Source organism: Bradyrhizobium sp. GW821-FHT13H05 (genome assembly GCF_058804065.1).
Genome location: NZ_JBXAPO010000022.1, coordinates 1 through 56,499, shown reverse-complemented (window position 1 = coordinate 56,499; position 56,499 = coordinate 1). Strand labels below are relative to the sequence as shown.

General features: G+C 64.3%; 54 protein-coding genes (1 of these 54 only partly in view). 12 read left to right on the top strand and 42 right to left on the bottom strand.

What is annotated here, in order from left to right; all coding sequences use genetic code 11:
* From AC1RR3_RS36770 to motA, 28 genes are all read right to left on the bottom strand, one after another.
* Positions 1-885, bottom strand: the 5' portion of a protein-coding gene (locus AC1RR3_RS36770; RefSeq protein ID WP_492829917.1) for a flagellar hook-associated family protein. The gene continues 162 nt to the left of window position 1, outside the view; the window shows 885 of its 1,047 coding nt (coding positions 1-885); its start codon is at positions 883-885; its stop codon lies beyond the left edge, outside the window.
* 3 nt (positions 886-888) lie between these two features.
* Positions 889-2,364 (bottom strand): flagellar hook-associated protein FlgK, encoded by a 1,476-nt coding sequence (gene flgK, locus AC1RR3_RS36765; protein WP_492829915.1) that lies wholly within the window; start codon positions 2,362-2,364, stop codon positions 889-891.
* A 34-nt stretch (positions 2,365-2,398) separates the two neighbouring features.
* Positions 2,399-3,640, bottom strand: a complete 1,242-nt coding sequence (locus AC1RR3_RS36760) for a flagellar hook protein FlgE (RefSeq protein WP_492829913.1) — start codon at positions 3,638-3,640, stop codon at positions 2,399-2,401.
* A gap of 97 nt (positions 3,641-3,737) precedes the next feature.
* The gene (locus AC1RR3_RS36755; RefSeq protein WP_492829911.1) at positions 3,738-4,319 is read right to left on the bottom strand and encodes a transglycosylase SLT domain-containing protein; all 582 of its coding nucleotides are present in this window, start codon (positions 4,317-4,319) and stop codon (positions 3,738-3,740) included.
* A complete protein-coding gene (gene fliK / locus AC1RR3_RS36750; protein ID WP_492829909.1) occupies positions 4,270-5,640 on the bottom strand; it encodes a flagellar hook-length control protein FliK in 1,371 nt (456 codons plus the stop codon). The genes AC1RR3_RS36755 and fliK overlap by 50 nt, the downstream gene beginning before the upstream one ends.
* A complete protein-coding gene (locus tag AC1RR3_RS36745) occupies positions 5,637-6,854 on the bottom strand; it encodes a chemotaxis protein (RefSeq protein WP_492829907.1) in 1,218 nt (405 codons plus the stop codon). Before AC1RR3_RS36745 ends, fliK begins: the two co-directional genes overlap by 4 nt.
* Complete coding sequence (locus AC1RR3_RS36740) at positions 6,851-8,140, bottom strand: MotB family protein (protein WP_492829905.1); 1,290 nt, start codon at positions 8,138-8,140, stop codon at positions 6,851-6,853. Before AC1RR3_RS36740 ends, AC1RR3_RS36745 begins: the two co-directional genes overlap by 4 nt.
* Positions 8,141-8,146: 6 nt before the next feature.
* A complete protein-coding gene (locus AC1RR3_RS36735; protein WP_492829903.1) occupies positions 8,147-8,848 on the bottom strand; it encodes a hypothetical protein in 702 nt (233 codons plus the stop codon).
* Positions 8,845-10,473, bottom strand: coding sequence for a flagellar basal-body MS-ring/collar protein FliF (fliF, locus tag AC1RR3_RS36730; RefSeq protein WP_492829901.1), 1,629 nt, complete (start codon positions 10,471-10,473; stop codon positions 8,845-8,847). The genes AC1RR3_RS36735 and fliF overlap by 4 nt, the downstream gene beginning before the upstream one ends.
* Before the next feature lie 282 nt (positions 10,474-10,755).
* Positions 10,756-11,664, bottom strand: coding sequence for a flagellin N-terminal helical domain-containing protein (locus AC1RR3_RS36725; RefSeq protein WP_492829899.1), 909 nt, complete (start codon positions 11,662-11,664; stop codon positions 10,756-10,758).
* A 270-nt stretch (positions 11,665-11,934) separates the two neighbouring features.
* Positions 11,935-12,843 (bottom strand): flagellin N-terminal helical domain-containing protein, encoded by a 909-nt coding sequence (locus AC1RR3_RS36720; protein WP_492829898.1) that lies wholly within the window; start codon positions 12,841-12,843, stop codon positions 11,935-11,937.
* A 285-nt stretch (positions 12,844-13,128) separates the two neighbouring features.
* Entirely contained in the window at positions 13,129-14,034 is a 906-nt protein-coding gene (locus AC1RR3_RS36715) for a flagellin N-terminal helical domain-containing protein (protein WP_492829896.1), read from the bottom strand.
* A 263-nt stretch (positions 14,035-14,297) separates the two neighbouring features.
* On the bottom strand, positions 14,298-15,038 hold the full coding sequence (gene fliP / locus AC1RR3_RS36710) for a flagellar type III secretion system pore protein FliP (protein WP_492829894.1): 741 nt from the start codon (positions 15,036-15,038) through the stop codon (positions 14,298-14,300).
* Positions 15,035-15,478 carry a flagellar basal body-associated FliL family protein gene (locus AC1RR3_RS36705; RefSeq protein ID WP_492830013.1) on the bottom strand — a complete coding sequence of 148 codons (444 nt, stop codon included), beginning with the start codon at positions 15,476-15,478 and terminating at the stop codon, positions 15,035-15,037. Before AC1RR3_RS36705 ends, fliP begins: the two co-directional genes overlap by 4 nt.
* Before the next feature lie 42 nt (positions 15,479-15,520).
* Complete coding sequence (gene flgH / locus AC1RR3_RS36700) at positions 15,521-16,216, bottom strand: flagellar basal body L-ring protein FlgH (protein WP_492829892.1); 696 nt, start codon at positions 16,214-16,216, stop codon at positions 15,521-15,523.
* Positions 16,217-17,011 (bottom strand): MotE family protein, encoded by a 795-nt coding sequence (locus AC1RR3_RS36695; RefSeq protein ID WP_492829891.1) that lies wholly within the window; start codon positions 17,009-17,011, stop codon positions 16,217-16,219.
* Positions 17,012-17,078: 67 nt separating this feature from the next.
* The gene (flgI, locus tag AC1RR3_RS36690) at positions 17,079-18,209 is read right to left on the bottom strand and encodes a flagellar basal body P-ring protein FlgI (protein ID WP_492829889.1); all 1,131 of its coding nucleotides are present in this window, start codon (positions 18,207-18,209) and stop codon (positions 17,079-17,081) included.
* Complete coding sequence (gene flgA / locus AC1RR3_RS36685; RefSeq protein WP_492829887.1) at positions 18,206-18,682, bottom strand: flagellar basal body P-ring formation chaperone FlgA; 477 nt, start codon at positions 18,680-18,682, stop codon at positions 18,206-18,208. Before flgA ends, flgI begins: the two co-directional genes overlap by 4 nt.
* 13 nt (positions 18,683-18,695) lie before the next feature.
* Positions 18,696-19,484: a flagellar basal-body rod protein FlgG gene (gene flgG / locus AC1RR3_RS36680; RefSeq protein ID WP_492829885.1), complete on the bottom strand. Its 789-nt coding sequence runs from the start codon at positions 19,482-19,484 to the stop codon at positions 18,696-18,698.
* A gap of 17 nt (positions 19,485-19,501) precedes the next feature.
* Positions 19,502-19,831 carry a flagellar hook-basal body complex protein FliE gene (gene fliE / locus AC1RR3_RS36675; protein ID WP_492829883.1) on the bottom strand — a complete coding sequence of 110 codons (330 nt, stop codon included), beginning with the start codon at positions 19,829-19,831 and terminating at the stop codon, positions 19,502-19,504.
* 2 nt (positions 19,832-19,833) lie between these two features.
* A complete protein-coding gene (gene flgC / locus AC1RR3_RS36670) occupies positions 19,834-20,250 on the bottom strand; it encodes a flagellar basal body rod protein FlgC (protein ID WP_492829881.1) in 417 nt (138 codons plus the stop codon).
* Between the two features lie 11 nt (positions 20,251-20,261).
* The gene (gene flgB, locus AC1RR3_RS36665; protein ID WP_492829879.1) at positions 20,262-20,642 is read right to left on the bottom strand and encodes a flagellar basal body rod protein FlgB; all 381 of its coding nucleotides are present in this window, start codon (positions 20,640-20,642) and stop codon (positions 20,262-20,264) included.
* 86 nt (positions 20,643-20,728) lie between these two features.
* Positions 20,729-21,814 (bottom strand): flagellar biosynthesis protein FlhB, encoded by a 1,086-nt coding sequence (flhB, locus tag AC1RR3_RS36660; protein WP_492829877.1) that lies wholly within the window; start codon positions 21,812-21,814, stop codon positions 20,729-20,731.
* Positions 21,815-21,827: 13 nt separating this feature from the next.
* Positions 21,828-22,868 carry a flagellar motor switch protein FliG gene (locus tag AC1RR3_RS36655; protein ID WP_492829875.1) on the bottom strand — a complete coding sequence of 347 codons (1,041 nt, stop codon included), beginning with the start codon at positions 22,866-22,868 and terminating at the stop codon, positions 21,828-21,830.
* A gap of 2 nt (positions 22,869-22,870) precedes the next feature.
* Positions 22,871-23,245 carry a flagellar motor switch protein FliN gene (gene fliN / locus AC1RR3_RS36650; protein WP_008141776.1) on the bottom strand — a complete coding sequence of 125 codons (375 nt, stop codon included), beginning with the start codon at positions 23,243-23,245 and terminating at the stop codon, positions 22,871-22,873.
* A gap of 76 nt (positions 23,246-23,321) precedes the next feature.
* Positions 23,322-23,636, bottom strand: a complete 315-nt coding sequence (locus AC1RR3_RS36645) for a hypothetical protein (protein WP_247330531.1) — start codon at positions 23,634-23,636, stop codon at positions 23,322-23,324.
* Positions 23,617-24,555 carry a FliM/FliN family flagellar motor switch protein gene (locus AC1RR3_RS36640; RefSeq protein ID WP_035967086.1) on the bottom strand — a complete coding sequence of 313 codons (939 nt, stop codon included), beginning with the start codon at positions 24,553-24,555 and terminating at the stop codon, positions 23,617-23,619. The genes AC1RR3_RS36645 and AC1RR3_RS36640 overlap by 20 nt, the downstream gene beginning before the upstream one ends.
* Before the next feature lie 2 nt (positions 24,556-24,557).
* On the bottom strand, positions 24,558-25,454 hold the full coding sequence (gene motA / locus AC1RR3_RS36635; RefSeq protein WP_492829872.1) for a flagellar motor stator protein MotA: 897 nt from the start codon (positions 25,452-25,454) through the stop codon (positions 24,558-24,560).
* A 142-nt stretch (positions 25,455-25,596) separates the two neighbouring features.
* Between motA and AC1RR3_RS36630 the strand changes: the two genes are divergently transcribed.
* From AC1RR3_RS36630 to AC1RR3_RS36615, 4 genes are all read left to right on the top strand, one after another.
* On the top strand, positions 25,597-26,379 hold the full coding sequence (locus tag AC1RR3_RS36630; RefSeq protein ID WP_492829870.1) for a DUF1217 domain-containing protein: 783 nt from the start codon (positions 25,597-25,599) through the stop codon (positions 26,377-26,379).
* A gap of 3 nt (positions 26,380-26,382) precedes the next feature.
* Complete coding sequence (flgF, locus tag AC1RR3_RS36625; RefSeq protein ID WP_492829868.1) at positions 26,383-27,111, top strand: flagellar basal-body rod protein FlgF; 729 nt, start codon at positions 26,383-26,385, stop codon at positions 27,109-27,111.
* A 48-nt stretch (positions 27,112-27,159) separates the two neighbouring features.
* Positions 27,160-28,485, top strand: coding sequence for a flagellar protein export ATPase FliI (fliI, locus tag AC1RR3_RS36620; protein WP_492829866.1), 1,326 nt, complete (start codon positions 27,160-27,162; stop codon positions 28,483-28,485).
* Between the two features lie 843 nt (positions 28,486-29,328).
* Complete coding sequence (locus AC1RR3_RS36615) at positions 29,329-29,976, top strand: MarR family winged helix-turn-helix transcriptional regulator (RefSeq protein ID WP_492829865.1); 648 nt, start codon at positions 29,329-29,331, stop codon at positions 29,974-29,976.
* Positions 29,977-31,138: 1,162 nt separating this feature from the next.
* On the opposite strand, the gene AC1RR3_RS36610 is transcribed toward AC1RR3_RS36615, so the two are convergent.
* Entirely contained in the window at positions 31,139-32,722 is a 1,584-nt protein-coding gene (locus AC1RR3_RS36610; protein ID WP_492829863.1) for a porin, read from the bottom strand.
* Between the two features lie 515 nt (positions 32,723-33,237).
* On the opposite strand from AC1RR3_RS36610, the gene AC1RR3_RS36605 reads away from it, so the two are divergent.
* Complete coding sequence (locus AC1RR3_RS36605; RefSeq protein ID WP_492829860.1) at positions 33,238-33,717, top strand: MarR family winged helix-turn-helix transcriptional regulator; 480 nt, start codon at positions 33,238-33,240, stop codon at positions 33,715-33,717.
* Positions 33,718-33,738: 21 nt separating this feature from the next.
* Here the strand turns inward: AC1RR3_RS36605 and AC1RR3_RS36600 are convergent, their stop codons facing one another.
* Together AC1RR3_RS36600 and AC1RR3_RS36595 are read right to left on the bottom strand one after the other, a co-directional pair.
* Positions 33,739-34,818, bottom strand: a complete 1,080-nt coding sequence (locus AC1RR3_RS36600; RefSeq protein WP_492829858.1) for an alpha/beta hydrolase family protein — start codon at positions 34,816-34,818, stop codon at positions 33,739-33,741.
* Between the two features lie 21 nt (positions 34,819-34,839).
* Positions 34,840-35,190, bottom strand: coding sequence for a hypothetical protein (locus AC1RR3_RS36595; RefSeq protein WP_492829856.1), 351 nt, complete (start codon positions 35,188-35,190; stop codon positions 34,840-34,842).
* A 564-nt stretch (positions 35,191-35,754) separates the two neighbouring features.
* On the opposite strand from AC1RR3_RS36595, the gene AC1RR3_RS36590 reads away from it, so the two are divergent.
* From AC1RR3_RS36590 to AC1RR3_RS36580, 3 genes are all read left to right on the top strand, one after another.
* The gene (locus tag AC1RR3_RS36590; protein WP_492829854.1) at positions 35,755-36,819 is read left to right on the top strand and encodes a ketopantoate reductase family protein; all 1,065 of its coding nucleotides are present in this window, start codon (positions 35,755-35,757) and stop codon (positions 36,817-36,819) included.
* Positions 36,820-37,313: 494 nt separating this feature from the next.
* Positions 37,314-38,132: a YkgJ family cysteine cluster protein gene (locus tag AC1RR3_RS36585; RefSeq protein WP_492830011.1), complete on the top strand. Its 819-nt coding sequence runs from the start codon at positions 37,314-37,316 to the stop codon at positions 38,130-38,132.
* Between the two features lie 104 nt (positions 38,133-38,236).
* Positions 38,237-39,748 (top strand): helicase HerA domain-containing protein, encoded by a 1,512-nt coding sequence (locus AC1RR3_RS36580; RefSeq protein WP_492829852.1) that lies wholly within the window; start codon positions 38,237-38,239, stop codon positions 39,746-39,748.
* A gap of 2 nt (positions 39,749-39,750) precedes the next feature.
* Here AC1RR3_RS36580 and AC1RR3_RS36575 read toward each other — a convergent pair whose 3' ends face one another.
* The 8 genes from AC1RR3_RS36575 to AC1RR3_RS36540 form a co-directional block, all read right to left on the bottom strand.
* Positions 39,751-40,485 (bottom strand): ABC transporter ATP-binding protein, encoded by a 735-nt coding sequence (locus AC1RR3_RS36575; RefSeq protein ID WP_492829850.1) that lies wholly within the window; start codon positions 40,483-40,485, stop codon positions 39,751-39,753.
* Positions 40,482-41,327, bottom strand: coding sequence for an ABC transporter ATP-binding protein (locus tag AC1RR3_RS36570; RefSeq protein WP_492829848.1), 846 nt, complete (start codon positions 41,325-41,327; stop codon positions 40,482-40,484). Before AC1RR3_RS36570 ends, AC1RR3_RS36575 begins: the two co-directional genes overlap by 4 nt.
* Entirely contained in the window at positions 41,327-43,150 is a 1,824-nt protein-coding gene (locus tag AC1RR3_RS36565) for an ABC transporter permease (protein ID WP_492829846.1), read from the bottom strand. Before AC1RR3_RS36565 ends, AC1RR3_RS36570 begins: the two co-directional genes overlap by 1 nt.
* A 61-nt stretch (positions 43,151-43,211) precedes the next feature.
* On the bottom strand, positions 43,212-44,366 hold the full coding sequence (locus tag AC1RR3_RS36560) for an ABC transporter substrate-binding protein (protein ID WP_492829844.1): 1,155 nt from the start codon (positions 44,364-44,366) through the stop codon (positions 43,212-43,214).
* 56 nt (positions 44,367-44,422) lie between these two features.
* Positions 44,423-45,007 (bottom strand): alkylhydroperoxidase domain protein, encoded by a 585-nt coding sequence (locus AC1RR3_RS36555; RefSeq protein WP_492829842.1) that lies wholly within the window; start codon positions 45,005-45,007, stop codon positions 44,423-44,425.
* Between the two features lie 13 nt (positions 45,008-45,020).
* Positions 45,021-45,647, bottom strand: a complete 627-nt coding sequence (locus tag AC1RR3_RS36550) for a CMD domain protein (RefSeq protein ID WP_492830009.1) — start codon at positions 45,645-45,647, stop codon at positions 45,021-45,023.
* A 33-nt stretch (positions 45,648-45,680) separates the two neighbouring features.
* Positions 45,681-46,718 carry a putative FMN-dependent luciferase-like monooxygenase gene (locus AC1RR3_RS36545; protein ID WP_492829840.1) on the bottom strand — a complete coding sequence of 346 codons (1,038 nt, stop codon included), beginning with the start codon at positions 46,716-46,718 and terminating at the stop codon, positions 45,681-45,683.
* A 137-nt stretch (positions 46,719-46,855) separates the two neighbouring features.
* Positions 46,856-47,638 carry a MetQ/NlpA family ABC transporter substrate-binding protein gene (locus tag AC1RR3_RS36540; RefSeq protein WP_492829838.1) on the bottom strand — a complete coding sequence of 261 codons (783 nt, stop codon included), beginning with the start codon at positions 47,636-47,638 and terminating at the stop codon, positions 46,856-46,858.
* Between the two features lie 249 nt (positions 47,639-47,887).
* Between AC1RR3_RS36540 and AC1RR3_RS36535 the strand changes: the two genes are divergently transcribed.
* Positions 47,888-48,274, top strand: coding sequence for a hypothetical protein (locus AC1RR3_RS36535; protein WP_492829836.1), 387 nt, complete (start codon positions 47,888-47,890; stop codon positions 48,272-48,274).
* Between the two features lie 6 nt (positions 48,275-48,280).
* On the opposite strand, the gene AC1RR3_RS36530 is transcribed toward AC1RR3_RS36535, so the two are convergent.
* A complete protein-coding gene (locus AC1RR3_RS36530) occupies positions 48,281-49,738 on the bottom strand; it encodes an MATE family efflux transporter (protein WP_492829834.1) in 1,458 nt (485 codons plus the stop codon).
* Positions 49,739-49,883: 145 nt separating this feature from the next.
* On the opposite strand from AC1RR3_RS36530, the gene AC1RR3_RS36525 reads away from it, so the two are divergent.
* The gene (locus AC1RR3_RS36525) at positions 49,884-50,462 is read left to right on the top strand and encodes a TetR/AcrR family transcriptional regulator (protein WP_492829832.1); all 579 of its coding nucleotides are present in this window, start codon (positions 49,884-49,886) and stop codon (positions 50,460-50,462) included.
* A gap of 182 nt (positions 50,463-50,644) precedes the next feature.
* Here the strand turns inward: AC1RR3_RS36525 and AC1RR3_RS36520 are convergent, their stop codons facing one another.
* Positions 50,645-51,832 (bottom strand): CaiB/BaiF CoA transferase family protein, encoded by a 1,188-nt coding sequence (locus AC1RR3_RS36520; RefSeq protein WP_492829830.1) that lies wholly within the window; start codon positions 51,830-51,832, stop codon positions 50,645-50,647.
* Between the two features lie 167 nt (positions 51,833-51,999).
* On the opposite strand from AC1RR3_RS36520, the gene AC1RR3_RS36515 reads away from it, so the two are divergent.
* Positions 52,000-52,887 carry a hypothetical protein gene (locus AC1RR3_RS36515; protein WP_492829828.1) on the top strand — a complete coding sequence of 296 codons (888 nt, stop codon included), beginning with the start codon at positions 52,000-52,002 and terminating at the stop codon, positions 52,885-52,887.
* Positions 52,888-52,922: 35 nt separating this feature from the next.
* On the opposite strand, the gene AC1RR3_RS36510 is transcribed toward AC1RR3_RS36515, so the two are convergent.
* Positions 52,923-53,993 carry a HoxN/HupN/NixA family nickel/cobalt transporter gene (locus AC1RR3_RS36510; RefSeq protein WP_492829826.1) on the bottom strand — a complete coding sequence of 357 codons (1,071 nt, stop codon included), beginning with the start codon at positions 53,991-53,993 and terminating at the stop codon, positions 52,923-52,925.
* A 262-nt stretch (positions 53,994-54,255) separates the two neighbouring features.
* Here AC1RR3_RS36510 and AC1RR3_RS36505 point away from each other — a divergent pair, with 262 nt between their 5' ends.
* On the top strand, positions 54,256-56,046 hold the full coding sequence (locus tag AC1RR3_RS36505) for a peptide ABC transporter substrate-binding protein (RefSeq protein ID WP_492829824.1): 1,791 nt from the start codon (positions 54,256-54,258) through the stop codon (positions 56,044-56,046).
* Positions 56,047-56,499: the final 453 nt, after the last annotated feature.

Below are 56,499 nucleotides of genomic sequence, written 5' to 3'. Positions count from 1 at the left end.
CTTGTCGGTTGCGGAGGTGATCCGCTGCTGGACCGTGCCGACGTTGCCGCCGAGCGTAGCAAGGTCAGTGATGGCGTTGCCGACGAGGCCGATGGCCTTGTCCACGACGACCTGGAACGTCGACTGGTCCAGGTTCGCGTTCCCGAGATCGGCCATCATGGTGTAGGCCTCGGCGAGCTTGCGGAAGGCGGGGTTGTTGGCGCTGACGGACGTATCGGCGACCTCGGTCGTGGAGATACGGCTTTGCATGACCTGGTCGGTGGCCGACGACCAATTGGTGTTCCAGGCCGGGCTCGCGAACTCGGCATCGAAGGTGGTGTCGAGGAAGGTCTTCATCTGGGCCGGGGTAATGGTGCTCACGCTGGCCGAGGATTGCGAGAAGCCGAAGGTCGCAAGGAAATCGGAGTCGACCTGGTTCTTGCTGGCCGAGCCGGCGGTGTAAGCCGTGACCGGCGTGTTCTGGGTGTTGACGCCCGAGAAAAGATACGAGCCGTTATAGGAGACGTTCAGCGCGCCGATCAGATCCTGCAGGTTGGAGGACGCAGGCGGCAGGATGATCCGCCCGCCGCCGTCGGTGCTACGTGCGGCGATCAGGTCCTTGAGGAAGTCCGTTGCGGTCGTGCCGAGCTGGGTGATCCGGCTCTGCGTTATGTCCAGGCGTCCCGAGACCAGCCCGTTGGTATCGACGAGCTGATCGGCGAAGCTCAGGTCCGCCCGCAGGGTGAGGTCGCTTCCCGTCGTGGCACCAAGCTCGAGGCCGACGTCGTAGAAGCGACCGGTGGTGGCCTCCGTCGATGCCTTGCTCAGCGCAGCCTGGTTGTTCGTGATCGAAGACCTCAACGACGAAGACAGCATCAAGGTCGAGATGTAGTTCGCGCTCATCATGGCTTAGTTCCCCACGGCAGCCAGCAGGCTCTGCAACATTTCGTCGACGGTCGAAATGATCTTCGACGAGGCCGAATAGGTGCGCTCGACCTGAAGCATCAAGGACATCTCGTCGTCCATGTTGACGCCGCTGACGTTCGACAGCGCCGCGGTGCTGCGGTCGAGCAGCGTTTTCTGATAGGTGACGTTGGCGTCCGCGGTCTTGCGCTGGTTTTCGATCCAGCTCGTCGACGACGAAGCGAAGTCGATCAAGCTGCCGCTCGGCTTGCCTTGCGTGGTCGCGTCGAACGGCTGCGAAGCATCCATGCCGCCGATGAGCTGTTGCAGCCGGGCCGAGTAGCCGCCATTGCCGGCGGTGTTGTATTGGTATGCGACGTTGCCGCTGATCGCGCCGTCGCGCAGCAGATTTGGGTCGCCGCCCTGGGCCGGATCGACCGACGCAGCGACGCTGATCAGGCCGGCAAGACCGACCGAGACGGTGGCGCTCGCCGGCATCGCCGGCGCGCCAGGATAGGTGAAGAGGCCGGGAACGTCGGGCAGCGCCGCGGCCGTCTGATCGCTTTCCTTGAAGGTGTTGATCAGGCCGCGCGCGATTTCGTCGAGCTGGCTCTGATAGGTGACGGTGTCCTGGTCACGCAGCTGAGCGAGGCCCGCGAGCTTGCCCGACTTCAGCGGCATCACTGAATTGGCGCCTGTCACCGGCACGCCGTCGACATAGACCGCATTGCCCGTGGTGCCGGCCGTATAAGAGTTGGTGGGCACGAAGCTCACCGTACGCGCCGTCTTGTCGAACAGGACGGCGCCGCTGTCGGTGTAGAGCGCAGCGTCGCCGTTGGGGCGGAGCGACATCGTGACGCCGAGTTCCTGCGACAGCTGCGAGACGATGCTGTCGCGCTGGTCGAGATAGTCGGTGATGTCGTCACCGGAGATCGTGCCCTTCACGATCGCCGTATTCACGGTCTGGAACTGGGAGAGCAACTGATTAATGTTCTGAACCGACGTTTTCATGTCGGCATCCGCGCCCTCACGGACCGATTGCACGGTCTGGGTCGCCTGGTTGAGCGCGGTCGCCATGTCCTTGGCGGACGTGACCGCCGCCTGCGCCAGCGTGGTGTTATCAGGAGCGTTGGCGTATTGCTGGAGCGCCTGCTTCAGCGCATTGAGCTGCGCCGTCGGCGACTGGTCGAGCTCCGGATCGTCCACCGTGGCAGACGCGATCTTCTGGAGACCGTCATAAATCGCGCCCTGCTTGGCCGATGACGAGGTCGCGATCAGGACATTGTCGTAGAGACCCGAGCTGGCGGCGCGCTGGATCGCCGCCACATAGACGCCGGTCCCGGGGAGGTTGTCCAGCACGGCGATCTTGCGCGAATAGCCGGTGGCGCTGGCACCGGCGATGTTGCGCGAGATCACCGACGACTGGATGCCCGACGCCATCAGCGAGGAGCGGGCGGATTCGAGAGCGGCGGTAAGGTTCATGATCTGCTCTTGCCGGGGACGAGCGCTGTGGGACTCAGCGCTTCAGGTTGACGACCACGTCCAGCAGATCGGCGCCGGTCTGGAACGATTTCGAGTTCGCGGTGAAGCCGCGCTGTGCCTCGATCATCGAGGTCAGCTCGTCGGCGAGATCGACGTTGGAGTCCTCCAGCGCACCCGACTGGATCGTGCCGAGACCGCCCTGGCCGGCGAGGCCGACCTGCACGTTGCCGGAATCCAGGTTCGGCGAATAGACGTTGCCGACTTCGGGCGTCAGGTGGTCCGGGCTCGGCACAGTCGCGAGCGCGATCTGGAAGCTCGGAAGCTCGGTACCGTTCTTGAGCACGGCGGTGACCACGCCCTTGTCGTCGATGTTGATCTTCTCGACCGCGGACGGGGCGTTACCGTCGACCGTCGCCTTGAAGTCAAAGGCGGAGGCGACCTGCGTCATCGCTGACATGTCGATGTTGAACGTGCCCGAACCGCCGGGAATTGCGACCGTGAGCGACTTGGGGCTGGCTGCAGCCAGCGCGCCCTTGCCGGCCGCAGTCACATCGAAGGTGAACGTGGTGGCCGGGCCTGGTGTCGTGAGCTGGTTGCCAGCGGGATCGTAGACTTCGATGTCCCAGGTGTTCGCACCGTTCTTCGCCGCATAGACGTCCAGCGTCACGGCATTGCCGATGTTGTCGTAGGTCACCATTGACGTCTTCGACGTGTAGTTGGACGGCGGACCGGCCACAACGGGCGCAGCAAACGCCGTTGCGCTGGGATCCAGGTTCGCGGCCACGGTCGCCTTGGTCGACGGCGCAGCCTGGAGCGCCATTGTGTTGACGTTGACGACCTGGAGGCCGCCGAAGCCGTTGGCGGCGACGGTCGGCGTAGCACCGTTGGCGATGTTGTAGCCCATCAGCTGGAAGCCGGCGGCGTTGACGAGGTTGCCCGTGCTGTCGGGCACGAAGGCACCGGCGCGCGTCAGGAAATTGTTGCCGTTCGCGTCCTGCACGACGAAGAAGCCGTTACCCTGGACCGCGAGATCCGTCGTCGAGGTCGTGAACTGGTAGTTGCCGGCATCGGAGATGGCGTAGCGCACCGTGGTCTCGACGGCGCCAGAGTCGTAATTGCCGGAGCCGCTCTTCAGGATCAGCGACGAGAATTCGGTCGAAGCCCGCTTGTAGCCGGTCGTGTTGACGTTCGCGATGTTGTCCGAAACCGTCGACAGCTTGTTGGACTGCGCGTTCATTCCGGAAACGCCGGTGCGCATAACACCATACAGGCTCATGAATTAGGCTCCTTTGGTAGGTTGCAGTTACAATGCGGGTTCTTGCTTGCGCGGGGCTGATGATTGGGACCCGTGCACAACTTTCAGTTTGTCCTGATCATGTCGTCTTGGGTTGACAGAGGGAACGCGCCTTGTCGGTCCACGCGCCGAAGCCGCTCGAGACGAGATGAGCGACGATGTGGCAGACGTAGCGTTTCTGCGCCGGCTGGTTGTTGGGGCCGGCATTGTAGCGGGCGACCGCCATGGTCCAGCTGCCCTCGCGCTGCTTCAGCTCCTTCAGGAAGCGCGCGGCATATTCCACGTTCTTGGCGGGATCGAACATCGCGCGCACCGAGGCGAACTTGTCGCCGTGATAATAGTGGTTGATCTGCATGCAGCCGAGATCGATCAGCTTGATGCCCTTGGCTCGCATCGCTTCGAAATTCGCGACCGCATCATTCATGTCCTTGGCGAATACGGTCTGCCCGTCCGCGCCAAGCGCGTAAGGGTAGAGCGCGCCGCGGCGGCCGGTCTCGGTCAGGCCGACCGCATAGAGAATGCCGAGCGGAATCCCGTGCTGCTGGGACGCACGCGCCATCTCGCGCTCGCAGGGGCGCGCGTTGTCGGTCGCTGCTGCCGCGGCGCCCGCGTTACAGATAAACAGGGCCGCGACGAATCTGCGGCGCCACGTCTTGATCATGACGGGTCTCCTGGTTGGATTGGCGCTCCTCGCGAGCCTGCCGCGCGCCGCCGTCCGATTGTCCCGACGAGTTACCGGCACCGTTGAACGTGCCTTGCGACTGGGAGGGCGGCTGTTGCTGGCCCGAGAGCTGTGGCTGCGATTGGCCAGAGCCGCTCTGGAATCCATCCAGCGAGCCGTGCTGGACCGGCGCGACATCAGCGACGTAACCGGCCGACTGCATCAGATCGCGGATCGAGTCGCGCTGCTGGTCCAGCATCTGGCTGGTGTCCTTGCGTTCGGCCGCAAGCTGGACGGAGACTTCGGCGCCAACGAGACGCAGGCGAACGGTGACGTTGCCCAGCTGCGGCGGCTCGAGATTGATGGTCAGGATCTTGAGCGGCTGATCCGGCCCGCTGCCTTGCGACGTCGCAAGGTCCGGGACGGCGGACGCCGTCGGTGCGGACTCCTTCAACTCGGTGACAACCGCATTGGCGACCTGTTGCGGGGCGTTGAACTGCGCCGGTGGCAGATGGGTCTCCTGCTGGACCACGGTCACCCTGGTCGCTTCGGGCAATGCGTCCCGCGACGAGGCTTTGACGGCGCGTTCCACGTTGGCGGTGACAGCCTCGAAACCCGATGACGCGGGCATCGCGTTCGGCGCGGCCTCGCCGCCCTGCAGCGGCGTTGCCTGTGGGCTTGCCCCCGCTTGCGAAGCCGGACCCTGGGCGCGTGGACTGACTGGAGCAGCAGCCGATGGTGCAGAATCCGCCGTGACCGCCTTCGCCGTGCTGACGCCCTGAACGTCGCGCTTCGCTGCGGACGATCGCTCGTCACGCAGGGCATCCTTCTTGTCGCCCGCAGTCGGCTGCGTCTGCGGCTGCACCTGCGGCGTCATGGCCGGCACCGCCGCAAGTTCCTGCCCGACGATCGCAGGAATGCTCGACCGGCTCTGGACGTCCGCCTTCACGACCTGGTCGATCGGACCCTGCTTCTCCGACGGCTTGTCAGCCGATGTGTCGGAGGCCTTGTCAGACTTGTCGGCCGATTTGGGCTTATCGGTCGCGTCGGTACGATCGCGCACCGTCTCGTCCGTCTTGTCTTTCTCGGCCGGGTGTACCAGGCGTGCATGCAGCGTTCCCGCCTTCACGGCCGTATCGCTGCCCTCATCGTTCAACGCCCGCTTTGCCATGTTCGAGACGGTGTGGAGCAGATCGTTGAACGACGAATCCGCCTGCGATTTCGCACCGGTGCCCTTCGCCGACCGCGATGTCCCACGTATATTGAGACTCTCGGCGAGACCGGAGAAGAGCTGTCCGGAGGTTCCGCTGAGCTTGGTCATGGACGGCGATCCCTGGTGAGAAGTTCGAGTTCGCCGAGCTGCTTCTGCGCGCGCGCGAGGGTTGCGGTCGATGATGCAAGATCGACACGTGCTGGCGTGATCGGAGGTTTTTCGGCGGCAGCGGCGAGGCCGCCCGCGAACGGCTTGCGGACATCGAGCGCAAGCTGAACCGTGGCGTTCAGGAGCGGCACGTCGCGCTCAGGCAGCTTCGACCGGTCGATCGCCTTGAGCTCGGCGAGACCGCCGTCATATTCGTCGGTGAGCGCCCGCGAGGCCCCCCGGAAGAAATGCGCCCGCTCGCGCTCCGCCGAGGCATCTGCGCTGAGCGTCAGCGCACGCTCGCCGGCGAGCCGGGTCACTTCCATCCGTCCGCGCACCATCGCACTGCGCGCGATCATGAGATAGAGCTTGAGGCGGCTGGCGCGATCGATCTGCTCCAGCATGGCAACGATCCGCGCAAAGCGACGCTCGTCGAGCGCAAGGCTCGATTGCGTCAGGCCCGTGGAGAAACGCTGCCAGAAATCGCCGGCGTAGATCGAGTTGCGGTAGTGGCGGATATAGGCCAGCGTCAAAAATTCGAACTTGTCGAAATCCTCCGCCTGCCCGACCAGCAGGATCTCGCGCCGCAGAGCGGCCTCCTCCACGAGCGTGCCCGGCAGGAGCAGGCGCGCGTCGTCCAGGCGCTCGATCGCGAGCGAGGCCTCGCTGCGTGCGAACAGCGCGCCCTGGACCAGCGCGACCTGTCCGCCCAGGCCCGACGGAATCGTCCGTGGCTTGACATCCTTGAGCAGCTCACGCGCTTCGTCCTGGCGGCCCTCGACATAGGCGAGCGCGCCGTCGAACAGCCGTCCGTCAACGTTGATCTTGTCGCGCGGCAGCTTGCGGACCACTTGCGGCGCGCCGCCGCTGAGCAGGTAGATGACGAGCGCCTGGCCGTTCTGAGGGTTGCTCCACACGCCCGCATCAGCGGCAAGAAACTTCTCGCCGATCTGACGGATCAGTGCGATGTGGCTGCCATGCGCCGCGGTGTCACCATTGGCGATGCCGTCCTGCACCGCCTGCAATGCGCGCACGAGCTCATAGGGTTCGCCCGATGTCGATGCCGGAGCCGATACCGGTGCTGGTGCTGGTGCTGGCGCCGGATCGGCCAATACGCGTGCGGCCGTCAGCGGCAACGCCATCAGCAACACAGCGCAGAGGAGCGGCCTGATCAAGGGCGCTTCTCCCGGATCAAGATCTCGATCCGGCGGTTCTGCGCGGCCGCCGGGTCGCCTGGAAGCTTCGGCCGCCGATCGGCATAGCCCTCAACGTGCTCGATCCGCTGCGCGTCGACGCCGGAGCGAACCAGCATGTAATAGGCCATCTGCGCCCGCGCCGTCGACAGCCGCCAATTGTCGTAGGTCTCCGACTTGTACGGCCGATTGTCGGTATGGCCGCGCACGATGATCACACCCTGGCGTTTCGTCAGCAGCGGCCCGATCTTGTCGATCACGCGGATCAGCTCGGGCCGCGGCTCGGCCGAGCCGACCGCGAACATGCCGAAGCTGGCATCGTCGGTCAGGCTGATCAGAAGACCTTCCTCGACCTGACGCACCTCCGCCACCGGTCCCGCGCCGGCCTTGATGTCCGACAGCGCCTCCGCAATCGCGGACTGAAGCTGCTTGACGGTCGGCTGCTGTGCTTGAGCGGCATCGCGCGGCTCGGGCTCCTTCGTCGTGTCAGCGGGCCGCGCAGCGGCATTGGCCTGGGCGCCCTCACGGGAAGACGGCGCAGGCCCTGGCGGCAGCAGGGGCGACAGGCTCGCGGACGACGCATCCGCGTTCGACGCCACGCTTCCGCCAGCATCATCCGTCTTGGCCCGGCGCGGCTGCGGCTCGGTCGGCCCCGCGGCCGATGCACCGTCGCGCGCCGACGCGTTCGGCTTGGGCTCGCTCTCGATGATGCGATCCGCATCCTTCGACGCCTGCGGCGCCAGCTTCCAGTAGCCGGGATCGAATGGATCGCGGTAGGCATCGCCTCCCTTGAGGCCATCCTCTTCGGCAGAGGTCAGCGCGCCGGCGCGGCGCTGGCCCGTGGCCTGATTCGCGCTGTTCGCGATCTCAGCAAGCGTCGCGAAGGGGTCGCGAAACAGGACTTTCTCTTCGAAGGAGGCCGGCTTCTCGGCCGTCGGGGAGTCGCCGCGACGTTCTTCGTTCGGCCCCGCTGGCTGACGGCGACCGTCCTGGCCTTCGAGCGCGGTCGGCTCCTTCTTGGAGAGATCCTTGAGACCTTTCGGGGCAGGCGCGTTCTCGGCAAGCTTGATCGGGTTGAAATAGCTCGCGACAACCTGCTTCTGGTCCTGGTTGAGCGCGTTGAGCAGCCACATCACCAGGAAGAACGCCATCATTGCGGTCATGAAGTCCGCATAGGCGATCTTCCAGACGCCGCCGTGATGCGCCTCCTCGGCGAAAGCGCTGCGCCTGCGGATGATGACCAGTTCGTTTTTGACTTCTTCGACCATGGCGGACTACCGGCGCGCGTCCTTCAGCCGTTCGCTCCAGGCCGTGATCTGCGTCTCGATCACGGTCTGGTCGGCGACGACGCGAACCTCAGGGGTTTCGGCGGTCTCGTACTCGATGCCGGTTCGCCTGGACGCCTCGAGTTGCGTCCTGACGAGATCAAGCAATTCGCTCGGGCCGGTGACCTTGAACACCGGCACCGGCGAATTGCCGGTCAGTGCCGCAATCTGCTCGACCAGCGACTCGATCGCCTTGTCGCGAACCGCATCGGCCAGGAACGGCAGCAATATGCGCGCAACGGAGCTCGCGATGTTGGTCTCGATCTCGCGGCACGCCGCCTCGAAGCCGCTCACGATCGCGCCCGCCTGCTGGTCGGACCATTTGCCTCGCTCCTCGCCGAGCCGGATCGCGCTGCGGACGCGTTCCTCGGCTACCCTGGCATCGCCATCGGCAACGCCGGCGGCATGGCCGCGACGATAGGCGTCGTCGAGAAGATTGACCGGCGGAGCTTCCGGCTCGGGTGCGGGCGACTGGAGCTGCGGCTGCGATTGGGGCTGACGCTGCGGCTGGGCCGGCGCCTGCGGCTCGCGCCGGGCCTCCTTCGGCCTCGTCAGCACGTCCTGGATCTTGGGCGGCGGAGGCAGCGGCGGGGACTTGGCCCGGCCGTTCGCGTCGAACTGCGTCAGGAGTTTTCCGATTGCCGCGTTCATGCCGCCTCCTCGCGTCTCATCCAGTCTTTAAGGATCGCTGCTGCCTGCATCTGATCGAGCCGGACAATTTGCTCCAGCCGCTTCTGCGGCGTCCGCTGCATCTTGCCTTCGAGGTCCTCGACGAGGTTGAGCTCGGGATCCTGACTCTCAGCCAATGCAAGGGCTGCGGCAGTTTCGAGCTCAGCGGCCTCGGCCGCCTCGGTCTGCTCCTGCGCCGCGCGGTGGGTCAGGATGCCGTTGACCGCCGGCCGAAGTCCGAACCAGACCAGCATGGAAGCGACGGCCAGGATCGTCACCGCGTTGATGACGCTGCCGAGCTGCTTGTTGATCATCTCGACGAAGCTGATCGGCGGCACCGGCGCGAGTTCGCGCGAGCCTTCGATGAAGTCGACGGCCGTCACCTGGATCTGGTCGCCGCGCGTCTTGTCCAGCCCGCCAGCCGTCGCCGCGAGCTGGCTGATCTCGGCGAGCTTGCTGTCGACGATGGCCTGATTGCTCTTGTCGCCGAGATCGGCGACGAGCCGGGCGCGATTGACCAGCACAGCGATGAAGAGCTTCTTGACCAGATAGCCGTCGCTCACCGTGGTCGTGGTCTTCGACGACACCTCGAAATTGGTGACGTCCTCACGGCGGTTCTTGTCTTCGCTTGAATTCTTGGTGCCGCCGGCGTTGACCTGCTGATCGGGGAGATTCTGCTGCACCGTTGTCGGCGTCGACCGGTCCGCGTTCTGCGACTTCTCGTTTTCGCGCACGTTCCGGACCGAACGTTCCGCACGGGCCTCCGGATCGTAGACGGTCTCGTTGGTCTGCCGCTTGTCGGTCGAGAGCTGCGGGGCGACGCTCACCTCGAAATTGTCCAGGCCCAGATACGGCGTCAGCGCCTTGCGGATGTTCTCCTGCACCATGCCGCCGACCGTCTTCTGAAGGCTTGCCATCTTGGTCGGAGCGGCAGTCGCCTCGTCCTCTTCGGCAAGCAGCATCGAACCGTCGGCATCCAGCACCGTCACCTTGTCTTTGCTCATACCCGGGATAGCTGCAGCGACGAGATGGCGGATCGATTGCGCGGTACGGGCCTCGATCGCGCCGTCGGTGCGCAGCACGACGGACGCCGAAGGTGGCTGCTGCGTCGCGCGGAACGAGCCGCGCACCGGCAGCACGATATGCACCCGCGCCGCCTTGACGCCCTTCATGAGCTGAACGGTCCGCGCGATCTCGCCCTCGAGCGCCCGGAGCTTGGTGACTTCCTGCATGAACGAGGTCAGGCCGAGCGAGCCGATCTTGTCGAATAGCTCGTAGCCGGAATTGGCGCTGGTCGGCAGCCCCTTCTCGGCGAGCAGCATCCGTGCCTGCATGGTCTGGCTCGGGCGCACCGAGACGGCATCACCGGCGGTATTGACGTCGAAGGCGATGTTCTGCTCGCGCAGCGCCGCGCCCATGCGCGTCACGTCCTCGCGGGTCAGGCCGGTATAGAGCGTCTCGAATTCAGGCCGACTCAGATAGTAGGCGCCGCCGACAACGGTGACGAGGACCGCAAAGCCGATCAGCCCCAACGCCATCAGGCGTCGCGGCCCAAGCTCCAGCAGATTGTTGAGCAGTTGCTGTATTTGCGCACGACTGAACAGCATATGACCTCGTACCAATGCGAACGTAGAGGACACTCCGCTGCCAACCTTGTCTGAAGGTTGCGCAAGGACACGAATGTGTCAGTTCACTGGCGAGGCGTTGTAATTTTACAAGAATCTCCTCCGGCGCGGGCATGCGGCCGCATGGCAGCGCGATCGGCTGCGGCGTTTTGCATGGAATCTGGCGTCAGGAGGTCATTGCGGGCACGTCATGTGCCGCCAAATCCGCCATTCATGGCGGGGACCGTGCTCCCTTGGGAGCACGGTCGTGTCCAAAGCCGAAGCTTACTTGAACAGCGACAGGATGCTCTGGCTGTTCTGGTTGGCGATCGAGAGCGCCTGAACGCCGAGCTGCTGCTGGGTCTGGAGCGCCTGCAGGCGGGTCGATTCCGCGTTCATGTCGGCGTCGACGAGCTGACCGACACCGCGATCCACCGAGTCCATCAGGGTCTTGACGAATTCCGTGTTGGTCGAGATGCGGTTCTTGACGGCACCGAGGTCTGCAGCAGCCGAAGCCACCGAGTTGATCGCAGCGGTGACCTGCGCGATGTAGGTATCGAGCACGGCCTGGTCGGTCGGCGCATCGTTCAGCGTGCCGATCTTCATGTTGTCGATCGACACGCCGCTGGTCTGGGTGTCCAGAATGCCGGTGGAGGTCGAGCTGTAGAGCGAGTAGCTGGAGATCGTCAGAGTGATCGAGCCGATGGTCGGCGTGCTCTGGACGCGAGAGAACGACGACACCAGGTCGAAGGTCGCCGGCGTCGAGGCGGTCGCGCTCAGCCAGTTCACGCCGTTGAAGGTTGCCGCATCGGCGGTATTCTTCATCTGCTGCTGAATCTGGGTGATGTCGGCCTGGATCTTGGCCCGGTCGATACCGGCGGTCTTGGCTTCGACCAGCAGCGACTGGAGCTTGGTCAGGCCGCCGGTCTTGTCGCCGACGACGGCGGTCAGAGCGGTATATTCGGTATCGACGGTCGCAGCCGACAGACCGAGCGAGTCGGAGACGGCGGAGAGCGCGGCGTTGTCGGCGCGCATCGAGGTTGCGATCGACCAGTAGGCGGCGTTGTCCGAAGCGGTCGAGACGCGCTGGCCGGTCGAGATCCGGTTCTGCGTGGTCGCGAGCTGCGAGCTGACATTGCGGAGGGTCTGCAGCGCGGTCATTGCAGACGAGTTGGTGAGCAGACTAGAACTCATTTTTAACGTCCCCTGGAAATGGAATGAATTTTTTGGGACATACCGGGCTTGCACCGGTACGACAGGGCGGCATCATGCCTTTGAGCCGCAAAAAAGCGCGCTCAACCTGTCGTAACGGCGGCGATAGCACGCCAAGTTTGCGCGAGGCTTGTGGCTCTGTGACCGGACCCGAACGGGGGAGCCGAAATTACGGCCTGCGCGGGAGCTCACGCCAAAATGAAAAGGGCCGCGCTTCGTGAGAAGCGCGGCCCCCTCAGATGGTTCTCAGGCTTAGCGGAACAGCGACAGGATGCTCTGGCTGTTCTGGTTGGCGATCGAGAGCGCCTGAACGCCGAGCTGTTGCTGGGTCTGGAGCGCCTGGAGGCGGGTCGATTCCGCGTTCATGTCGGCGTCGACGAGCTGGCCGATACCGCGATCAACGGAGTCCATCAGGGTCTTGACGAATTCCGTGTTGGTCGAGATGCGGTTCTTGACGGCACCGAGGTCTGCAGCAGCCGAGGCCACCGAGTTGATCGCAGCGGTGACCTGCGCGATATAGGTATCGAGCACGGCCTGGTCGGTCGGCGCATCGTTCAGCGTGCCGATCTTCATGTTGTCGATCGACACGCCGCTGGTCTGGGTGTCCAGAATGCCGGTGGAGGTCGAGCTGTAGAGCGAGTAACTGGAGATCGTCAGAGTGATCGAGCCGATGGTCGGCGTGCTCTGGACGCGAGAGAACGACGACACCAGGTCGAAGGTCGCCGGCGTCGAGGCGGTCGCGCTCAGCCAGTTCACGCCGTTGAAGGTTGCCGCATCGGCGGTATTCTTCATCTGCTGCTGAATCTGGGTGATGTCGGCCTGGATCTTGGCCCGGTCGATACCGGCGGTCTTGGCTTCGACCAGCAGCGACTGGAGCTTGGTCAGGCCGCCGGTCTTGTCGCCGACGACGGCGGTCAGAGCGGTATATTCGGTATCGACGGTCGCAGCCGACAGACCGAGCGAGTCGGAGACGGCGGAGAGCGCGGCGTTGTCGGCGCGCATCGAGGTTGCGATCGACCAGTAGGCGGCGTTGTCCGAAGCGGTCGAGACGCGCTGGCCGGTCGAGATACGGTTCTGCGTGGTCGCGAGCTGCGAGCTGACATTGCGGAGGGTCTGCAGCGCGGTCATTGCAGACGAGTTGGTGAGAAGGCTAGAACCCATTTTGATGTCCCTTTGAGATTGATTGAGTGGGGACATACCGGACTTGCACCGGTACGACAGGGCGGCGTCATGCCTTTGGGCTGCGGAAAACCGGTTAGGGCCCAACCTGTCGTAGCGACGACCCTAACCCGCGAAGCTTGTGTGGGGCTTGTGGCCCTGTGTCCTGACTGCAACAGGACGGCCGAAATGACGGCGTGCGCGTGGCGTCATGCCAAACGAACGTCGCGCCAAACGAAAGGGCCGCGCTTCACTAGAAGCGCGGCCCTCCCCGGATTGTCTTTGGGCTTAGCGGAACAGCGACAGGATGCTCTGGCTGCTGTTGTTCGCGATGGAGAGCGCCTGCACGCCGAGCTGCTGCTGGACCTGGAGGGCCGCCAGACGGGTGGACTCCTGGTTCATGTCGGCGTCGACGAGCTGGCCGATACCACGATCAACCGAGTCCATCAGGGTCTTGACGAATTCGGTGTTGGTCGAGATGCGGTTCTTGACGGCGCCGAGATCGGCGGCCGCCGAAGCTGCCGAGTTGATCGCAGCGGTGACCTGCGCGATGTAGGTATCGAGCACGGCCTGGTCGGTTGGCGAATCGTTCAGCGTGCCGATCTTCATGTTGTCGATCGACACGCCGCTGGCCTGGGTGTCCAGAATGCCGGTGGAGGTCGCGGTGTAGAGCGAGTAGCTGGAGATCGTCAGGGTGATCGAGCCGGTGGTCGGCGTGCTCTGGACGCGGGAGTATGACGACACGAGGTCGAAGGTCGCCGGCGTCGAGGCGGTCGTGCTCAGCCAGTTCACGCCGTTGAAGGTCGCCGCATCGGCGGTGCTCTTCATCTGCTGCTGGATCTGGGTGACGTCCGCCTGGATCTTGGTGCGGTCGATACCAGCCGTCTTGGCTTCGACCAGCAGCGCCTGGAGCTTGGTCAGGCCAGAGTCCTTGTCGCCGATAACCGTGTTCAGAGCGGTGTATTCGGTGTCGACGGTCGCGGCCGACAGACCGAGCGAGTCGGAGACGGCGGAGAGCGCGGCGTTGTCGGCGCGCATCGAGGTTGCGATCGACCAGTAGGCGGCGTTGTCCGAAGCGGTCGAGACGCGCTGGCCGGTGGAGATCCGGGTCTGCGTGGTGGAGAGCTGCGAGCTCACAGACCGCAAGGTCTGGAGTGCGGTCATGGCGGTCGAGTTCGTAAGCAGGCTTGACATTGCGAATGTCCCTTTATGTACGCGTTACATTTCACGAGGGGACATACCGGGTTTTCACCGGTACGGAGGGGCGGCATCATGCCTTTGGACTGATGTGGGTGGGGTCCAACCCGCCGTGACGCATTGCTAGCACGCCGAATCTTGCGCCCAGATTAAGATCGGCTTGAATTTCGCTGTAATATCAGATGGTTAATATTACCCTCTGCTAACCTTAGACCGTTACTTCCCGCTAACCATAACCAGCCGGCCGGCGATCGTGGCCGTTACGAGAACGACCTCACCAAGCCTGAGGCCAGCAGGTTCCAGCCGTCGATCAGCACGAAGAACAGCATCTTGAACGGCAGCGCGAGGATCGTCGGAGGCATCATCATCATGCCCATCGACATGGTCAGCGTCGCCACGATCATGTCGATGACGAGGAACGGCAGCATGATGAGGAATCCGATCTCGAACGAACGCCTCAGCTCGGAAATCATGAAGGCCGGAATGATGACGCGCAGGTCGACCCGCTTGTCGTCGAACTTCTTGCGAAAGCTCTCCGCGGCGAGCGATTCGAAGGTCTGGAGATCCTTGTCGCGGACATGCGCCAGCATGAACTCGCGGAACGGATCGGTGATCTTCAGATAGGCCTCTTCCTCCGAGATCTCGTTCTTCATGAGAGGCTGGACGCCGGTCTCCCAGGCGCGGTCGAAGGTCGGCGCCATCACGTAGAAGGTCATGAACAGCGCCAGGCTGACCAGCACCAGATTGGCCGGCGTGGTCTGGAGGCCGAGACCGGAGCGCAGGAACGACAGCGCCACCGCAAATCGCGTGAAGCTCGTCACCATGATGAGCAGTCCCGGCGCCACCGACAGCACCGTGATCAGCGCCATCAGCTGGATGATCCGGCCGCTGGTCGAGCCGTTTCCGGGCGGCAGCAGCGAGTTGAGGTCCGGGATCTGGGCCAGTGCCACCTCGGGCAGCACGACCAGAATCAACGCGAGCAGCAGGACTCTCAATTTCACTGAATCACCAACGTCTCAATGATCAATTCGCGCACCTTGCCGGACGAGCGGATATTGGCGCGCTCGGTCAGGTCGTCGCGCAGATGCTGTAGCCCGCGCGATCCCTCGAACTGAGCAACCGAGGCCGACCGCAGATAAGTGATGATGTCCTCGCTGATATGGGCGGCCAGGATGCCGGCATCCTCGTCGCTCATGCTCTCGGTCACCATGGAGGCTTCGACGCGCGCCCAGTTGTTGGCCGGCGCGGCAAGATTGGTCACGATCGGGGACAGTTTTCGAAGCCGCGCGCTGCCGGCGTAGCTCGACGCAATCGGGGGCGGCGTGGCGTTCTTCTTCGAGTCCGCGACGCGCTCGGCGGCGGCAAACAGATGCAGGCCGGCAAGTGCGCCCGCACCGATCGCGACAAGGGTCAGCACCAGGATGGCCGCAATCAGGCGCATCACGATCCCTGCCCTCGCCGCGCGGCCAGGCCGCGACCAGCCTCAGAATGGTGCCACGGCGTCATAGATCCGATGTCCCCATCCAGGCTGCTGCACGTCAGACAGATTTCCACGACCACCATAAGATACGCGCGCCTCCGCGATCTTCTCGTAGGAGATCGTGTTGGTCCGCGAGATATCGCGCGGACGCACGATGCCGCCGACATTGAGCACGCGCATCTCCGTGTTGACGCGGAATTCCTGCGAGCCGCTGATCATCATATTGCCGTTCGGCAACACGTCGGTGACGATCGCGGCGATCGACAGCTTGATGTCCTCCGTGCGGTCGATCTGGCCATTGCCCTTGATCTGGGTGTTGGTGCTGAGGTTGGCGGTGGTCTGGCCCTTGTCGCTCCATCCTGCGACGTCCATCAGCCAGTCGAGCCCGAACTTGATCTGCGAATCGCGCGAACGATCGGTCTTGTTGTCGAGCTTGGCCTTGTCCTGCATCGAGATGATCACCGTCACGACGTCGCCGGTGCGCCTGGCACGGGGATCGCGGTAGAGATCGGTGCCGTCGTCCCAGGTCGAGCGATAGCTGACCGGCGTACGCACGCGGGGGGTCACCGGGATCGGATCGGCCTGGCTCCTCAGGCCGCTGCCGACCGGAGACAATCGCGGACCGGTCAGGACTTCCGCGGGATCACCGATGCATCCGGTCAGCATCAGGAGCGGCAGGATGAGGATCAGATTCTTCATCTATTTGGTCTTTCCGTCATCCACGCGACGCATCCCGCCAAGCAAATCGGCAAGGTGCGCAGCACGCGCCGTATCCATCTCGTTGAAGATCGCGCTCGAGCTCCTCGGGCTGAGCTTGGCAAGCACGGCGGCGGCGGTCTCGTCCGCCATGCCGGCAATCTGGGTGGCCGCGGCGTCCGGCTTCATGCGCGAATAGATCTCGACGACCTGCGCCTCGGCCTTCTTCAGGAAGTCGTCGCGCAGCGCCATCCACTTCTCGTATTCGGCGCGCTTGGCCTCGACCTCGGCGATCCGCTCGCGGAGCAGGCTCTCGGCCTTCTCCAGCTCCTTGAGCTGCCAGGCCAGCCTGGCATCAACCGCGGGATCAGCCACGTTGCTGCAGAACAGGGCAACCTCGCTATCCGCGGCCGCGGCGGCCGCAGGCGGTGCGGGCTTTGGGGGCGCCGTGACGCTGCCGGGCTTGGCGGCCCGAACGGGCGCCGCTGCGGGTGCTTGTGCCACTGCGCGTGAAGGAGCAGGCGCGGCGGGCTCAGGTGCCGGCACCGCGCCGGTGGTTGCGGGCCCGGACTCTTCGGCCGCCCAGGCTGTCGCCCGGATCGATGCATTGTCGGCCGGAATCGGCGAGGCCGGCACAGACGGCTTTTGCTGTCCTGGCGCCCGAGCACGCGCGAAAGACAGCAGGTTGAGCGGCTTCGACGGCTTGGCCTCGTCCAGGGCAAGCGCAGGCGAAGCGCTCATGAGCGCGGAGGCCGCGATCAGGAGGAGGAGCTTGGCTTTGTGATCCAGTTTCAGCATCGGGCCGCGTGCGATTCTCGGTCGAGACCTGAGCATTGAGCGACCAAGCTTGCACGACGCTTGTGCATCATTGCACGATGACGTCGGCCTGGAGCGCGCCAGCCGTCTTGATCGCCTGGAGGATCGCGATGATGCCTGACGGCTTGAGGCCGATCTGGTTCAATCCGCGCACCAGCCGCTGCAGATCGACGCCGCTCAGGATCGCCACCTGCGATCCGGCTTCGTTGGCCTCGACCACGGTCTGGGGAACGACCACGGTCTGACCTTGCGAGAACGGCGCCGGCTGCGACACCACGGGAAGCTCCGTGACGCGGACCGTCAGATTGCCGTGCGTCACCGCAACGGTCGATATCCGCACGTCCCGCCCGATCACCACCGTGCCGGTGCGCTCGTTGATCACCACCCGCGCCGGTGTGTCCGGCTCGACCGTCAGCTCGCCGATTTCGGCAAGGAAGCGGACCGGGCCGATATAGCGCGGTTTCGACAGCACGATGGTGCGATAGTCGCGCTCGAAGGCGATCTGCGCGCGATAGCGGCCGCCGGCATAGCGGTTGATGGCGTCGAGGATGCGGGTTGCGGTGACGAAATCGGGATTCTTGAGCTCGAGCACCAGGTATTCCATTTCGTGGAGACTACCGTGCACTTCGCGCTCGACCAGCGCGCCGTTCGGGATGCGCCCCGCGGTCGGCGTGCCCTGGCTGACGTTCTGCGCCTGGCCGCCCACGCTGTAACCGGCGACCGTGACCGCGCCTTGCGCCACCGCGTAAACCGCGCCATCCGCCGCGCGCAGCGACGTCATCACCAGCGTGCCACCGAGCAGCGAGGTCGCATCGCCGAGCGACGACACCGTCACGTCCATGCGCTCGCCCGCCCCGATCGACGGTTGCAGATCCGCGGTGACCATCACGGCCGCGACGTTACGCGTGCGCAGGGTCGTCGGACGCGGAGGGTTGTTGGTGCTGGTGGTCTCGTTCCTGACATTGATGCCCATGTTCTCGAGCATCGATTGCAGGGATTGTTCCGTGAACGGAGCATTGCGAAGCGTATCGCCGGTGCCGTTCAGGCCGATGACGAGGCCGTAGCCGACGATCTGGTTCTCGCGCAGGCCCTTGATGTCCGCGATGTCCTTGATGCGGACGGCGGCCTGGGCGCTGGCGGCGGAAACGAGGAGGACGAGCGCGAGCAGGAATCTGGTCATGACCCGTCCACGACCTTGACGGTGCCGTCCGGCTGAACGATGGCTCTGATGATCACGCCGGTATCGGTGTTTCGCACCGGAATGAGCGCGCCGGGCGCGCCTGATTGCATGGCCGAGCCGTAGGTCACGATCGACAGGCCGCTGTCCTCGACCACGACCTTCACCATGGCGCCGCGGGCGATGGTGAAGGGATCTTCCACCGAGTTGGTCGGGATCGGCTGGCCCGGCAGCAGTGCGCGCCGTGCCATGCGGCCGACCAGAACCTGCCGGCCCTCGATGAACATGGCAACGCCGAGCACGTTCGGCGCGAAGATCCGCTCCGTGATCATGTCGTCCCGGATCAGCTCGCCGGCGCGGATCGACACCGCCGGCACCGGAAGCCGCTTTTCCTCGGCCGCAGCGAATCGCGCCGAGACGAGAACCAGCAGCACGGCGGCCAACCCGCGCACGATCAGGCCCACCCTGTTCAACATGGACACACCGGAACTAGCGAAGGCCCTTCGATACGGTCGAGGCCATTTCATCCGAAGCCTGGATGACCTTGGCATTCATCTCGTAAGCGCGCTGCGCCGAGATCAACTCGGTGATTTCCTTGACCGGATCGACGTTCGAGGCTTCGAGATATTGCTGGTTGATCTTGCCGTAGCCGGAATCGCCTGGCAGGCCCACGACCGGCGTGCCGGACGCCGTGGTCTCGCGATAGAGATTGCTGCCGAGCGGCTCGAGGCCGGCCTCGTTGGCGAAATTGGCGAGATTGAGCTGGCCGATCTGCCGCGGGTTCACTTCGGTGTCCAGCTTGGCGAACACCTGTCCGGTCTGGTTGACCGTAACCTGGACCGTCCCCTGCGGCACCGTGATGGCGGGATCCAGCAGGTAGCCGTCGATCGTGACGAGCTGGCCGTTGGCATTGGTGTTGAACGAGCCCGCGCGGGTGTATTGCACCTCGTTGTTCGGGCCCAGCACCTGGAACCAGCCGCGGCCGTTGATGGCGAGATCGTAGGGGTTACCGGTCTGCGTGAGCGCGCCCTGAATGTGCAGCTTGCGGATTGCCGCGGACTTGACGCCGAGGCCGAGATTGGCGCCTTCCGGGATCGGCGAGGAGCCGTTGACGTTCGCGACGCCCTGCATGCGGTCCATCTGGTAGAACAGATCGGTGAATTCCGCGCGCGCCCTCTTGTACGACGTCGAGTTGATGTTGGCGATGTTGTTCGCGATGACTTCGATGTTGGTCTGCTGGGCATTCATGCCCGTAGCAGCAATGGCGAGCGATTTCACAGTGTCATTCCTTCAGGTCAAATCGACATACGAACGACTTCTTGGTAGGCCTGCACGACCTTGTCGCGAACCGCGACCGCCGTCTGCAAGGCCTGCTCGGCCGACATCAGCGCCTCCACGACCTTCCGCGTCGATTCTTTGCCCTGCATCGCCGAGATCGACGCCGCTTCGCCCGCCTTCAGCGTGCCGATCGCGTCCGTCGTCACCTGCTTCATCACCGATTCGAAGCCGGCGTCGTCGCCGGACTGAATCGGCGCCGTTGCAGCAGGCGAGATCGCCTGTGTCTCGGTCGCGCGGCTCGCCGCTTGCCCTGCGTTAATCGCGGTGGATGAAATTGCCTCAAGCATTGTCAGCTCCTCAGCAGGTCGATGGTCATGCTCAGCATCGACCTCACCTGTTTCACGACCTGGAGATTGGCTTCATAGGACCGGTTGACTTCCCGCATGTCGGCCATCTCGATCATCATGTTGACGTTCGGCATCTTGACGTAACCGGCCTTGTCGGCGGCGGGATGCCCCGGATCGTACTCCACGCGATACGGCGTAGTGTCGACCCCGATTTCCTTGACCTTCGAGAGCTGCGCGCCCGAGGCGCGGTCCATCGCGGCATCGAAGGTGATGGTCTTGCGCTGATACGGATCAGCGCCGGCGGTACGCCCTGTCGCCGTCGCGTTGGCGAGGTTTTCCGAGACGATGCGCATGCGCGTCGACTGCGCCTCGAGCCCGGAGCTCGCGACCGTCAGGGAGGCGCTCAGTGCGTCCAGCATGTCAATTCACCTCAGGTCTTCGCGCTCGTCATCAGCATGCGGTGGAACGACCGCACGACCGCCGAGTTCATTGAGTAGTCGCGATTGACGTCGCTGCCCTTGATCATTTCCTGCTCGAGACTGACGGAGTTGCCGGAGTGAACCACTTCCCAGCTGTCCTTCTTGGCGGTCGCGCGCGTGTCGCTCTCGGCGGCGGACAGCTGCATGTGCGACGGCGACGTCGTGGCAAGCCTGACCGGTGTTCCCTCGAGCACCTTGTTGAACGGCTCGACATCGCGCGCCTTGAAGCCCGGCGTGTTGGCGTTGGCAACGTTGGTCGCGATGGTCGACTGGCGAAGTTCGAGGTACCGCGCTTGCGACGATGCGAGTTCGAAGAGATAAAGCGGTCCCACGATAGCCCCATTCTGGTCCAGTCGAGGAGAAGCTTAGGGCGACAAGCTTTCGTCAGGCTGATGCAGCCGACGCCATCCTCGGAAATCTACTGGACCTTCTCGGGCCGCGGCGCCTGTTTCGACTGGAGGAAGTAGATGATCTCGGCGACGGGCCGGAAAAACTCCGCCGGAATCACCTGATCGACCTGAACTGCCTCGTAAAGCGCGCGCGCCAGCGCCTTGTTCTCGATGACAGGAATTCTGTTCTGCTCGGCGACTTCGCGGATCTTCAGCGCGATCACGTCCATGCCCTTGGCCACGACGAGCGGCGCGGGGTTTTCCTCGCGATTGTAACGCAACGCGATCGCGAAGTGCGTCGGGTTCGCGATCACCAGCGTCGCGCGCGCAGCAGAGGCGATCATGCGCTGACGCGAACGGTCGCGCGCCAGCGAGCGTAGGCGCGCCTTGATCAGCGGATCGCCTTCCGCCTGCTTGTGCTCGTCCTTGATCTCCTGCTTGGTCATGCGCAGCTGGCGCCGCCAGTGGAAACGTGCCCAGGCAAGATCGATCGCGACCAGGACGATGGTCGCGATGCAGATCGCCGAGACGATCCGCATCGCGATGTTGAGGATCATCTCGGGAAGCGCAACCGGATCGGTATACATCGCCTCGAACGCCCTCGCCTCCGACGAACGCAGCACGAAGGCGACGACCACGGTCACCGAAGCGAGCTTGAACAGCGACTTGGCGAACTCGACGATGCCCTGCGTTCCGAACAGCCGGCTCCAGCCACCGATCGGAGAGATTCGCGAAGGGTCCGGCATGATGCGCTGGAGCACCAGGCTGGGCGCGTTCTGCAGCAGCGACGCTGCCAGCCCGAACACCATCAAGATGGCGACCAGCGGCACCAGGAACCGCAACGCCTCGAGGCCGACCACGGTGAGCAGGTTCTGCACGTCGGCTCCGTTGCTGAGGGGAAAGCCGTCGGGGTCGTCGAGCAGGCTCTTCAGCGTCGGCGTCAATTGCTGCACGCCCTGACCGATCAGGAACATCAGGATCACCATCAGCGCCGCCATCGACGCGAAGATGGATGCCTCCCGAGAGACCGGAATATTGCCCTGTTCGAGCGAATCACGGACTTTTTTCTCGGTCGGCTCTTCTGTCTTGCTCTCCTGATCGGATTTATCTGCCATGCCCGTTCAGCGGTCAGCGGAAGACCAGCTCATCCTCCTGGTCGGGGTTGAGCTCGATTTCGCCCTTTTCCGCAAGGTCGAGTGCAAGGTCGGTGATGACGCGGCGCGCCTCCAGCACGTCACGCTGGTTCGAGGGCTCACCGATCGCGAGCTCGTGCTCGACGACACGGCGAACGCGCGAGGCGACCGAAGACAGGATCGTTTCGCGGAAATGCTTGTCGGTGCCCTTCAGCGCGACGACGATGCGATCGGTCGGCACCTGGTCGAAGATCATGGTGCGCGCCTTCGGCGTCAGGTGGATCACGTCGTCGAACGTGAACAGCAGCTCCTTCAGCACTTCGGCCGACTTCGGCCGCTTCTCCGACAGGCTCTTCAGCATGTCCTCGATATGGCCGCGCTCCATCTTGTTGATGATGTCGGCGACGCGGGCGTAGGTGTCGGCGCCGAGGTTGCGGGCAAAATTGAGCGTCAGGTCCTCGTGCAGCGTCTTCTCGAGGACCTTCATCGCGTCATCGACGATCGGCTTGAGGCTGAGCACGCGCCGCATCAGCTCGTTGCGCAGGCTCGACGGCAGCTGGCTCATCACCTTGGCGGCACAGGACGGCTTGACCTTGGACAGGATGAGCGCCGCGGTCTGCGGATGCTCCTTGGAGAGGTAGGTCGCCAGCGAATTTTCCGACACCGACGAGACGCGGTCCCACACCGACCGGCTCGAATTGCCAAGCAGGTCCGACATGATCGCCGAGACCTGGTCGGCCGGAAGCACGTCGCCGAGCACCGCTTCCAGGCCACCGATGGTGCCGAGAATGTTGGCACCCATCGAGAACTGCTGCGCGAACTCCTCGACGATCGATTCGAGTTCCTGCGCGGTGATCGGCCGCAGCTCGGCCGCAGCCTTGGTGACGATACGGATGTCCTGCGGCTCGAACTGCGAGAGCACACTCGCAGCCGCCTGCCGGCCCATGGCCAGCAGGAGTGCCGCGACCTTTTCCGTTCCACCCAGCGTGGCAACGCCTCGCTGTTTGATGGGAGCGATGCCGACCTGTGCCGCCATGTTCAGGTATCACCCTGCCCCAACGGCCCAACGATCTCCGTGAGCGAGACGCCGAAGCGGGAATTGTCCTCTTCGACGACAACCACCTCGCCGCGAGCGACGATGCGGCCATTGACGACGACGTCGACGGGCTCGCCGACCCGGTGATCGAGCGGAACCACCGCGCCGCGGCCAAGCTTCATCAGGTTCGCGACCGGGATGGTCGCCGATCCCAGCACCACCTGCATGGTGACGGGAATGCGCAGGATGGCATCGACATTGGCGAACTTGCCGGTCTCCTCCGCCGTGCGCGCGGCGATCTCGGCCAGCCGCTCCAGCGGAGACGTCTCGGTCTCTCCCGATGCAGATGCAGACTCGTAGTCGAAGGATTGCGCCATTTGGTATCGCCTCTTGGTATTTCCGCTCCCGGAGCGCCTCAACGCTCCGATCGTATTTGGTTCGCTGGTCCTGGCTTCAATGCTTGTTCACGTCGGCGCCGCCGGCGGTCGCGGCGGATGCCAGCCCGCTCCTGGCATCGAGCGCCGCGATCGCCTCGTGAGCCTGGTCGATCTTGGTACTGAGCACGTTGGCGAGCCGCCCGAGATTTGCAGTGGAATCGTGCGCCGCGGTGATGACCGTGTCGAAGGCGCCGGCCGTCTCGTGGACGATGGTCGAGAACTCACCCTGATAACTGCGCAAGCGCGCCAGCTCGCGGTGCATCCGGGTCACCCGCATGCTGGTGAAGGCGAGCGCAATCAGCAGCACGGCATCAACGAGATAGGATATCATCGACGAACTCCCGTTTCTGATCCACCGGATCGGCCACCTGCATGGCGTAATAGCCATCGAGCTGGCCGATCTGACACCAGAACAGCACCTGATTGTTGCTTTCGAGACGGGCCAGCGTGCGCGGCGTGGCTTCGAGCTCGAGCACCTGCCCGACCTGGAACTTCACGACGTCGCCGAGGGTCACCATCTTCTCGTCGAGCACCGCGCTCAACGTCACCTCGGTGCGATGGACCTCGCTCTCCATCTGCTCGCGCCAGCGCGGGTCGGCCGCGCGGCCGTCGCTGACGACGACATGCGCGAGCTTCTGCCTGAGCGGGTTGAGCGCGGAGTGCGGAATGATGAGGAACATCTGGCCGCCGCGGAACAGCGCCTGCACCATGATGTTCGCGCAGATCGACATGTTGCCGCTTCGACCGATAGCCAGCGACGCCATGGCGGTCTCGACCCGCTCGACGCGGAAGGTGACGTTGGAGGTGCCGGCGAAGGCGGATTGGAGCGCCTTCGCGAAGCGCTCGAACAGCGCCTGGACCAGCCGGATCTCGATGTTCGAGAAGGTGCGCTCGACGTCGAGCGGCGGCTCGGCGCCGTCGGATCCGAACATCGCCTCCACCATCGTGAACACGAAGTCGCGGTCGAGCATGATGATGACGCGGGAGTCCCACTGTTCGGCGTAGAGCACGGCAGCAACCGCGTTACCCTCGTAGTCCTTGATGATGTCGCCGAGGGGGTCGTTGGTGATGCCGTTGACCGAGAAATAGCACGGCGTTCCGGCCATCGGCTGCAGGCTGTCGGTGCACGATGCGGCCATGCGATCGAAGATCACATTGAGCATCGGCATGCGCTCGATGGAGATACCCGCCGCGTCGAGCAGGTAGTTCGGCAGCTGCTTCCGCTGATCGACTTCGACGTCTTCCATCATCGTCATGCGCGGGCCGCCTTCGGTTCGGCGTCGGTCGCGACAGCCTTGGGACCTGCGATCGTCTCGTTTTCGACGACGTCGATCGAGGGACGCTCGTTGCTCGATATCATCTTGCGGCCGTGCTCGACCGCAATCTGCGGCATGGCGCCGTTCATGAAGGCCAGCAGCGTCTGCTTGACGATGATGTAGGGCCGGCACTTCTTCTCGCGCGTCATCTTGATCTTGATCGCGAAGGGCGAAAGGACGCCGTAAGACAGGAAGATGCCGGCGAAGGTGCCGACCAGGGCCGCGCCGATGAAGCCGCCGAGCAGCTTCGGCGACTGATCGAGCGCACCCATCGCCTTGATGACGCCGAGCACGGCGGCGACGATGCCGAGCGCCGGCAACGCCTCGGACACCATCACCAGCGCATGGTAAGGTGCCAGCTTGCTCTTCACAATGGTGTGGATTTCCTCGTCCATCAACGCTTCGATCTCGTGCGTGCGCGCGTTGCCCATGATGATGAGACGGACATAGTCGCAGATGAACTGGAGCAGCGACGGGTCGCCGAGCACGCTCGGGAACGCCTTGAAGATCTCGGAGGACGAGGGATCGTCGATATGCGCCTCCACCTCGTTGCGGCCCTTGCCCCGCAGCTCACGCATCAGGGCGTGCAGCGCCCCGAGCAGGTCGAGATAATAGCGCTGCCCCGGTACCGCGCCGGTGACGGCCTGCATGCAGGCAACCCCGGTGTCGACGACCGTCTTCCACGGATTGGCCACGATGAAGGTGCCGACCGCAGTGCCCATGATGATCACGAATTCCCACGGCTGCATGAGCACGGCCAGATGCCCGCCCATAGCGGCGAAACCGCCAAGCAGCGCCGCCACCGTGATGAAAATCCCCACGAAACTGAGCAACGCGCCACTCCATCGCCGATCCCATCGGGAATATCTAGTCGGCGACGCTTGCGTGAAGCTGGCTTCCCGTTCGCCAGCCCCGCGCAAGCAATTGACGGCAGCTTGGGACGAAGTCGCAACGGCGGCCAAAGGGGCGCGTGTCATGCTATCCACCATCGCGGACTACACCAGACTGACCACGGACATGAGCAAGTCGATGACCCAGGTCGCGACGGAGCCCGATGTCAGCCGCGAGACGGATTATTTTCTCAGCCATATCGGCAACGTGAAGACGATCGACGACTTCCTGGGGGACTATCGCCTCTATTCCTATGCGATGAAGGCCTATGGCCTCAGCGACATGACCTACGCCAAGGCGTTCATGCGCAAGGTGCTGACCGAGGGGGTCTCGGACCAGGACGCCTTCGCCAACAAGCTCTCCGACACCCGCTACCGGGAATTCGCCACCGCCTTCAATTTCGCCGCCAACGGCGACCAGGCGACCTCGACCACCGCAGCCACGACCGGCACGGCGACCCAATACGTCACGCAGACGATGGAGCAGAACGCCGGCGACCAGAACGAAGGCCTGCGGCTGGCGCTCTATTTCACCCGCAAGGCCTCCACGATTACGACCGCCTACCAGATCCTCGCCGACAAGGCACTGACCCAGGTGGTCCAGACCGCCATGGGCTGGTCGTCGACGATCAGTTCGTCCGACATCGACGCCCAGGCCAAGATGATCACGGACAAGATCGACCTCACCGATTTCCAGGACCCGACCAAGGTCACCAAATTCGTGCAGCGATTCGCGGCGATGTGGGATGCGACCCAGGCCCAGAGCGACACCTCGACCAACCCCGCGCTGGTCCTGATCGGCGGCGCGGCGGCCAGCATGGACACCGACCTGCTCACGACACTTCAGAACATCAAGTTCAACAGGTAAGTCATGCAATCGGCTCTCTATGTCGGCTTGTCGGCGCAGGTCGCGCTCGAGAAGCGCCTCCAGACGATCGCCAACAACGTCGCCAACGTCAACACCGCGGCCTTCCGCACCGACGTCGTGAAGTTCGAGACCGTGCTGTCCAAGGCAGGCGCGAATCCGGTCGCCTTCTCCTCGCCCGGCGACAACATCATCTCGCGCGAGCAAGGCAGCATTACCGAGAGCGGCAACCCGCTCGACGTCGCCGTGGTGGGACAGGGCTGGCTCGCCTTCGCCGGCCCCAACGGTACGGTCTATACCCGCGACGGCCGGCTCCAGATCGCCGCCAATGGCGACCTTCAGACCGTGTCCGGCTTCCCGGTCATCGATTCCGGCGGTGCGCAAATCACGATCGACCCGAACGGCGGCCCGATCGCGATCTCGCGCAGCGGCGCGATCACCCAGGACAACAACGAGATCGGCACCATCGGCCTGTTCAACATTCCCGCTGACGCCAATCTCGATCGCTACGGCAATTCGGGCGTCACGCCCGACCGCCCCGCGACCGCCATCGCCGATTTCTCCCGCGACGGCTTCAAGCAGGGTTATGTCGAGGGCTCCGGCGCCAATCCGATGATGGAATTGACGAAGCTGATCGCCGCTTCGCGCGCCTTCGACGGCACCAATTCGATGATCGAGGGCACCGAGAGCTCGCTCCAGAACGCAATCCGGACGCTGGGCGAGCCCGGCAAATAGACCTGCAAGTAGAGTGCGCCTCGTGCGCAATGAGGGTGGACGGTTTCCTTGAACGCTCTTCGGCAACTCGAGTGGGCGCTGCTGGAGCTTCAGCAGAGCACTCCCCTGGCCAGCGTCAGCGGTTCGATCTCCGAGATCGCGCCGACGCATTTCCGTGTCTCCGGCCTGTCGCGCTTCGTCAGGCTTGGTGAGCTGATCGGCGTCAACTCCGGCGGCAAGCCGCAGATCGGCGAGGTGATCAGGATCGACAGCGAGGGCATCGTCGCCAAGCCGTTCGACCGGCAGTTTGCCGGTGGCCTCGGCTCGGTCGCCTACCGGATGCCGCCACTGTCCTTCGCGCCCGATCCGAGCTGGAAGGGCCGCGTCATCAACGCGCTCGGCGCGCCCCTGGACGGACAGGGCCCCCTCACACCGGGATCGCGGCCGGTCTCGGCGGAAACCGAGGCGCCTTCGGCCATGAAGCGCGCGCGCGTCCACAAGCCGCTGCGCACCGGCGTGCGCGTCATCGACCTGTTTGCCCCGATCTGCGCCGGCCAGCGCGTCGGCATCTTTGCCGGCTCCGGCGTCGGCAAATCGACGCTGCTTGCCATGCTCGCCCGCAGCCAGGGCTTCGACACCGTCGTGCTGGCACTGGTCGGCGAGCGAGGCCGCGAGGTGCGCGAATTCATCGAGGACGTGCTCGGCGCCAATCGCAGCCGCGCCGTCACCATCGTATCGACCGGGGACGAAAGTCCGATGATGCGGCGGCTGGCGCCGAAGACCGCGATGGCGGTCGCCGAATATTTCCGCGACCGCGGCGAATCGGTCCTGCTCGTGGTCGATTCGATCACCCGTTTCGCCCACGCCTCCCGCGAGGTTGCGCTTGCCGCCGGCGAGCCCGCGGTCGCGCGGGGCTACGCGCCGACGGTCTTCACCGACCTGCCGCGCCTGTTGGAGCGCGCCGGCCCCGGCGAGGAGGGAACTGGGACCATCACCGGCATTTTCTCCGTGCTGGTCGACGGCGACGATCACAACGAGCCGATCGCCGACACCATCCGCAGCACGCTCGATGGCCATATCGTGCTCTCCAGGCACATCGCCGACCAGGCGCGCTATCCGGCGGTGGACGTGCTCGCCTCGGTCTCCCGTCTCGCCCACAATGTCTGGGACCCCGAGGAGCGCGAACTGGTGAGCAAGCTGCGCACCATGATCGCCAAATACGAGGACACACGGGACCTTCGCCTGATGGGCGGATACCAGTCGGGACGCGATTCGGGTCTCGACCAGGCGATCGACATGGTTCCGCGAATCTACAGCGCGATGCGGCAAGACGCCTCGGCTCCGCCGAGCGCCGACCCGTTCCGCGAGCTGCGGGACATGCTCAAGGGCGAGTAGAGCCAATTCCGCTCCGGTGGAATCGGAACGGGGCCCTGCTCATTATTTCGACAGTCGAACGCACATGCCGCCACGCGTCCGGCGCATGCAGCCCTGTTGCCGCTTGCCGTCGCCCGTGCGTCAACCATTCGGATGAGCGTTGAGCTGCTGCAGCGCGCCGGACGGACCGGACGGTTCTCTCGTTGCGGCCACAACAACCGACGCGTGCATTCCCTGCGAGTTCCCCCGTCGATTCTCCAGCAGATCGCAGAAGTTGTGGATGACTCATCAACGCAGGCCACCTTGTCATGCACAAGCTTCGATCAACTTGCATCAACGACGGACAGCAACATGTCGTGCAATCAAACCGTCGCATAGTTGCGCGCATGTTGCTTGTGGAACAGCGTATTGCATTCACTATCATGTGTCCCGAACAGCGAGATTGTCTTGAACGTTACATTCGCCTGCAACGACATCCCATCTCCGAGAGCGTCTCTACTTGATTTTGTTGAGAAGCTCATTCATCGTTTCGACGGCTTATAAGAAACGTCTGCTTGTGACTTGAACTTTAGGGGCCTCGGTTGAACTACTCCGATCCATCGTCGGCAGGTGACGGCAACTCGGGCTCCCGTGCGACGACGACGCGATTGGCATGCCATCAGCGACGCAACCTTTCGCTTCGGACGAAGCAACGCCGATTGGTCCAGGTCGAACGCATTGCAGTCCGTGCTTTCGCGCAAAAGTCTGCTGCGGTGTGCTCGTCGGACATCTCAGCTCGTCTGAGGTCTCTCGAAGCGGTCGTGAGCCAGGGCGCAAGGCGGCTTCGGGACGCCGCAGACCAAGCTCCGGGAGCGAGGTAGATCCATGCCATTGGCACGAGAAGCCGTCGAGCTGCTGGTCCAGGCGGCGAGGGCTTGGTATTTCGAGGGCAATCAACATGGATTGCGCGATCGCGAATGGATGGCGCTGCGCTTTCTTGGCCGCGCCAACAGGTTTTCGCGCACGCCGTCCGCGCTCGCGGGCTTCATCGGCGCCACAAGGGCGACTGCATCGCAGATCGTAAAGACGCTGGAAAGCAAGTCCTTCCTGGTGCGCAAGCCCTCGCATGAGGACAAGCGGTCGGTGGTGCTCCACGTCACCGCGCAGGGCGAGAAATGCTTGAGCCAGCACGATCCGATCAATCACGTCGTGAATGCGGTCACTGCGCTCGGAACCGAGGAGTGCATCAAACTGCGCGACCAGCTGCGGGAGATCCTCAATCATCTCGACGCAGCCCATCAGCGACTTGATGCCAGCATCTGCCGCGACTGCATGTTTCTCGCCGAACGCAGCCCGGGACACAGTCCGGCTGCCGCGAAGGGCCGTGCAACCGCCGAATTCATGTGCCGGCTGTATCGTGCGCCTGTTTCCCTCGAGGAGACCGAACTGCTCTGCACCAGTTTCGAGCGCACCCGCGATCGCCCGAAGATCGAAGAACATCTCGACCGCGCCCGCGTGGCAAGCCAGGGTTGAGGCGAAGGTCCGCAGCCCAAGAGCAACTTCCGCGCGAATGGCGGTGCCAAGGCTTGCGGAAGATTTTGCGGCGAGATCATGCGACGTGACGATATCCGCCTCCACGTCGTCATTGCGAGCGCAGCGATGCAATCCAGACTGCCGCTGCGGAAAGACTCTGGATTGCTTCGCTGCGCTCGCAATGACGGAGCATGAGGCGATGGCTTCGCTCTCCAAACACCACTGCCATTGCCCGCGAAAGCGGGGAATCCAGTACGACGCGGCCTCTCGATAAATCATAGGCGCTTCGGAATACTGGATCGCCCGGTCAAGCCGGGCGATGACAGCGAGTATGGTTGCAGACACGCCTTCGCATCCTCGCGGCTGATTTCGCCCGAGCTTTGCCTGGTCGCTCCACCCTCTTTAAGCCAAGAGGGCGCAGGGAAGGCCGGGTGCTGACCTCGCACCCGCGGTCCGCTGCGCGAAACGCACACGCAGGAAAACCGCACAGCAGCATACAGGTGGTGCCAATCACTCGGCCTTCCCTGCGCGATGGTTGGACGGCTTATGCCGTGCTCTCCCGGGAGCCGAACTTTCCTTCTGGCCTCCCTCGCCTCGCGAATTGGATGATGCAGTCTGCCCGGTTGGGCTCGCTCGCACCTTCGCGAAGACTTGACCGTAGCAACGACGGCCAGGACCACACGGTTTTGCCGTACGCAGCTCATCCGGCTTCGCCAAAAGGCTTCGCCGGACTTCCGCGCCGCTCGTCCGCACGTGGCCACGGGCTCACAGGGACTACCCGCCCTGCCCGCGCCTCTCGCGCACGACGCCGCCGCGTCCACCGCAACCCGGCTCGCATATCGTGACGACGTACGATCGCCCCTCAAGGATGAGCCGGGATGGGCGACACATACGCCATTTCCGAATTTCGGTAAAGTGGAATATTTTTGCGCGGGCGGGTTGACGGCCCCGCGGGTGTTTTGCCCGTCGGGCAAAATCTCGTAGCCCGATAGAGCGAAGCGCAATCCGGGTCCTGCCACAGGCGACAGCGGCCCCGGATTACGCTTCGCTCCATCCGGGCTACTGGGCCAGGCGTCCCGCGCCCTCACACCGTCTGCGTTGCGCAACAAAAAACACCCGGCGGTTTCCCGCCGGGTGTTCGTTCACGTGGTTTCGACAGATCTTACCAGTTGCGCTGAGCGCGCAGGATCATGGCGATCGAGTCCTGGTCCTTCAGCTCGTAAACCGCGGTCGGCTTGGCGGTCGCGACGTTCGGGACGAGGCCAACCGTACCGGAGTACTTCTGGTCGAGGTGGGTCCAGGACAGGTCAGCCGAGAACGTCAGGTTCTTGACCGGGGTCCAGCGGGTGACGATACCGAGCTGGCCGATCGCGAAGTCCGGGTTACAGCTGGTCACACCCGCCAGGCCACCGAACACGCCGCCAGCACCGCCAGCGCCGCAGAGGGTGGTCTTGGCCAGCGTACCGAACTGGGCCTGAGCGTAGGCACCGTAGATCGCCGAGTTCCAGTAGGGATCCCAGTTGTGGGTGTAAGCGCCACGGAAGCCCCAGGTCTTGACGGTTTCCTGCGAGCTGCCGGTCACGAACACCGTGTCGGGAGCGTTGGCGAAGCCGATGCTGCCGTAAGCGCCAGCAACGCCCGAGTTGCCGTACAGAGCGTAGGAGCTGCCCGACAGGTTCTGGAAGTTGTAGCGGGTCGCGCCGTCGGTGTAGACGCCCGAAATGTTGATCGTGTCACCCGCGCCAGTCGGGATGTTCTTGATCGACAAAGCGAGCTGCACAGCCCAACCCCACTTGTCGTCGGGGTGGCCGGTGGTCTCGGAAGCGCCGTAGTAGCCGACGTGGTTGTCATGCGCAGCCACCGACGCCTGGAAGAGGCCCCAGGCCTGGTCGACACGCACCATACCAACGAGGTTCGGCGAACGGGTGCCGCCGATGGCGTTGGTGCCGTACGAACCGCCGATCATGCCACCCGCGGTCGCGCCGGACATGTTGAGGTTACCAGCCTGATAGTACTGGGTGGTATCTTCAGCCGAGAACGCCGCCGTCACGCCCTGGCCGAAGTCGGCCGTGTACGTGAACTGGGTGACACCGGTGACGGTGCCGCTGCCGCCGACGAGGTTGTCGGTGATGTTGCCGGGATAGTTGGTCCAGGGCGCGTCGAACTGCGACACGGCCTTACCCATGGTGAAGCCGGCGAACTGGATGAAAGCGTAGTACACGCCGAGACCACCGCCCGAAGTGTTGCCGTCGGTGCTGTTCACCGCGCCGGAGCCGTTCGAACCGACGAGGGCGGTGCCCGCAGCGTTGAGACCGAGCGTACCGCTGTACTGGCTTCCGCCCGTTGCCGAACCGGTCGGGGTATAGTTGCCGGTCGTCCAGGAGAACACGCCGTCGAAGAAGGTGCGGACCACGCCGTACTCGGTCGCGGTGCGGGTGTCGATGTTCAGGTCTTCACGAGCGCGGAAGGTGTAGTAGTTCATCATCCGGTTGCGAGCGCCGGCCGTACCGCTCTGGTTCGGATTGAAGTCCGAGTTCGAGCCGAGCACGGCGTCAGCGCGCATGTAACCACCGAGCTTGATGCAGGTGTCGGTGCCCGGGATGTAGTAGAAGCCGGCGCCGTACAGCGAGCAGATCTTCACGTATTCGACTGCCTTGGCCTTCACGGGAAGGTCGGCTGCGAACGCACCGGAGGCGGCCATCAGGCCGGCTGCCGAGCCAAGAAGAAGCGTCTTCGTAAACTTCATTAGTAAACCTCCAGGTCGGTTCAGGGGGCTCGCCCCCTCGTCGGAGGCCGCTTTACCCACTTCAATTTCCGTTCAATTCAGGCCCGCACTGAAAGTCCGGACTGAAACGACAGTGAGGTGCCCCCCCTCCGTCGTGGCTTCACGTATAGTTTATAAAAGCAGTTGCCTCAATTTATTGATTTGATGAATCGCAAGTTCCGAAGGCGATGTGGCTTGGGAGCAACAGCGACCACCTTGTCATCAATAACAATCTGATAAAAAACAAGAAAAGCCCTCGGGGGGCATCCCGAGGGCTTCTTGGAGGTCTCACATCGCTGTCCCGTCGACAAAGGTCAAGAGCAGCAGAGATTGAGTGAGCAAAGGCGTAATTTAATTAATTGAGTTTTGCAAGCATTAAATCGCCGGGCGATTTCGATCATTCGGTGTCTAACACTATCGTCGGTGCGCGATCTTCGAGACGGCTCCCCAATATCCCATTAAAGATAGGGGATAAGACACATGGGGAGGGGCGCCACATGATCGAGAAGAAACTCGACAGGGCAATCACGGACTTCATCTGGAACGTCGTAGAGATTCACTCTCAGCTGGAGGACATCCACGCCAGCTGGGCCGAACTGCTGGGCATTACCGAGCCGCAGTGGCTGATCCTGATGGCCATCACCGAACTGGACGAGGGGCGAGGCGTCGCCGGAATCGATATCGCCAACAAGTTGCGCGTCCACCCCGCCTTCGTGACCAACCAGACCAAGAGCCTCGAAAAGAGCGGCTTCCTGTCGCGGCGGCCGGCCGCGGACGACGCGCGCTTCGTCCTGATGTCGCTGACGGCAAAGGCCACGGCCGAGATCGAAAAGCTGTCCAAGAGAAAGCTCGCCTTGAACTCGACCATGTTCAACGAGCTCGACGAGAAGACCCTCGCAGATCTGAATGACGCGCTCACGACGATTGCCAAGAACGCCCGACTGGCTGCACGATTGCTGGCGATCGACGTGTCGTGATCCGTCGATGCGCGGACGCCGCTAGAGGTAGGTCACGGGATCCATCGCGCGGGCGACGCCCAGCTTGCTGTCGAGCCATTCGAGAATGAAATCGTCCACAGCGATAAAATTCTCGACCTCGCCCAGAGGGTGCGGGATGCAGTTCGGCACCACGGTCGAGCAATCAGCTCCGGCCTGGCGATAGCCGGCTTGCAGTTCGAGAGCATCCTCCTCCCATACCATTGAGCGACTTCCGACGACCACGAGAAGCGGGCAGGCTATTCGACGCGACGGCAACAACGCCCCCGGCGAGGTCGCGTCAGGAACGGCCTGCTCAAGGCCGCTCATCCAGCGCACCGATGCCCGGCGCATGACCGGCGCCGCAATGCCGCCGTCGCACACGGCGGCTGCGATCCTGCGATCCAGCAGGGCAAGGCGGGACGCATGACTGGCGCCCGCCCCTTCGCCATAGACCGCGATCCGCTGCGAATCGACGTCCGGGCGCGCCTCCAGATAGTCCAGCCAGCATTGAAGCATATGCTCCGGCTTGAAGGGGCGACGAACGGACGAATTGCCGGCATCAACGAGCAGAAGCGACACGTGCCGGCGGCATGAGGCCGGCAACAACCTGCTCATCATCGCGCCCAAGGTGGCTTCCTCGTCGGCGATGCAGATGACCACCGGTGAAGGCCCGTGACGGAACGCCGGCAGAAAGAGTCCGGTCAACGCCCCCTGATCAAGGCAATCGATCTTCACACGCTCGATCACTGAACCGGCGTCATCCTCAAAACCCCTCAGGCCGATACCGAACCTGTCTGCGAGATCGCCATCCGCGATATCTCCCGGACAGGACAAACTTCGCGCGACTTCCAGCGCGGTCAGCGAGCACAGCCACGCTTCCCCGGCGATCCGGGCGGACTCATCTCTGCGCGCGGCTTCGGCGGATATTCGGTAGTCGTCTGCGACCCTCAACCAGTCCGAAACCCACAGATGCCTGGACGCCTCACGCACAAGGTCTGCGACCGACAAGCTTTCGAAAAATCCGGACGCGCGATTGCGCAAGCGCGCCAGGCTGCCACCCGCGCCGTCGCACGAGCCGTGAGACCAATGATCACCTTCCATGTCAGTCTCCGAACGGCGTCGTCAGCGAATACCAAGGCTTGGATTACCAAGACTTGGATTCCCGAGACTTGCCAGCTGCGCTTTCAGCGGAGCGCCCTGCACAATTGCACGATGCGATTGGAGATGGGCTTGATCGCGACCGCTCCGCTTGCGTCCGCCGATGCTGTCCGTCGCGTCGATCTCTTTCGCGGCCCTTTGGGCGTCGCGCAGCGAAAGATCTCCATAGCCTGCGTCCGATCCAGTCTTCGCCGCGGCGAGACCCGGCCTGATGATCATTCCGTCTTCGCTTCGCGCGACACGGGACGAAACGGTCCTTGGTTCAAACGAGCCGGTCTCGATACAAAGCTCACGCCGGCTCACCTCAATCGTCACACCTCAGCTCCGTTGCTGATACAGCATTTATTGCACCGCACCACTCTGCCATTTTTGCGGTTCGAAGTTTGTAGTTTTTTGTTGTGACCGACGATTAAAATATAGAATTCGTTTGCTGACAGAGCAGGCAGGATCGCCGCGCGTCATCGTGAATCCTTATGTCGCCATACAGCGAAAGCTGCGGCGGATTGTCGCTCATCGCAGCCCAGCTCGCGAACCGTGACACCCCACGATCACTTCACCCTCTCTGCGTGTAAGATTCGCAGATTCCAGATTTTCGAATTTCGACAACGTCGAATGGTTCGGCGATCGCGACCGGACCGTTTCCGACACAGCGCGCGCGTTTTTCCCGCCGGGCAATGTGAGAAACCGCGTCGCCGCAGCGCCCTGACGAGCCTGCCTCTCGTGGTCCCCGTCACAATGCGAACGAAGCGGGAATATCCGCATCCCGTTGTATGCATTATCCCAGTTGCCATCGCCGGGCACTTCGCTTTACATGCCGCCAAATCGCCCTTGGATCATGGCCGGGGCGCAAAAATCACATGACATTTCAGGGGACGAGACATGGCGCGCAACATTCTGATTCTCGGGGCTTCCTACGGGTCGCTGCTCGGCACGAAGCTGCTGATGGCAGGGCACAACGTCACCCTGGTCTGCCGTGCCAAGACCGCCGAGCTGATCAATCGCTCCGGTACCGAGGTGCGCATCAAGTTGCGCGACGAGGCGGTACACCGTGCCATCTTCTCGCGGGACCTGCCCGGCAAGCTCGACGCCGTGACGCCGGCCGATGTCGACTTGTCCCGTTACGATCTGGTCGGCCTTGCGATGCAGGAGCCGCAATACACCAACCACACGGTACGCGTTCTCATGGTCAGGATCGCCGCGGCGAAGCTGCCGTGCCTGTCGATCATGAACATGCCGCCGCTGCCTTATCTGAAGCGGATTCCGGCACTCGCCGACATGGACCTCGAAGAGGCCTATACCAATGCGCAGGTGTGGGAACGGTTCGAGCCGGGATTGGTGACGCTGTGCTCGCCCGACCCGCAGGCCTTCCGTCCGCCGGAGGAAGCCGCGAATGTGCTTCATGTCGGCCTGCCCACCAACTTCAAGGCGTCGGTCTTCGCCGACGAGAAGCACAACAAGGTGCTGCGCGAGCTCGAAGCCGACATCGATGCGGTGACGCTCGACGGCCACGACGTGCCGGTGAAGCTGAAGGTGTTCGACTCATTGTTCGTGCCGCTGGCGAAATGGTCGATGCTCCTGACCGGCAACTACCGCTGCATCACGCCGCATGAGCCGCAGTCGATCCGTGACGCCGTGCATGGCGATCTCGCCCGCTCACAGACGATCTACGACCATGTCGACGCCATCGCCCGCAAGCTCGGCGCCGACCCGCAGGACCAGGTGCCGTTCGCGAAATACGCCAAGGCCGCCGAGAGCCTGCTCAAGCCGTCGTCGGCCGCGCGCGCGGTGGCGGGCGGCGCGCCCTTCATCGAGCGCGTCGACCTGCTGGTGAAGCTGATCTCGCATCAGCTCGGCACGCCCAATGCCGAGATCGACCGCACGGTCGAAACCGTGGACATGAAGCTGAACGAGAAGATCGTTCAGGGCGGATCGGGCGCGCAGTAGCGACTACAGCCAGGTTACGCCGATCACGGTCACGCGCGCGACCGAACCTCCGCGTGATCAGGCGGGACTGTTCCAGGTGTGGCGCAAACTCAACGAGAGCGTTTGCGTCTCATTGATCACGCGATCGTGTCGCCACCGCGTTGCTTACGCTCTGCACCGCAAATATCACGACCGCGTGAGGCGAGGCATGTTGCTCGTCAGCTCACGACGCGATGCGCCGTCAAATCCAGCCGTTTTCCGCACGAATTGAACCAAGCTGGCGCAATTCCAGCTCGCAGCGCGTGCGAGCGGACCTCTGCCCTGCATGCATGATCCTTCATTTGCGCAAACGTTGCATGCGCGCGCGACGGGCGCGGCTTCTTGTCCGGCGAACAGAGAAATGAGCAACATAGCTTTTTAAGTTAGGTGTCTAAGACCTGTTTGCCGATCGCTCTTTCGGCGCCGGTCGCGATGCCTGGCCGATGGAACCGGACCAGAAGACCAAGAACAACAAAATGGATCAGGCGATGCTGAGCGTCGTCCGCGCGGTGGAGGCAGGCGCGACGACGATCAAGGGCGTGATCGACGCCACCGGACTGTCCCGTCTGAAGATCGACCGTGCGTTGACCGCACTGGAGAAGCAGAAGCTGCTGGTTCGCGACGGCCAGGGGTTTCGCGCGACCGGCCTGCCGAAGACGGCACGCCCCGCGCGGCAATGCGGATCGTGCAATGCCTGCTGCGACATCCTCGAGGTGGCCGCGGTCGACAAGCCGGTGAACCAGCTCTGCAAGCATTGGCAGACGGGCACGGGATGCACCATCTACGACCGCCGTCCCCAGATGTGCCGCTCCTTCGTCTGCGCCTGGCTGCAAGGCCATCTCGACGACGACTGGTTTCCCGCAAAATCGGGCATCATCGTGCATTTCAGCCAGGACGCGGTGAACGTCACCGTCGACGACGATTGCCCCGATCGCTGGCGCGAGGAGCCGTATTTCAGCAAGCTCGCCGAATGGTCGCTGAACGGGATCAGGCGAATCGGGAACCGCGGTTATGCAACCCTCGTCGTCTCCAGCGCCGACCGCTTCCTGCTGCTCGGACGCACTATCGTTCCCGATCCGACGCCATCAGGTACCGCGTTCCTGCCGCTGACCGCCGACACGTTCCGATTCTGGCGGGCGACATCGCCCGAGCATTTGCAGCGGCTGCACGAGCGCATCGCCGAGATCGAGCGGATCAGGCAGGAATTCGGCTCCTGCGCTATCCCTGAGAACGAGGACGACGATCCGCAGGCGCCCTATCGGCCCGCACTTCTACGGCTGTCGCATCACGCCTGAACGCCGCCGTGGGCAACACGGCATGATTCGCGCCGTGCCGCTCGACGCGCCGCGAGCGGGTTGATAAGCCCCTGTCCGCGAATGACGGGGACTTGAGTCGGGACATGACGGTTGCAATCGAGATGGGACTGACCACGGCAGGCTCCGCGGCGGCCATGGACCTCGAGGAACTGCTGGCGACCCGTCTCCTGGTGCAGGGCAATTCGGGCTCCGGCAAGTCGCATCTGCTCCGGCGACTGCTCGAACAGAGTGCGCCCTGGGTGCAGCAGGCCATCATCGACCCCGAAGGCGATTTCGTCACGCTGGCCGAGCGGTTCGGCCATCTGGTGATCGAGGCCGAGGATCACACCGAGCGCGGCCTTCAGGTCGCCGGCGAGCGTGCGCGGCTGCATCGCGTCTCCACCGTGCTCAATCTCGAAGGCCTCGACGCCGAGAACCAGATGCGGCGCGCGGCGGCGTTTCTCGGCGGGCTGTTCGACGTCGACCGTGACCATTGGTACCCGATGCTGGTGGTGGTGGACGAGGCGCAGCTGTTCGCGCCGGCGGTTGCCGGCGAAGTCTCGGACGAGGCGCGCAAGCTTTCGCTGGGCGCCATGACCAATTTGATGTGCCGCGGCCGCAAGCGCGGGCTTGCCGGCATCATCGCGACCCAGCGGCTGGCAAAGCTGGCCAAGAACGTCGCGGCGGAAGCCTCCAACTTCCTGATGGGCCGCACTTTCCTCGACATCGACATGGCGCGCGCCGCCGACCTGCTCGGCATGGAGCGGCGGCAGGCGGAAGCCTTTCGCGATCTCGAGCGTGGACAGTTCATGGCGCTCGGCCCCGCGCTGTCACGCCGCCCCCTGCGTTTGAACATCGGCCCGACCGACACCCACGCGCGCAACTCCACGCCGCGGCTGATGCCGCTGCCGGAGGCCGCGCTCGAGGACATGCGCGCCGTGATCCTGGCCGCACCGCCGCCCGATGCCAGCCGGCCGCAGCGCCGGCCCGCGCCTGACCTGCTCGAACAGCTCCGCGCCGCGAAGGCGGCTGCGCCGGAGATCAGCCCCGAAGCAGTCGAGGTCCCGATCAGCGCCGAAGAGCTCGCCGAGCGGCGCGAGCGCGTCGATCGTACGCTTCGTGCCGTGCTCGCCGCGCCCGATGCCGGCTTCCGCGCCGTTGGCGTGCTCTATCAGGAGTTCGTGGTCCGCTGCCGCATCGAGGGACTCGGCTCGGCCGTCCCCGATCTCACCGAATTCCGCCGCATGCTGACGCGCGCACGCGCCGGGCTCGGTGCCGAGCATACCGAGGACGATGCCTGGCAGGACGTCTCGCTGCGCGCCTCGATCCTGCCCGACGACATGCAGGGCGTGTTCATGATGATCGCCCGTGCCGCCAAGGAAGGCTGGCCCTGTCCCGGCGACGCCGCGATCGCGCGCGCCTATGGCTCGCATTCGCTGCGCCGGGCGCAGCGCCTGCTCAGCTATATGGAGGAGCAGGGTCTCATCGTCTGCCAGCTCGACGGCGGCGGACGCAGGATCGTGACGCTGGTGGAGCTGGCCTGGGCGACCGCGCCGGGCGATCCCAATGGCGACGACCTGCCGGTCGAGCCGGCGCCGAGCGCGGCGTCGGCCTAGCGCTACGCGGCCTCGGCGCCGCCGAGATAGGCGTCGCGGATGCGGGGATCGTCCTTCAGCACGCGCGCGGAGCCGGAGAGCACGATCTTGCCGGTCTGGAGCACATAGGCCTCGTGCGCGATCTCGAGCGCGAGGCTGGCGTTCTGCTCGACCATGAAGACCGAGACGCCCTCCTGGTTGATGGTGCGGATCAGCTCCAGCACGCGATCGACATAGAGCGGTGACAGGCCCATGGTCGGCTCGTCCATCACGATCATCCTGGGACGGCTCATCAGCGCGCGCGCCATCGCCACCATCTGCTGCTCGCCGCCGGACAAGGAGCCTGCGCGCTGCGACAGCCGCTGGCCGAGCTTCGGGAACAGCGTCAGCATCTTGTCGAGATCCTGCGCGATCGCCTCGCGGTCGTTGCGCACGAAGGCGCCCATCAAAATGTTCTCGCGGACGCTCATGTCCGCGAACAGCCGCCGCGCCTCCGGCACCGAGGCGATGCCGCGGCGGACGATCTGCGGCGTGGAGAGGCCAATCAGCGAGGCGCCGTCGAACGTCACCTCGCCCGCGCGCGGTTTGACCAGACCGAGGATGATCTTCATCGTCGTCGACTTGCCGCTGGCATTGCCGCCGAGCAGGCAGACGATGTGGCCGCGCGCAACCGTGATCGACAGGTCGAAATGGACCTGGGCCTGGCCGTAGAACGTATTGACGTTCGTCAATGCGAGAAGAGCGTCGGGACTCGTCATGCCGCGCTCTCCTGCTCCGCCGTCCCCGACAGGCCGTGGCCGAGATACGCTTCGACGACCTTCGGATCGCCACGCACCTGTTCGCCCGGGCCTTCCGCGATCTTCTTGCCCTCGTCCATGACGATAACGCGGTCGGAGAGGCGCATCACCATCTCCAGCTTGTGCTCGATCAGGAGAATGGTCAGCCCTTCCGCCTTCAGCTCGGCGACAAGGCCCTGCATCTCGGTCGTTTCGGTCGGGTTCATGCCGGCGGTCGGCTCGTCCAGCAGCAACAGGCGCGGCTTCAGCGCCAGCGCACGGGCGATCTCGACGCGGCGGCGGTTGGCGTAGGAGAGACTGTAAGCGGGCTGGTCGATGCGCGGCAGCAGCCGTTCGCCGAAGCGGGCAAGGATCGTCTTCACCTCCTCGCGCAGCCGCTCTTCTTCGTCCCTAACGCTGGCGGGGCGCAGCAGCGCCAATCCCAATTCCAGCAGCGGGCCGATCACCGGCACCGCCGGCTTCACCGCGCGCAGCCGCGTGTGCGCACCGATCAGGACGTTATCCATCACGCTGAGATTGCCGAAGACGCGACCGAGCTGGAACGTGCGCGCGATGCCCCCGGCCGCGAGCCGTTCCGGCGAGAGACCGGTGATGTCCTGCCCTTCGAAGCTGACATTGCCGGCGTCAGGCCGGTCGAGCCCGGTCACGAGATTGAACAGCGTGGTCTTGCCGGCGCCGTTCGGGCCGATGATGCTGACGAGCTCGCCCTTGGCGAGATCGAGATCGATGGCGTCGACGGCGGTGAGACCGCCGAAACGGCGCGTCAGTCCGCGCAGGGACAGCATGGGCGCGTGCTCTGCCATCACATCGTCCCCAGCAGGCCCTGCGGCCTGAACCGCACCAGCAGCAGCAGCACGATGCCGTAGATCAGGATGCGGTACTCCGCCGCGATCCGGAACACTTCCGGCAGGCCGACCAGCGCGACCGCTCCGACGATGGCGCCGACGACATTGCCGAGGCCGCCGAGGATCACGACGGTCAATGCCAGGATCGATTGCTGCGTGTTGAAGGTCTCGTGGTTGATGTAGGAATAGAGATGCGCGGCGATGCCGCCGCTGACGCCGGCGGCGAAGCCGCCGAAGATGAAGGCCAGTGACTTGTACCTGTTCAGGCTGAGGCCATACGCGCGCGCGGCGATGTCGTCATCGCGGATGGCGCGGAAGCTGCGGCCGAGATGCGAGCCAAGCAGCCGCCCCTGGAGCAGCGCCAGCACGACCATCACGACAAAGCTGAACCAGTAGATCGAGTTCGGGCTGATCAGCTCATAGCCGAACAGCGACAACGGCGGGATTCCGGAGATGCCGATCGGGCCACGCGTGACGCTCTCCCAGTTCAGGATCACCAGCGACACGATCTCTCCGATCGCGAGCGTCGCGATCGACACGTAATGGCCGCGCAGGCGGAACGACGGCGAGATCAGCGCGGTGCCAAGCGCGGCGCTCATCAGGCCGCCGCCGATGATGGCAAGGCCGACCGGAACGGAAAAGGTCAGCGACAGCAGCGCGGAGGTATAGGCGCCGATCGCGAGCAGCGCGGCATGTCCGAGCGAGACCTGGCCGATCGTGCCCGCGACCAGCGTCAGGCTGAGCGCGAGCATGCCGAGCAGCCAGGCGTTGATCAGGGTCTGGAGCACGTAGAAGGACACCGGAAACAGCGGCAGGACCGCAAACGCAGCGGCCGCGACCAGCAGGGCCCAGCGCGGAATGCGCACGGGGCGGCTTGGCGCGATGAACGTGCCGGTCAGCGGCTCGGGCGGCGCCTGCCGGGCGCTCGCGAACAAGCCGTTCGGCCGCAGCACGAGAACGACGACGAGGAGCAGGAAGGCGAACAGATTGCGGTAGCTGGTGCCGAACACGGCGACGCCGTAGCTCTCGACCAGTCCCAGCAAGAGACTACCGATCACCGCGCCCGGCACATTGCCGGCACCGCCGACCACTTCGGCAACGACGCCCTTCAGCGTCGCCTGCAGGCTCATCGCGGTGTCGATCTGGTTGTAGTACATGCCGACCAGCATGCCGGAGACGCCGCCGAGCGCGGCAGCAATGCCGAACACGGCCTGATTGACGCGGTTGACGTCGACGCCCATCTGCATCGCGGCGTCGCGGTCCTGCGCGGTGGCGCGCACCGCCCAGCCGAGCTTGCTGTAGCGCAGGAACACGAACAGCAGGAGCGCGCTGGTGAGGCCGACGCCGGCGATCAGCAGATCGAGCGGGCCGATGGTGCCGCCACCGACCTGGAAGCGGACATCCGGCAGCTGGCTCGGCAGCGCGCGCGGATTGGGCGAGAAGGTCAGCATCACCAGCTGATCGAGCACGAAGCTGATGCCGATGGTGGCGAGCAGCGGCGCGATGCGCACCGAATTCTGGAGCGGACGCAGGCCGAACCGCTCGATGATCAACCCGACGATCGCGGCGGCGACCGCAACGATGATGATCGTCAGGGGAAGCGGCGTATGCAACTGCACCACCGCGACCCAGCCGATATAGGCGCCGACAAGGTAGATCGAGCCTTGCGCGAAGTTGATCAGCCGGCTGACGCCGAAGATCAGCGCGAGCCCGACCGCAACGAGGGCGTAGACATTGCCGACGATCAGCCCGTTGATCGTGTAGTCGAGCCAGGAAGACACGCTGATATCACCGCGTAGAGAGGAAAGCGGCCGGGACCCCCGCCCCGGCCGTCAGGTCATGTCAGGTCGGCTTGCCGTCCCAGAGCGCGAACTGGCCCTTGCGCACGACCAGCTCGGCGTTCATGGCGCCCTTGACGCGGCGGGTCGCGACGTCGAACGTCGCCTGCCCGAAGATCACGCTCGGCACGTCCTTGACCTTGGTGAAGGCGTCGCGGATCGCCTTGCGGTCGGTGCCGCCGATCTTCACCACGGCGGCGGCCATGTTCATCGCATCGTAGGCATAGGCGTTGAAGGCATCGGGCTCGAGCCCGTTGTACTTCTTCTTGAAGCCCACGATGAATTTCTGCACCTCGGGCCGCGGGTCTTCCGGGAAGTAGCGCGTGCCGACATGGACGTCCTCGACCGCCTCGCCGCCAAGCTCGAGGAATTTCGGCGAGTAGACCGAGCTCGCGGCACAGATGACCTGCTTCAGCCCGACCTGTCGGGCCTGACGCGCGATCAAGGCGCCGTCAGAGTAGTAGGAGATCAGGACCAGCCCGTCCGGGTTGGCGTCGCGCACACGCACCAGCGTGGAGCGGAAGTCGCGCTCCTCCGCGATATAGCCCTCGGTGACCGCGATCTCCGCGCCATATTCCTTGGCGGCGTTGACGAAATAGTCGCGGCTGGTGCGGCCCCAATCGGTGTTGAGGTGCAGCACCGCGAGCTTCTTCAGGCCGAGACGCCTCACCGCGTATGACGCCAGCAGCGGCTGCTCGTCGGCCTGGCTGACCGAGGTGCTCCACATGAAGTCGCCGCCCTTGGTGAAATCAGGGTGCGAGTTGGTGAAGCCGAACTGCACGAGGCCGGCGCGCTGATAGATCGGCGAGGCCGCCATCGAGGCGGGACTCGAGAAGTCACCGAGCTCCAGCACGATGGCGGGATTGGAAACGAACTTCTGGGCGATCGCGACAGACTGCCGCGGGTCGCTCTGGCTGTCCTCGAATTGATAGGCGAGCTTGCGGCCGTTGATGCCGCCGGCCGCCTGGATCTCGTCGAGCGCGAGATCAAAACCCTGCTTCCATTGCGTGCCATATTGCGCGTTCGGCCCGGTCAGGGGGCCGCTGACGCCGAGCAGGATCGGCTCTGCATCCGCAAAGGCGCTGCGCGAGACGGCCGCTCCCGCCATCATGGCGGCGAGCGAGCCCTTGACCAGGGTACGACGATCGATGTTGCTCATGTACGGCTCCATCCAGTGTTGAAACAAACCAGCAATTTTTGTGCCGGTGAGATTGCCTATTTCGAGGGCTCGCCGAGCGACAGCATCAACCGGTTCGCCCAGTTGAAGAACGAGGTGCCGTTGATGACATCGACGATCTCGGCATCGTCGAGCCCGGCGCGGCGCAGCTCCGCGATATTGTCAGGCCCGAACGCGATCGGCGTCGCAGCCAGCGCCACCGAGGCCTTGACCACCGCATTCCAGCGCTCACCGAGATCAGCCCCGACGCCCTCGTCGAGCAGACGCTGCACGTCGTCGCGGCGCTTGGAATAGGTGCTGGCAAACCGCGCATGCACGGAGGCGCAATAGATGCAGCCGTTGTAGCGCGAGGTCGCGGCGGCCGCGAGCTCACGCTCGGCGCGCGGCAAGCCGTCGGCAACGTTGTAGAAGATGTCCTTGTCGGTCTTGGTGCGGGCTTCCAGCACCTCGGGATCGCGCACGAGAAGGCGGAAATATTCCGACTTGGCGCGGGCGCGATCGACCAGGCCGGCAAAATGCCGCTCGGTCAATTCGGCCTCGGGCAGCGGATCGATCCACGACACCCAGCCGAGCTCGTCCTGCGTGAATACGACGGGCGGATTGACGGTGTTTGCAGCGCTCATGATTGCTGTCTCCTTATGCGCCGGCCGCGGCGGTCGCAGTGCGTCCGAGCGAGGCGCCGAGCACGCGCAGGCCAGTGACGACGCGCACCTGGAACGACAGGAACGCAACGAGCTGAGAGAAGGTGACGATGCCGGTGTCCGACCAGCCGGCCGCGAGCAGCGCCTTCATATCGGAGGAGGCGGCGTCGCGGGGACGGAACACCAGCAGATGCGCATGCTCGAACGCGGCAGCGAGCCGGGCGCCAAGCTCGGACTTGCGCTCCGCGCTGACGCGATAGATCAGACCGGCCTTGTTCTCGACCGACAACGGTCCGGCCGGAAAGGCGCCGTAGGGACCTGAGGTCTCGCCCCGCGCGATCTCGACCTCGATCGCCTCAATCAGGCGCGCGCCATCGGCGGTCACAGCTAACTTCGCCCGGTAGAAGGCGGCCACGTCGGGGCTGCGGTGAAGGCCGATCACGAAGAACGCGACTGCCGCGCGCTCGACCAGCGAAAAGTCGCCGGCATCGATCGGCTCGAACAGAGAGAGATAGCTCTTCTGCGCATTGTCACGCGCCTGCACGCGCTTCGCGCGGATGCCGTCCAGAGCCGATCCCGGCTCGATCCCGGCGAGCGTGTCGATGATATCCTTCGTACTCATCATTCAGCCTCGTATAATTCCTTGGAGCCGCAGCTAGCCCGCCAACGCGACGTCTGCCGGCACCGTCCGGGTCCAGCCCAGCGCCGGCGCGACCTTCTCCGCGACCAGCTCGATCGAGCGCAGGACATAGGGATGCGGCGCATCGACCGAATGGACCTGGAAGACCAGATCAGTCACCCGCTCCAGCGTCGCATCGGTGCGAAGCGACGCGATGACCTCATCGGCCGCGCCAACATGGGTGTCGAATGCCCTAATCATCTCCTCCAGCGTCTCGCCCGGAGGAAGGTGACCGCCCTTCATGAATTGCGGCAGCGCGCGCCGCAAGCCGATGTCCGCGAGGCGCATCGCCTCGCGATGATCGTCCGCAACGAAGACGCTGCGCGAGGCCATGATGCGCGGCTCGCAGCCCGGCGGCAGCGCAGCGAGATAAGCGTCGATGATCGGATTCTGGATCTCGGCGAGCGTGGCTTTCGGCGCGTCCTTGGCCCGCGGCTGGGTGCGCGAGAGCAACAGGCCATCGCCGGCCTTGCCGGCGCGGGCGCCGCCCGCGACCGAGAATGTCGCCTGCCAGATGCGCTTGTCCAGTTGCGGCCGCTGCGGATAGAGCGTGTCGCCGCCATCGAGCGGCTTGCCGACCAGCGCGGTGCGCACGATCTCCAGGTTGCGGGCAAAGATCTCGTTGCGCTGGGTGCCGTCGAGGCCGAAGGCGGCAAAGGCCGACGGATTGCCGCCGGTGCCGACGCCGAGCTCGAAACGGCCATCGCAGAGGAGGTCGAGCACCGCGGCATCCTCCGCGACCCGCACGGCACTCTCCAGCGGCAGGGTGACGATGCCGGTGCCGAGGCGGATGCGCGAGGTCTGGGCCGCGACGTAACCGAGGAAGGTGAAGGGCGACGGCAGGCCGCCCTCACGCTCATGGAAATGATGCTGCGCTATCCACGCGGAGTCGAGCCCGGCCTTCTCGGCACGCACGATCTGCTCGGCCGCGAAGCGATATCGCTCGGCGGGCGGCGCCTCGTCGAGAAGCCGCGTGAAGAAGCCCAGGCGTTTCAGGTTTGCAAAGCGTTTCATACGATCCCTGTCGGGCGAGGATGGGCCCCGATGATGTCGGTTGCCGCAGCTCCACACAAGCGGGCATTGCGCAAGGCTCATACGCAACGCCGCCCGCCGGATCGCCCCTTACGCTGGACTCTGGCTGGGCAGACTGCCTACCAGCTCGGCAGCACCGCGCCCTTGAACTTGGTCAGGATGAACTCCTTCACCTCAGGCGTGTGATAGCTGTCCACCAACACCTTGACCCAGGGCTTGTCCTTGTCGGCGATGCGCACGGCGATCAGGTTGACATAGGGCCCCTTCGGGTCTTCGCGCAGGATCGGATCCTTGACCGGATCGAGGCCCGCCTGGGTTGCATAATTGGTGTTGATCGCGGCTGCATCGACGTCGTCGAGCGCGCGCGGCGCCTGCGCCGCATCGACCTCGATGAATTTCAGCTTCTTGGGATTCTCGGTGATGTCGAGCACCGTCGGCTTGAAACCCGTGCCGTCCTTCAGCTTGATCACGCCCTTGTCGCGCAGCAGCAGCAGCACGCGCCCGCCATTGGTCGGATCGTTCGGGATCGAGACCTTGCCGCCCTCGGGGATGTCGGCGAAGGCCTTGTGCTTCTTCGAATAGACGCCGATCGGGAAGTTCACGGTCAGGCCGACAGCCTCGATCTTGTAGCCACGGTCGGCCTTCTGGTTGTCGAGGTAAGGCTGGTTCTGGAACGAATTGGCCTGGATCTCGCCGGCATCGAGCGCGGCGTTCGGTACGACGTAGTCGGAGAACTCGAGGAGCTGGATATCGAGGCCCTGCTTGGCAGCGATCGGCTTCACCGCCTCGAGGATCTGCGCATGCGGCCCCGGCGTCACGCCGATCTTGATGGTCTCGGCGTGAGCTGCGGCCGACCAGGCGACGAGCAGGGTCGAGAGGATCAGGGGAAGGCGAAACGACATCTTGGTCTCCAAAACTCTGCGGCAATGATTGGAACCGTATTCGCTTCTCCGCCGGGCGAAATCAATGAAATGGAAATCCATATTGGCTGCCTGGGCGGGCGAGCCTTTCTCCATTCGGCGCGAAACGGGAAACGAATTATCGGCGACGGCGGCACCTTCTGCAAGCGTGACGCCTGTCACGGCAAGGCAGCGCGCGGAGAGCGAGATTGGCGGCAGGCTCTGCAATAAAGACCAGCCAGGAGAGCAGCCATGACCGCCCTCGCCGCCCTGAAGTTCACTAGCCGGAACCGGCTCGAATGTTTTGCGCTTTATGCCCTGCTCCAGGGCGTGCCGTTCTATTCCGGCTTGGCGCTAACGATGAAGCTGATCAACACGTCCGAATTCGTCGGCGAGCCCTGTGGCGCGGCCATGTTCGTTGCGATGGCGTCAACCCTGCATGCGCTGGTGAATCTGTGGCTCGGGCCGAAGTTTCCGTATTTCTTCAGACACAGCTTCGAGCCGCTGTTCACCGATCCGGCGCTGTCCTTCTCCGAAAAGGTCACGCGCTGGCTGGCGCATCCGAACACGCCGCTCAAGTTGCTGAGCAATCTGCTGCTGCTGTCGGCGCTGGCCGTCGGCGTCGCCGGCATCCAGTGAGCCGGTTCACTCGGTTCGCCAGGTCGATGGCGACAGCATGATCAGGACACAGATCGCGGCATAGGCAGCCAGCGACACCGTGACCATGGTGGCCAGGCCCGCCATGCCCGCGCCAAAGCTCGCCACCGCGATCCAGCCGCCGCCGGCCGCGATCAGGATGCGCGCGACCGACGATGCGAGCGGGCCCATGGCGCGGCCGGTACCTTGGGCCGCGAAGGACGTCACGAAGCCGAAGCCCAGCGCGGCATAGGCCGGCGCGACGATGCGCAAATAGGTCATGCCTTCGCTCACCACCTCGGCATCGTGGCTGAAGAGATTGAGCCAGGCGGTCGGGAAGATCGCAACGAGCAAGCCGATCGCGCCGGTCATGATCATGCCGACCACGCCACTGACCCAGCCGATTTTCCGCGCCCGCGCCGTTTGGCCCGCACCCATGTTGACGCCGACCATCGTCAGCGTCGCGGTGCTGATGCCGAACAGCAGCGGGATCATGATGTAGTCGAGCCGGGAGGCGATGCCGTAGCCGGCGAGCGCGGAGGTGCCGAACAGGCCGACCGCGCCGGTGACGAGGATGACGGTGAGATTGGTCAGCACAGCGTTGAACGCGGTGGGGATGCCGACCTTCAGCATGTCACCAAAAATCTTCGCGCGAAGCGGCACGATGTGCAGCTTCAGGCCGGTCGCGCCCGAAGCCATGTAGCGCAGCAGGAACAGCATCGCCGCGCCGTAATAAAGCCCGAAGGCAACACCGGCGCCGCCGATGCCGAGCCGCGGGATCGGCCCGAAGCCGAAGATCAGGGCCGGCGAGACCGGAATGGTCACGATCGCACCGACCAGCGTCACCAGCGCCGGCACCCTGACATTGCCGGAGCCGCGCAGCGCCGCCGCCTGGAGATTGACGATCCAGACCGGAATGGCGCCGGCGAAGAGGTAGTTGGAATAGGTGGTGGCGGCATCGAGGGCACCGTCGGTGCCACCGAGGGCGCGATACAGATGCGGGCCGCCGACGGTGACGCCCAGCGTGAACACGCCGCCGGCAATGATCGCGAGCACGACGGCATGAAGCAGCGCCGCCTCGGCGTCATCGCGGCGGCCCGCCCCGACCGCACGCGCCACCGAGGATGCAACGCCGGAGCCGAACCCGCCATTCGACATCATCGTCATTAGCATGAAGATCGGGAACACCAGCGCGGCGCCCGCCAGCGCATCGGTGCCGAGAAAACCAACATAATAGGCCTCCGCAATGTTCACCGCGGTTTGCGCCACCAGCACGGTCACGGTCGGTGCCGCGAGGCGGAGCAGCGTCGGGAGGATCGGCGCGGTCAGCAGCGCAACCCGCTTCTGCTCGGCCGCGTTTGGGGTCACCGCGACGTTCGGGGTAGCTGCCTGACGCAGCGGCGCCGCAGTGCGTGCCACGATTGGCGTGGCGGACAGGGCCGGCGCGGCGGCATCCTCGACTGACATGGGTTCGGTCCTCTGGTTCCCTGAAGGCACGGCCCATCGACCGCCCATTTGCATTATGGTCATAATGTATTATTATGATCGTAATGCAATAGACCCGGCCTCACGATTTTGTGGCCGGGAAAGGCCGAGGTCGCAGGAGGCGGGATTGGCGCGTTACGACAAGGGACACCGGGACACGACTCGCCAGCACATCCTCGATGTTGCCTCCGCGCAGTTCCGCGAGAGCGGCATCGCCGCGGTCGGGCTCGCCGGCATCATGGCGGAGGCAGGCCTGACCAACGGCGCCTTCTACACGCATTTCGACTCCAAGGAGGATCTGGTGCGCGCGGTGCTGCTCGACGCGCTGGAGCGGCGCGAGCAACGGCACAAGGACAATCTCGAAAACGGCGTCGCGCTGGAGACCACGATCCGCGACTACCTCTCCCCTAGGCATCGCGACCGTGCGGCAACCGGCTGCCCGACAGCGGCGCTGGTGTCAGAGATCGCGCGGCATCCGAAGGCGACGCGCGATGCCTTCACCGGAAAGATGTCCGACATCCTCGCGCTGATGGCGGCGCAGATGCCGGATGGTTCGGCCGCCGCGCGGCGGCGGCGTGCGATTTCGGTCTATGCGACCATGGTCGGCGCGTTGCAATTGTCGCGCGCGGTCAGCGACAAGCAATTGTCTGAGGAGATCTTGGAGAAAGCAATCGAGGCCGCGCTCACACTCGCGAATGGACCGTGATGCAAGTGTGGCCATTTCCCGGCCGCGGCAATGAATCTTTTGCCGGAGCAACACAGCGAAACTTGATGGATTTGCGCCGGCCGGGTTAGCGTGGCTCGCGGCCTTACAACTTCCCCAAGTTCGTTTAGCTCGCGCCGGATCGCCGCTTGAATGTTTCAGGCGGCGATCCGGTACTGCCTTCGCTAGACGATGCCGCCTTGCCGAAGCGCCTCGATCGCAGACGCGTCGTAACCGAGTTCCATCAAAACACGATCGGTATGCTCGCCAAGCGTCGGCGGGCGGCTTGCGATCTCACCCGGCGTTTCCGACAGCCGCACAGCAGCCCGCACCACCGGCGCGGGTTTCGGCAAGCCGGGATAATCGACGTCCTGCATGAAACCGGCAGCGCGAATGTGCGGATGATCCAGTGCCTGTTGCGGGCTCAGCACGGGTCCGGTCGGGATCATCGCTTTGCCCAACGTGTCGACGGCCTCCTGCGTGGTGCGCTCGGCGCACCAGCGCGCCATCCGCTCGCTGATGACGGGGCCGTTGTTGCCGCGGCTGATATCGTCGGCAAAGCGCGGATCGTTCAGCCACTGCTCCTCCTCACCCATCAGCCTGGCCCAACGCTTGAACAGCGGATGACCCGTGACCTGGCACAGCACCCAGCCGTCCTTGGTACGGTAGATATCGGCGGGCGCTGCTGTCTGGCCGAGATTTCCGGTCGGCACGCGATTGACGTTGATGACGGCCTGCTCGATCAGCGTGGCATTGGTGAAGGACAGCGCGGTCGCCAGCAACGCGCCCTCGACGATCTGCCCACGCCCGGATTTGCCGCGCTCCATCAGCGCGGCGAGCGTGCCGAAGGCGCAGTGCAGCGCGGTTCCGAAATCGACCCAGTTCACTGCGGCCCGGTAAGGCGGATCGCCGGCGCCGGTCATGTAGACCGAGCCCGACATGACCTGGCCGACGCCGTCGAAGCCGACGCGGTCCGACCAGGGCCCCGGCCCGCCGAACGCGGTGGCCGTCGTCAGGATGATGTCGGGCTTGATCGCCTTCAGCTGCTCGTAATCGAGCTTCATCGCGCGCAAGGTCTGCGGCGGCAGATTGGCAACGACCACGTCCGCGGTCGCGATCAGGCGCCGCATCACCTCCTGCCCTTCCGGCTTCATCGGGTCGAGCGTGATGCACTTCTTGTTGCGGTTGACCTGAAGGAACAGCGCGCCTTCACCGCCCTCGCCGACCGGCGCCACGAAGCGGTCCTCGCTGCCGTCGCGCTTTTCCACGCGGATGACCTCGGCGCCGAATTCGGCCAGCAAGGTCGCGCAATAGGGACCTGCGATATAGCGCCCGAAATCCAGGACGCGCACGCCTTCCAGAACTCCCCCCATCGATCCCTTTCCTTATATCTTTCGTCCAGGTTACAGGGACTGACTACCACGGCAAGGTGGCAACGGCATCGTGCCCCGCCCTCAAGATGTGATCGGTCAACAGTTTCGGCTGGCGGACATTCTGCTCTAGTATGGCCCGTCCGTCCTCCAGCGAGAAGCGTACATCCATGCCGCAACAATTCGATCGATCCGCAGAAGATCTCGGCAACGCCATCCATCTCGAGCACGTCAACATCCAGGTGCCGGATCAGCGTTTGGCGACCTTATTCTACGTCACGGGACTTGGGCTCACCCGCGATCCCTATCTGATGGTGTCCGACACCAACATGTGGATCAATGCCGGGCGGAGCCAGTTTCATCTGCCGAGCGGCAGGCCTCAGGTGCTGCGTGGCCATACCGGCCTCGTCATCGAGGGCCGCGAGGCCCTGCTGGCGCGGCTGGCGTCGGTCGCCAGGAAGCTCGAAGGCACGGCATTCACCTTCGCCGAGCACAACGACCATGTCGAAGCGACCTGTCCGTGGGGCAACCGCATGCGCGTCCATGAACCGGACGCATCGCGCTTCGGGCGCATCGCGCTCGGCATTCCCTATGTCGAATTCGACGTGCCCATGGGAACGGCGCCGGCGATTGCCGCCTTCTACCCTGACATCATGGGCATGCCCGCGGCTCTGCGGACTAGCGACGGCGCGGTTGCGGCAGTGAGGACCGGCCGCGACCAGCATCTGCTGTTCCGCGAGACCGATCGGCCGCTGGGCGACTATGACGGGCATCATGTCCAGATGTACATCACCGATTTCTCCAGCCCTTACCGCAAGCTGCTCGCACGCGACCTGATCTCGCGCGAGGACAATCAATATCAATACCGGTTCTGCGACATCGTCGATCTCGACAGCGGCAGGAAGCTGTTCAAGGTCGAGCACGAGGTGCGCAGCGCGACCCACCCGATGTTCATGCGGCCAATGGTCAATCGCAATCCCGTGGTCACCAACCGCAATTACGCGTTCGGCCACGATCAGACGTCATGGGCGATGGGGCCGGACCAGTACGACGGATAGGCAGCGGCAAAATCGGCGAGCGAAGCCGCGTGCGTCTAGACTACCTCGGTCGCATCGACGCTTCCAAGCACATCCGGCGCGCGCCGCCGGTCGCCGGCGGACATGCGGCGATAGACCACGATCGAGACGAGCCAGGCGAGCGCGAACAGCGCGATCACGACGAAGCCGAAATTGGCGAGCGAGTCGTTGACGGCCTCGACCAGCGACCACAACCCGCCGGACAGGCCGAGCCGGTCGCCGATCAGCCCCAGCGCCTCGATGCCGCCGATGAACAGCGCGACCGCGACGGAGGCGCCGGTGATGGTGAGGTTGTACCAGAGCTTGCGATAGGGATCGACGAAGGCCCAGCGATAGGCGCTCACCATCAGCGCGGAATCGGCGGTGTCGACCAGCGCCATGCCGGCGGCGAACAGAGCCGGGAACACCAGCACATGCGCAAGCGAGGCGCCGCGCGTGGCTTCGGTGGCGGAGATGCCGAGCAGGCCGATTTCGGTCGCGGTGTCGAAGCCGAGCCCGAACAGCAGCCCGAGCGGATACATGTGCCAGGGTTTGGTGACGAGGCGGAACATCGGGCTGAGCAAGCGCGCCAGGACTCCGCGGTTCGCGAGCAGCGCATCGAGCTGCGCAGCGTCATGGATGCCTTGCTCGCGCACCTGCCGCAGGATCCGCCACAGACCGACGAAGATGGCGAGGTTGATCGCGGCGATCGCCAGCAGGAACAGCGCCGACACCGAGGTGCCGATCAAGGAGCCGATCTCCTTCAGCAGGCTGTCGCCGCCGAGGCTCACGACGCCGAGCGCGAGCAGCGTGGTCGCGGCCAGCACGACGGTGGAGTGACCGAGCGCGAAATAGAGGCCGACGCTTCGCGGCGTATCGCCCGCCTGCATCAGCTTGCGCACGACGTTATCGATCGCGGCGATATGGTCGGCATCGACGGCATGGCGCAGGCCGAACACCCAGGCGAGCAGCGCGGTCGCCATCACCGCGGGCCGGTCGCCGAACATCGCGAAGGCAAAGCCCCACGCGGCGATGTTGGCGGCGATCAGCCCGCCGAACAGCACGCCCGGCTCGAACACCTGCCTCGCAACACCACCTGACCGAACCACGCCACCCCTCCGAGTATGAGGTTTATATCAATCCATCATACTGACGGGCAAGAGCCGCGCCGCCCGCAGTCGCGCATCTCTGTTAGGCAGCCTGGCCATAGCAACACGATGGCCGCGATCACGGTTTGACATACGCGGGCTCGCCATTTCGCCGCAGGGCTTCCCGCCCCCTTTGACTCCACGAGGCCCGACGTGCTGCGCTAGAGTGCATGTTACTTGCATGCCGGTGACGACGTCTCTTTGTGAAGGTGGAGCTGATCCGATGAACGAAAACGAAATCCGCGAGGCAATCGCGGAAGTGAAACAGGGCACGCTGTCGCGGCGCTCGTTCATCCGGACAATGGCTGCGGTCGGGATCGCGGCGCCCGTCGCGAGCCAGATCCTGCTCTGGAACGACGTGGCGATGGCGGACGCCACGCTTGCCTACAAGCCGACCAAGGCCGGCGGCGGCGGCCCGCTGAAAATCCTGATCTGGCAGGCCCCCACCCTGCTCAATCCGCATTTCGCGCTCGGCACCAAGGACCAGGTCGCCTCGCGCATCTTCTTCGAGCCGCTCGCCGGCTGGGACAAGGAGGGCAACCTGATCCCCTGCCTCGCCGCCGAGGTTCCGACCAAGGCGAATGGCGGCCTCTCGGCGGACGGCACCAGCGTGATCTGGAAGCTGAAGCAGGGCGTGCGGTGGCATGACGGCAAGCCCTTTACCGCCGACGATGTCGTTTTCACGTGGGCTTACGCCGCGGATCTGGCGACCGCCGCCTACACCACGGGGTCCTACCAGAACATCAAGGTCGAGAAGATCGACGACCACACCGTCAAGGTGATCTTCAAGGCCCCGACGCCGTTCTGGGCCGACCCCTTTGTCGGCTCGGTCGGCCAAATCCTGCCAAAACATCATTTCGGCGAGTATGCCGGTGCAAAGTCGCGCGACGCGCCGGGCAATCTGAAGCCGGTCGGCACCGGTCCCTATAAATTCGTCGAGTTCAAGCCGGGCGATTTGATCCTGGCCGAACGCAACCCCGACTATCACGTCAAGAACCAGCCGCATTTCGACACGCTCGAGGTCAAGGGCGGCGGCGATGCGGTCTCCGCCGCGCGCGCCGTGCTGCAGACCGGCGAATATGACTATGCCTGGAACCTGCTGGTGGAGGACGAGGTCCTCAAGCGCATGGAGGCCAGCGGCAAGGGCAAGGTGGAGTTCACGCTCTCCGGCGGCGTCGAGTTCATCGTCCTCAACACCACGGACCCCTGGAGCGAGGTCGACGGCGAGCGATCGAGTGTCAAGACAAAGCACCCGACGCTGTCCGATCCGGCCGTTCGCCGGGCGTTCAACCTGCTGGTCGACCGCGAGGCGATCCAGAAATTCATCTACGGTCGCGCCGCCGTCGCAACGGCGAGCTTCGTCAACCAGCCCAGCCAGTTCAAGTCGACCAGACTGAAATACGAGTTCAACGTCGACAAGGCGAACAAGATCCTCGACGAGGCCGGCTGGAAGATGGGCGCTGACGGCATTCGCGAGAAGGACGGCAAGAAGCTCAAATACGTGTTCCAGACCTCGATCAACGCCCCGCGCCAGAAGACGCAGGCCATCATCAAGCAGGCCTGCCAGAAGGCCGGCATCGACATCGAGCTCAAATCGGTCACCGCATCGGTGTTCTTCTCGTCGGATGTCGGCAACCCCGACACCTACTCCAAGCTCTATGCCGACATGGAGATGTACAACACGACGCAGCCGCAGCCCGATCCGGAGCGCTTCCTGAACCAGTGCGTCTCCTGGGAGATTTCGTCCAAGGAGAACAAATGGCTGGGCCGCAACGTCTCGCGCTGGTCCGATCCCGAGGCCGACAAGGCCTACAAGGCCGCGCAGAGCGAGCTCGATCCGGTCAAGCGCGCCGCGCTGCTGATCAAGGTCAACGAGACCTTCTGCGAAGCCAACGTGCTGGTGCCGCTGCTCTCGCGCAACATCGTCGGCGGCTCCGTCAACAGTCTCATGGCCGATATCTCGGGGTGGGACGTCACGACGTGGAATCTGGGGAGCTGGTATCGGAGCTCGTAGGTCGCAGGATGGGTCAAGCGAAGCGAAACCCATCACGCTCTCTTATCCTGCGGACTCAACTGCTTCCCCATCGTCATTGCGAGCGCAGCAATCCAGAGTCTTTCCGCGGAGGGATTCTGGATTGCTTCCGCCTTCGCCAAAGGCTTCGGCGGACAAGTCGCTGCGCTCGCAATGACGGGATGTGAGGCGACAGGATCGTTCTCCAAACACCAGTGTCATTCCCCGCGAAGGCGGGGAATCCAGTACGCTGCGGCTTCTCGGCTCAATCATAGCTGTCTCGGAGTACTGGATCGCCCGTCCCAGTGCGCAATTGCGCACAAGCCGGGCGATGACAGCGAGTGTGTAGCCGCAGACACGCCTTCGCAGCCTCGCGGCGCAATTCGCCCGAGCTTTGCCTGGTCGCTCCACCCTCTTGTCCAAGAGGGCGCAGGGAAGGCCGGGTGCTGACCTCGC

Bases quoted from the DNA above. Each gene is read 5' to 3' on its own strand.
- flgK (WP_492829915.1), bottom strand. From the start codon at position 2,364: ATGAACCTTACCGCCGCTCTCGAATCCGCCCGCTCCTCGCTGATGGCG.
- AC1RR3_RS36760 (WP_492829913.1), bottom strand. From the start codon at position 3,640: ATGAGCCTGTATGGTGTTATGCGCACCGGCGTTTCCGGAATGAACGCG.
- AC1RR3_RS36755 (WP_492829911.1), bottom strand. From the start codon at position 4,319: ATGATCAAGACGTGGCGCCGCAGATTCGTCGCGGCCCTGTTTATCTGT.
- fliK (WP_492829909.1), bottom strand. From the start codon at position 5,640: ATGACCAAGCTCAGCGGAACCTCCGGACAGCTCTTCTCCGGTCTCGCC.
- AC1RR3_RS36740 (WP_492829905.1), bottom strand. From the start codon at position 8,140: ATGGTCGAAGAAGTCAAAAACGAACTGGTCATCATCCGCAGGCGCAGC.
- AC1RR3_RS36735 (WP_492829903.1), bottom strand. From the start codon at position 8,848: ATGAACGCGGCAATCGGAAAACTCCTGACGCAGTTCGACGCGAACGGC.
- fliF (WP_492829901.1), bottom strand. From the start codon at position 10,473: ATGCTGTTCAGTCGTGCGCAAATACAGCAACTGCTCAACAATCTGCTG.
- AC1RR3_RS36725 (WP_492829899.1), bottom strand. From the start codon at position 11,664: ATGAGTTCTAGTCTGCTCACCAACTCGTCTGCAATGACCGCGCTGCAG.
- AC1RR3_RS36720 (WP_492829898.1), bottom strand. From the start codon at position 12,843: ATGGGTTCTAGCCTTCTCACCAACTCGTCTGCAATGACCGCGCTGCAG.
- AC1RR3_RS36715 (WP_492829896.1), bottom strand. From the start codon at position 14,034: ATGTCAAGCCTGCTTACGAACTCGACCGCCATGACCGCACTCCAGACC.
- AC1RR3_RS36705 (WP_492830013.1), bottom strand. From the start codon at position 15,478: ATGCGCCTGATTGCGGCCATCCTGGTGCTGACCCTTGTCGCGATCGGT.
- flgH (WP_492829892.1), bottom strand. From the start codon at position 16,216: ATGAAGAATCTGATCCTCATCCTGCCGCTCCTGATGCTGACCGGATGC.
- AC1RR3_RS36695 (WP_492829891.1), bottom strand. From the start codon at position 17,011: ATGCTGAAACTGGATCACAAAGCCAAGCTCCTCCTCCTGATCGCGGCC.
- flgI (WP_492829889.1), bottom strand. From the start codon at position 18,209: ATGACCAGATTCCTGCTCGCGCTCGTCCTCCTCGTTTCCGCCGCCAGC.
- flgA (WP_492829887.1), bottom strand. From the start codon at position 18,682: ATGTTGAACAGGGTGGGCCTGATCGTGCGCGGGTTGGCCGCCGTGCTG.
- fliE (WP_492829883.1), bottom strand. From the start codon at position 19,831: ATGCTTGAGGCAATTTCATCCACCGCGATTAACGCAGGGCAAGCGGCG.
- flgC (WP_492829881.1), bottom strand. From the start codon at position 20,250: ATGCTGGACGCACTGAGCGCCTCCCTGACGGTCGCGAGCTCCGGGCTC.
- flhB (WP_492829877.1), bottom strand. From the start codon at position 21,814: ATGGCAGATAAATCCGATCAGGAGAGCAAGACAGAAGAGCCGACCGAG.
- AC1RR3_RS36655 (WP_492829875.1), bottom strand. From the start codon at position 22,868: ATGGCGGCACAGGTCGGCATCGCTCCCATCAAACAGCGAGGCGTTGCC.
- fliN (WP_008141776.1), bottom strand. From the start codon at position 23,245: ATGGCGCAATCCTTCGACTACGAGTCTGCATCTGCATCGGGAGAGACC.
- AC1RR3_RS36645 (WP_247330531.1), bottom strand. From the start codon at position 23,636: ATGATATCCTATCTCGTTGATGCCGTGCTGCTGATTGCGCTCGCCTTC.
- AC1RR3_RS36640 (WP_035967086.1), bottom strand. From the start codon at position 24,555: ATGATGGAAGACGTCGAAGTCGATCAGCGGAAGCAGCTGCCGAACTAC.
- AC1RR3_RS36630 (WP_492829870.1), top strand. From the start codon at position 25,597: ATGCTATCCACCATCGCGGACTACACCAGACTGACCACGGACATGAGC.
- flgF (WP_492829868.1), top strand. From the start codon at position 26,383: ATGCAATCGGCTCTCTATGTCGGCTTGTCGGCGCAGGTCGCGCTCGAG.
- AC1RR3_RS36615 (WP_492829865.1), top strand. From the start codon at position 29,329: ATGCCATTGGCACGAGAAGCCGTCGAGCTGCTGGTCCAGGCGGCGAGG.
- AC1RR3_RS36610 (WP_492829863.1), bottom strand. From the start codon at position 32,722: ATGAAGTTTACGAAGACGCTTCTTCTTGGCTCGGCAGCCGGCCTGATG.
- AC1RR3_RS36605 (WP_492829860.1), top strand. From the start codon at position 33,238: ATGATCGAGAAGAAACTCGACAGGGCAATCACGGACTTCATCTGGAAC.
- AC1RR3_RS36600 (WP_492829858.1), bottom strand. From the start codon at position 34,818: ATGGAAGGTGATCATTGGTCTCACGGCTCGTGCGACGGCGCGGGTGGC.
- AC1RR3_RS36590 (WP_492829854.1), top strand. From the start codon at position 35,755: ATGGCGCGCAACATTCTGATTCTCGGGGCTTCCTACGGGTCGCTGCTC.
- AC1RR3_RS36585 (WP_492830011.1), top strand. From the start codon at position 37,314: ATGGATCAGGCGATGCTGAGCGTCGTCCGCGCGGTGGAGGCAGGCGCG.
- AC1RR3_RS36580 (WP_492829852.1), top strand. From the start codon at position 38,237: ATGACGGTTGCAATCGAGATGGGACTGACCACGGCAGGCTCCGCGGCG.
- AC1RR3_RS36575 (WP_492829850.1), bottom strand. From the start codon at position 40,485: ATGACGAGTCCCGACGCTCTTCTCGCATTGACGAACGTCAATACGTTC.
- AC1RR3_RS36570 (WP_492829848.1), bottom strand. From the start codon at position 41,327: ATGGCAGAGCACGCGCCCATGCTGTCCCTGCGCGGACTGACGCGCCGT.
- AC1RR3_RS36560 (WP_492829844.1), bottom strand. From the start codon at position 44,366: ATGAGCAACATCGATCGTCGTACCCTGGTCAAGGGCTCGCTCGCCGCC.
- AC1RR3_RS36555 (WP_492829842.1), bottom strand. From the start codon at position 45,007: ATGAGCGCTGCAAACACCGTCAATCCGCCCGTCGTATTCACGCAGGAC.
- AC1RR3_RS36550 (WP_492830009.1), bottom strand. From the start codon at position 45,647: ATGAGTACGAAGGATATCATCGACACGCTCGCCGGGATCGAGCCGGGA.
- AC1RR3_RS36545 (WP_492829840.1), bottom strand. From the start codon at position 46,718: ATGAAACGCTTTGCAAACCTGAAACGCCTGGGCTTCTTCACGCGGCTT.
- AC1RR3_RS36540 (WP_492829838.1), bottom strand. From the start codon at position 47,638: ATGTCGTTTCGCCTTCCCCTGATCCTCTCGACCCTGCTCGTCGCCTGG.
- AC1RR3_RS36535 (WP_492829836.1), top strand. From the start codon at position 47,888: ATGACCGCCCTCGCCGCCCTGAAGTTCACTAGCCGGAACCGGCTCGAA.
- AC1RR3_RS36530 (WP_492829834.1), bottom strand. From the start codon at position 49,738: ATGTCAGTCGAGGATGCCGCCGCGCCGGCCCTGTCCGCCACGCCAATC.
- AC1RR3_RS36520 (WP_492829830.1), bottom strand. From the start codon at position 51,832: ATGGGGGGAGTTCTGGAAGGCGTGCGCGTCCTGGATTTCGGGCGCTAT.
- AC1RR3_RS36515 (WP_492829828.1), top strand. From the start codon at position 52,000: ATGCCGCAACAATTCGATCGATCCGCAGAAGATCTCGGCAACGCCATC.
- AC1RR3_RS36505 (WP_492829824.1), top strand. From the start codon at position 54,256: ATGAACGAAAACGAAATCCGCGAGGCAATCGCGGAAGTGAAACAGGGC.